The sequence below is a fragment of the Novosphingobium sp. 11B genome, assembly GCF_054589055.1.
In genome coordinates, this window is record NZ_BAAILP010000094.1 from 1 (window position 1) to 42,241 (window position 42,241).

38 protein-coding genes and 2 pseudogenes are annotated in these 42,241 nt (G+C 63.7%); 14 read left to right on the top strand and 26 right to left on the bottom strand.

The window, feature by feature from the left end:
- Window positions 1-151 precede the first annotated feature (151 nt).
- A pseudogene (locus tag ACYPYD_RS08040) lies at window positions 152-532 on the bottom strand (tyrosine-type recombinase/integrase); the annotation flags it as partial.
- A gap of 12 nt (window positions 533-544) precedes the next feature.
- On the opposite strand from ACYPYD_RS08040, the gene ACYPYD_RS08045 reads away from it, so the two are divergent.
- Window positions 545-727: a hypothetical protein gene (locus ACYPYD_RS08045; protein WP_459662808.1), complete on the top strand. Its 183-nt coding sequence runs from the start codon at window positions 545-547 to the stop codon at window positions 725-727.
- Window positions 693-1,799, top strand: a complete 1,107-nt coding sequence (locus ACYPYD_RS08050) for a Fic family protein (protein WP_459662805.1) — start codon at window positions 693-695, stop codon at window positions 1,797-1,799. Before ACYPYD_RS08045 ends, ACYPYD_RS08050 begins: the two co-directional genes overlap by 35 nt.
- Window positions 1,800-1,877: 78 nt before the next feature.
- On the opposite strand, the gene ACYPYD_RS08055 is transcribed toward ACYPYD_RS08050, so the two are convergent.
- The gene (locus ACYPYD_RS08055) at window positions 1,878-3,134 is read right to left on the bottom strand and encodes an MFS transporter (RefSeq protein ID WP_459662717.1); all 1,257 of its coding nucleotides are present in this window, start codon (window positions 3,132-3,134) and stop codon (window positions 1,878-1,880) included.
- A 24-nt stretch (window positions 3,135-3,158) separates the two neighbouring features.
- Complete coding sequence (locus tag ACYPYD_RS08060) at window positions 3,159-4,346, bottom strand: NAD(P)-binding domain-containing protein (protein WP_459662718.1); 1,188 nt, start codon at window positions 4,344-4,346, stop codon at window positions 3,159-3,161.
- A gap of 215 nt (window positions 4,347-4,561) precedes the next feature.
- On the opposite strand from ACYPYD_RS08060, the gene ACYPYD_RS08065 reads away from it, so the two are divergent.
- From ACYPYD_RS08065 to ACYPYD_RS08080, 4 genes are all read left to right on the top strand, one after another.
- Window positions 4,562-5,224: a FadR/GntR family transcriptional regulator gene (locus ACYPYD_RS08065; protein ID WP_459662719.1), complete on the top strand. Its 663-nt coding sequence runs from the start codon at window positions 4,562-4,564 to the stop codon at window positions 5,222-5,224.
- Window positions 5,225-5,519: 295 nt separating this feature from the next.
- Entirely contained in the window at window positions 5,520-6,179 is a 660-nt protein-coding gene (locus ACYPYD_RS08070) for a transposase (protein WP_459662720.1), read from the top strand.
- A gap of 407 nt (window positions 6,180-6,586) precedes the next feature.
- Window positions 6,587-7,492, top strand: coding sequence for a tyrosine-type recombinase/integrase (locus ACYPYD_RS08075; protein WP_459662721.1), 906 nt, complete (start codon window positions 6,587-6,589; stop codon window positions 7,490-7,492).
- A 4-nt stretch (window positions 7,493-7,496) separates the two neighbouring features.
- Window positions 7,497-8,690, top strand: coding sequence for an IS91 family transposase (locus ACYPYD_RS08080; RefSeq protein ID WP_459662722.1), 1,194 nt, complete (start codon window positions 7,497-7,499; stop codon window positions 8,688-8,690).
- A gap of 388 nt (window positions 8,691-9,078) precedes the next feature.
- Here the strand turns inward: ACYPYD_RS08080 and ACYPYD_RS08085 are convergent, their stop codons facing one another.
- The 4 genes from ACYPYD_RS08085 to ACYPYD_RS08100 all read right to left on the bottom strand — a co-directional run bounded on the left by ACYPYD_RS08085 (window position 9,079) and on the right by ACYPYD_RS08100 (window position 11,712).
- Window positions 9,079-9,975 carry a dihydrodipicolinate synthase family protein gene (locus ACYPYD_RS08085; protein ID WP_459662723.1) on the bottom strand — a complete coding sequence of 299 codons (897 nt, stop codon included), beginning with the start codon at window positions 9,973-9,975 and terminating at the stop codon, window positions 9,079-9,081.
- An 18-nt stretch (window positions 9,976-9,993) separates the two neighbouring features.
- Complete coding sequence (locus tag ACYPYD_RS08090; RefSeq protein ID WP_459662724.1) at window positions 9,994-10,611, bottom strand: LysE family translocator; 618 nt, start codon at window positions 10,609-10,611, stop codon at window positions 9,994-9,996.
- 1 nt (window position 10,612) lies between these two features.
- Window positions 10,613-10,933 carry a DMT family transporter gene (locus ACYPYD_RS08095; protein WP_459662725.1) on the bottom strand — a complete coding sequence of 107 codons (321 nt, stop codon included), beginning with the start codon at window positions 10,931-10,933 and terminating at the stop codon, window positions 10,613-10,615.
- Window positions 10,934-11,094: 161 nt separating this feature from the next.
- Entirely contained in the window at window positions 11,095-11,712 is a 618-nt protein-coding gene (locus ACYPYD_RS08100; RefSeq protein ID WP_459662727.1) for a LysE/ArgO family amino acid transporter, read from the bottom strand.
- A gap of 72 nt (window positions 11,713-11,784) precedes the next feature.
- Between ACYPYD_RS08100 and ACYPYD_RS08105 the strand changes: the two genes are divergently transcribed.
- The gene (locus tag ACYPYD_RS08105; protein ID WP_459662728.1) at window positions 11,785-12,681 is read left to right on the top strand and encodes a LysR family transcriptional regulator ArgP; all 897 of its coding nucleotides are present in this window, start codon (window positions 11,785-11,787) and stop codon (window positions 12,679-12,681) included.
- A gap of 639 nt (window positions 12,682-13,320) precedes the next feature.
- Here ACYPYD_RS08105 and ACYPYD_RS08110 read toward each other — a convergent pair.
- From ACYPYD_RS08110 to ACYPYD_RS08150, 9 genes are read right to left on the bottom strand one after another with little or no spacing between them, the layout of a single operon-like run.
- Complete coding sequence (locus ACYPYD_RS08110; protein WP_459662729.1) at window positions 13,321-14,577, bottom strand: NAD(P)/FAD-dependent oxidoreductase; 1,257 nt, start codon at window positions 14,575-14,577, stop codon at window positions 13,321-13,323.
- Window positions 14,578-14,602: 25 nt separating this feature from the next.
- Window positions 14,603-15,553 (bottom strand): ABC transporter substrate-binding protein, encoded by a 951-nt coding sequence (locus tag ACYPYD_RS08115; protein WP_459662730.1) that lies wholly within the window; start codon window positions 15,551-15,553, stop codon window positions 14,603-14,605.
- 44 nt (window positions 15,554-15,597) lie between these two features.
- Complete coding sequence (locus ACYPYD_RS08120; protein WP_459662731.1) at window positions 15,598-16,380, bottom strand: SDR family oxidoreductase; 783 nt, start codon at window positions 16,378-16,380, stop codon at window positions 15,598-15,600.
- A gap of 4 nt (window positions 16,381-16,384) precedes the next feature.
- Window positions 16,385-17,239 carry an alpha/beta fold hydrolase gene (locus ACYPYD_RS08125; RefSeq protein ID WP_459662732.1) on the bottom strand — a complete coding sequence of 285 codons (855 nt, stop codon included), beginning with the start codon at window positions 17,237-17,239 and terminating at the stop codon, window positions 16,385-16,387.
- The gene (locus tag ACYPYD_RS08130) at window positions 17,239-17,793 is read right to left on the bottom strand and encodes a cupin domain-containing protein (protein WP_211151864.1); all 555 of its coding nucleotides are present in this window, start codon (window positions 17,791-17,793) and stop codon (window positions 17,239-17,241) included. The genes ACYPYD_RS08125 and ACYPYD_RS08130 overlap by 1 nt, the downstream gene beginning before the upstream one ends.
- A 25-nt stretch (window positions 17,794-17,818) precedes the next feature.
- Window positions 17,819-18,754: a VOC family protein gene (locus ACYPYD_RS08135; RefSeq protein ID WP_459662733.1), complete on the bottom strand. Its 936-nt coding sequence runs from the start codon at window positions 18,752-18,754 to the stop codon at window positions 17,819-17,821.
- Window positions 18,730-19,530 (bottom strand): IclR family transcriptional regulator, encoded by an 801-nt coding sequence (locus ACYPYD_RS08140; protein ID WP_459662734.1) that lies wholly within the window; start codon window positions 19,528-19,530, stop codon window positions 18,730-18,732. The genes ACYPYD_RS08135 and ACYPYD_RS08140 overlap by 25 nt, the downstream gene beginning before the upstream one ends.
- Before the next feature lie 4 nt (window positions 19,531-19,534).
- The gene (locus ACYPYD_RS08145) at window positions 19,535-20,566 is read right to left on the bottom strand and encodes a Rieske 2Fe-2S domain-containing protein (RefSeq protein ID WP_459662735.1); all 1,032 of its coding nucleotides are present in this window, start codon (window positions 20,564-20,566) and stop codon (window positions 19,535-19,537) included.
- Window positions 20,563-20,895 carry a recombinase-like helix-turn-helix domain-containing protein gene (locus tag ACYPYD_RS08150; RefSeq protein WP_459662736.1) on the bottom strand — a complete coding sequence of 111 codons (333 nt, stop codon included), beginning with the start codon at window positions 20,893-20,895 and terminating at the stop codon, window positions 20,563-20,565. Before ACYPYD_RS08150 ends, ACYPYD_RS08145 begins: the two co-directional genes overlap by 4 nt.
- Before the next feature lie 171 nt (window positions 20,896-21,066).
- Between ACYPYD_RS08150 and ACYPYD_RS08155 the strand changes: the two genes are divergently transcribed.
- On the top strand, window positions 21,067-22,308 hold the full coding sequence (locus tag ACYPYD_RS08155) for an MFS transporter (protein ID WP_459662737.1): 1,242 nt from the start codon (window positions 21,067-21,069) through the stop codon (window positions 22,306-22,308).
- Window positions 22,305-23,144, top strand: a complete 840-nt coding sequence (locus ACYPYD_RS08160; RefSeq protein ID WP_271184029.1) for an SIR2 family NAD-dependent protein deacylase — start codon at window positions 22,305-22,307, stop codon at window positions 23,142-23,144. The genes ACYPYD_RS08155 and ACYPYD_RS08160 overlap by 4 nt, the downstream gene beginning before the upstream one ends.
- Before the next feature lie 179 nt (window positions 23,145-23,323).
- Here ACYPYD_RS08160 and ACYPYD_RS08165 read toward each other — a convergent pair whose 3' ends face one another.
- The 7 genes from ACYPYD_RS08165 to ACYPYD_RS08195 all read right to left on the bottom strand — a co-directional run bounded on the left by ACYPYD_RS08165 (window position 23,324) and on the right by ACYPYD_RS08195 (window position 33,350).
- Window positions 23,324-24,127 carry an IclR family transcriptional regulator gene (locus ACYPYD_RS08165; protein WP_211151866.1) on the bottom strand — a complete coding sequence of 268 codons (804 nt, stop codon included), beginning with the start codon at window positions 24,125-24,127 and terminating at the stop codon, window positions 23,324-23,326.
- Window positions 24,128-24,182: 55 nt separating this feature from the next.
- Entirely contained in the window at window positions 24,183-25,670 is a 1,488-nt protein-coding gene (locus ACYPYD_RS08170) for an aldehyde dehydrogenase (RefSeq protein ID WP_459662738.1), read from the bottom strand.
- 21 nt (window positions 25,671-25,691) lie between these two features.
- The gene (locus ACYPYD_RS08175; RefSeq protein WP_459662739.1) at window positions 25,692-26,483 is read right to left on the bottom strand and encodes an aspartate dehydrogenase; all 792 of its coding nucleotides are present in this window, start codon (window positions 26,481-26,483) and stop codon (window positions 25,692-25,694) included.
- Between the two features lie 2 nt (window positions 26,484-26,485).
- A complete protein-coding gene (locus ACYPYD_RS08180; protein WP_459662740.1) occupies window positions 26,486-28,141 on the bottom strand; it encodes a thiamine pyrophosphate-binding protein in 1,656 nt (551 codons plus the stop codon).
- Window positions 28,142-28,166: 25 nt separating this feature from the next.
- Window positions 28,167-30,137 (bottom strand): glycoside hydrolase family 3 protein, encoded by a 1,971-nt coding sequence (locus ACYPYD_RS08185; RefSeq protein ID WP_459662741.1) that lies wholly within the window; start codon window positions 30,135-30,137, stop codon window positions 28,167-28,169.
- An 88-nt stretch (window positions 30,138-30,225) separates the two neighbouring features.
- Complete coding sequence (locus tag ACYPYD_RS08190; protein WP_459662742.1) at window positions 30,226-32,361, bottom strand: TonB-dependent receptor; 2,136 nt, start codon at window positions 32,359-32,361, stop codon at window positions 30,226-30,228.
- A gap of 227 nt (window positions 32,362-32,588) precedes the next feature.
- Window positions 32,589-33,350 (bottom strand): SDR family oxidoreductase, encoded by a 762-nt coding sequence (locus tag ACYPYD_RS08195; RefSeq protein WP_069709617.1) that lies wholly within the window; start codon window positions 33,348-33,350, stop codon window positions 32,589-32,591.
- Window positions 33,351-33,512: 162 nt separating this feature from the next.
- Between ACYPYD_RS08195 and ACYPYD_RS08200 the strand changes: the two are divergent.
- The 3 genes and pseudogenes from ACYPYD_RS08200 to ACYPYD_RS08210 all read left to right on the top strand — a co-directional run bounded on the left by ACYPYD_RS08200 (window position 33,513) and on the right by ACYPYD_RS08210 (window position 37,946).
- Window positions 33,513-33,765 (top strand): annotated as a pseudogene (locus ACYPYD_RS08200) (hypothetical protein).
- 950 nt (window positions 33,766-34,715) lie between these two features.
- Window positions 34,716-37,514, top strand: coding sequence for a phospholipase D-like domain-containing protein (locus tag ACYPYD_RS08205; protein WP_459662744.1), 2,799 nt, complete (start codon window positions 34,716-34,718; stop codon window positions 37,512-37,514).
- Window positions 37,515-37,538: 24 nt separating this feature from the next.
- Entirely contained in the window at window positions 37,539-37,946 is a 408-nt protein-coding gene (locus tag ACYPYD_RS08210; protein ID WP_459662745.1) for a hypothetical protein, read from the top strand.
- Here the strand turns inward: ACYPYD_RS08210 and ACYPYD_RS08215 are convergent.
- The 3 genes from ACYPYD_RS08215 to ACYPYD_RS08225 all read right to left on the bottom strand — a co-directional run bounded on the left by ACYPYD_RS08215 (window position 37,943) and on the right by ACYPYD_RS08225 (window position 39,160).
- Window positions 37,943-38,167 carry a hypothetical protein gene (locus tag ACYPYD_RS08215; protein WP_459662747.1) on the bottom strand — a complete coding sequence of 75 codons (225 nt, stop codon included), beginning with the start codon at window positions 38,165-38,167 and terminating at the stop codon, window positions 37,943-37,945. The two genes, ACYPYD_RS08210 and ACYPYD_RS08215, sit on opposite strands and share 4 nt — an antisense overlap.
- Window positions 38,168-38,246: 79 nt before the next feature.
- On the bottom strand, window positions 38,247-38,561 hold the full coding sequence (locus tag ACYPYD_RS08220) for a hypothetical protein (protein ID WP_459662749.1): 315 nt from the start codon (window positions 38,559-38,561) through the stop codon (window positions 38,247-38,249).
- Window positions 38,546-39,160 carry a hypothetical protein gene (locus ACYPYD_RS08225; RefSeq protein ID WP_459662751.1) on the bottom strand — a complete coding sequence of 205 codons (615 nt, stop codon included), beginning with the start codon at window positions 39,158-39,160 and terminating at the stop codon, window positions 38,546-38,548. Before ACYPYD_RS08225 ends, ACYPYD_RS08220 begins: the two co-directional genes overlap by 16 nt.
- Window positions 39,161-39,850: 690 nt before the next feature.
- On the opposite strand from ACYPYD_RS08225, the gene ACYPYD_RS08230 reads away from it, so the two are divergent.
- Window positions 39,851-41,341 (top strand): carboxylesterase/lipase family protein, encoded by a 1,491-nt coding sequence (locus tag ACYPYD_RS08230; protein WP_459662806.1) that lies wholly within the window; start codon window positions 39,851-39,853, stop codon window positions 41,339-41,341.
- Window positions 41,342-41,353: 12 nt separating this feature from the next.
- Window positions 41,354-42,115, top strand: a complete 762-nt coding sequence (locus ACYPYD_RS08235; protein WP_459662752.1) for an SDR family NAD(P)-dependent oxidoreductase — start codon at window positions 41,354-41,356, stop codon at window positions 42,113-42,115.
- Window positions 42,116-42,241: the final 126 nt, after the last annotated feature.

A 42,241-nucleotide genomic window follows, 5' to 3' on the forward strand; every position in this document is an offset into this window, starting at 1 on the left:
GAAAATAAACCGCCTCAAGGCGATCAAGCGCCAGATGTTCGGGCGCGCTAAAATCGACCTGCTCAAGGCAAGGGTGATGGCGCCAGCATGATACGAAGTGCACGGAATTTGAGTCAGACCCAATTTTGCACGCCGCTCCACAGTCTGCGTGGTCTGTACGACTGGGGAAGACGAAGTCTTCGAGCGATCCACCTCGCAGCTCAAGCCATTTCAAAAGGCTGGCACGAGCATCGTCCATCAACTCGAACTGGACTGGCCTTCCGGTCTTTTGCTGAACTACCGTGGCCCGCGTCCGAATTTTCCGATCACAAACGATGTCGCTGATCCTCATCTTCACTAGGTCGCAGCCACGCAGTTTGCTATCGATCGCGAGATCGAAGAGGGCCCGATCCCGGATGCCTCGATGTTGGTCGAGAAAGAAGCGGACGACCCATATCTGACGGGGCTTGAGCGCACGCTTGGCACCCACTTTTCGTCCAGCGTTCCATGAAACCCGCTCATGCGCGGCGGGAGCGAATTCCGATAATCCCATGACACGTCTCCAATGGCCGTGATGGCCACAGGTAGAACGCGTCAGAACGGATTTCCTCGCTTTGGTCACTCAGCGAGTGATGGCTGGATGAGGCAAAAACAAGAGGTTTTTACCTCAAAAAATGATATGCAGCGAGTTATAAGGGGGCTATTTATTGCTCATGAAGTGGAATTGGCAGCAGCCGGATTGGCCTGAATTTTGTTGGCATAGCGCCTCTTTGGCGGCGTCTGAAGCCCGATTCCTACAGCAGTCCGGAATACTCATCGGATCGGTAAAGCACCTTGTTGACGATGACCGTGCCGCCGTCACCATCGATATCATGACCGGCGAAGCCCTCAAGACGTCCGAGATTGAAGGTGAACTGCTCAACCGCGACAGCGTGCAAAGCTCGCTGCGCCGCCAGTTCGGTCTTGAAGTCGGTGATCGTCGCATCCCGCCGGCCGAGCGCGGCATTGCTGAAATGATGATCGCTCTCTATCGCGACTTTGCCGAACCGCTCACGGATGAGACCCTGTTCGCCTGGCACCGCATGGTCGTCAGTGGGCGACACGACATCGAGGCTGTCGGCAGTTACCGCGAACACGCGGACGCCATGCAGGTCGTCTCAGGTTTCAGCCACGAGCCAAAAGTGCATTTCGAGGCCCCGCCCTCGCAGGACGTGTCACGGGAAATGCAGAGTTTCCTGGCGTGGTTCGCCGCCACATCTCCCGAGGGGACAAGACCGCTGCCGGGCTTGACCCGGGCCGGGATCGCTCACCTTTACTTCGTGTCGATCCATCCCTTTGAGGATGGCAACGGACGCGTGGCTCGTGCGCTAGCCGAGAAAGTGCTGTCACAGGCCATCGGCCAGCCCAGCCTGATTGCCCTTTCACATGTCATCCAGCGCAAGCGGGGCGCCTATTACGACGCGCTGGAAGCGGCCAACAAGCACAACGAAATCACCACTTGGCTAACCTATTTCGCCGAAACCGTGCTGGATGCCCAGACGCACAGCCTTGCCCTGGTCGACTTTCTTATCACCAAGACGCAATTCTACGACCGCTTCCGGGACCGGCTCAACGAGCGGCAAGCGCGCACCATTGCCCGGATGTTCCGCGAAGGGTTGGACGGCTTCATCGGGGGGCTGAGCGCGGCAAATTACATCACCATCACCGGCACCTCTCGTGCGACTGCAACCCGCGATTTGCACGAGTTGGTTGATATGGGCGCACTGAGGCAGACCGGCGTGCTGAAATCCACCCGCTACTATCTCGACTTGGGCCGGTAGCGGGCTACGACCCTTTTCGGCCGTTCAGCCAAGGATTTTCTGTTCTCAAGTGCGGACCGGCAGCTTTTCTGGCTTGAATCAATTGAGATGGCCCCTTTCCCAGTTTGGATAGGGCCCAAGACTGAAGAGCAAGAGCCCGCACACAAGCGGCAAGACGGCGCCTGCCATCAGGAGAGGCGTGTAGCTGCCATATAGGTCGTGCAAAATACCGGCCATGAGCGGCCCCGCTCCGGACGCCAGTGCGATCGCGCTGGTCATCGCACCGAATATGGCGCCGAAATTCCTAAGCCCGCCGTAGCGAGCGGTGAGATATCCACACAGTTGGATCTTGGTTCCACCCGCATAGCCTCCGACTACCATTGCCACGAGAATCAAACCGGGCGAGCGAAGCGGCTCGAGCAGGAGAAGGTAGGCGAACCCGGCTGCCATAAAGGTGACGCCACCAACCCACCGCCCGTGAACCCGATCAATCAGCCAGCCGGTGACAATTTTGCCCGCGATGGCCGCGACACCGAATAAGCTGAGCAGCCACGCTGCGCGCTCGCGGGCGATACCTGCTTCTACGAGAATGGGGAACTGGTGGACAGAGATTGCGATCGTGACCGCCAGCAGCAGCACCGTCGATATGGCGATGCGCCACAGCCACGTATCGCGCCACGCCTCACCTATAGACAGGCCAGTGACCACCGCGACATCCGAGGCATATGCGCCGGATTCCACTGACGCCAGCCGACGCTGGTCGCGCGCATCAAACAGGAAGAGCCAGGACAGAACAAACGCGACCGCGCCCCATCCCGCGCCAAGATAGACGAAGGCCGCGCGCCAGCCGAAGTTATCGATCAGCACATTCGCCAGGGGCGGCACGATGATCTGCGCTATTGCCGTACCCGCAAGGGTCAGGCCAAGCGCCAAGCCACGGCCCGCTGTGAAAACGCTGGCGACCGCGACGGACCAGACGTTCGACTGGATCAGCAGAGAGACGACGCCCCAAGCAAGCCAGAGGACCATCCACTGGACGAACGACCCGTCGGCGAGCCCGAAGGCCGTCACTGCGATTGCGGTCAGGACTATGCCAGGTAAGGCTACGCGTCTGCTTCCCGCCCGGTCCACTAACGCGCCCAGGAACGGCGAGGCCACCATCGAAATAACGGCCGACACGGCGATGCCGGCTGACAACTGAGTCCGGCCCCAGCCGAAGTCCTTGGACAGCGGCTCCATGAAGACGCCCACCGCCGGCGTCATGATTGACATAAAGCAGAATCCGAGTGCGGCGGCGACGACGACGGTCCAATGAGCCCTCCACTCACCGGCAGCGGCTGATGGGACCTCGATCATCATAATTCCTTCACGGTCGGGCGCCTAGCTGCGCGCGTAGACACCCAGCGAGGCGATCCTGCCCGCGGCGTCGAAGCGATAGTGGTTGGCTGTGTTCCGCACGGTCCCGTCGGACAGCTGCGCGGCAATCTCCACCGCGATGCCTTCGGCGCCGGAGAAACGGGCGCCGGGCGTTGGGAACGGCGAGCCGGACGAGAAGACGCTGAGGTGCAGCGCCCGGATGTCCTGCTTGCCAGCAAAGCTCTTGCCGTTTGGCAGGGTGAAGGTCGCGTCGTCAGCGTATAACGCCATCAGCGCGTCGATGTCCTTCGCACGAACCGCCTCAAAGTATCTGTCGACCGTGCTATGCGGATCCAGCGGAGTTTCACCACCGTCGGCCTCCGTTGCGGCACGGCGAATGCGGGCCAGCATCAGGTCGCAGGACGCGATCAGTCCGGACAGCGCCTGCGTCTCGTGGACAGGAAGGTGACGGCAGTGATCGACATCCTTCTTGAGGAGATCGTGTAGGCCTGCAAAAGTGCTCGGCGCGCCCATGCCGGTGCGCGGCTGAACCATGCGCGGCCCGACGCCCAATGCGAAGCTTTGCGCGGAGCCCGCCATGAAAGCGTCGATGAGTAGCTGCCGGTCAAACCCCATATCGACGCCGACGTCGACGATCGCTGCCGACATCCCGTAGTTTGCAATCGAAATGAGGTTGTTGAGGAGCTTGCCCTCCTGCCCTTTGCCAACAGGCCCCAGCTGGGATAGCTTCTGGCTGATTGCCTCCAGCCATGGGCGAGCACGCTCGAGATCCGCATCCTCGGCTCCGACAAAAAGCGAAAGTTTGCCTTCGATGGCTGCGGGGCCGCCACCTGAGACGCCGACGTCGACGAAACCGACGCCATACTCCTTCGCCTTGGCAGCGAGCTTCTGGGCCAGTGCCGGCGAGACGGTCGAGTGGAGAATGACGATGCCATTCTCCCCCAGCGCCTCGAAGAGCCGTCCGTCCCCAGCCAGGCCCTCCAATTGCGCGTCGGTTCGCACACAGATGCCTAGTATCTCCGCCTTCTTGGCAGTGGCGATAGGGTCGCTTTCGCGCGCAGTGCCGGCCTCGTCGAATGCGGCGAGCATCTCCTCGGAGACGTCGCAACCGATCACTTCAAAGCCTGCGCGCGCCAGCCGCCGCGCGATGGGAGCCCCCATGCTTCCGAGACCAATGAACCCGACAGGCATAACCGTTCCTCTCTTAGCGATGTCCAGACCATCCCAAAAATCGTTATCTTTAATAGATTTTTTACGTGAAACCGCTGCTTACACCCATTTAAGTGCCATAAAAATCGCTATATTAAACTCACTGCTGGACGGATGCGACTTGGGACATGGCCAGCACACCTGAAGGAGGTTTGATGTAAATGGTCGGTAGAGCCTCTTCCGAAGGGCTGGTTGCAATGGCGGTGACCGCTATTCGCGAAATGATTCTCGCGCGTGAACCGGGTGTGCAAATCGGTTCTTTGCCGGAAATCGCTGCCACCCTTGAGGTTGGCATCGAGACAGTCCGGCAGGCTTCCCGTTTGCTGGAACATGAGGGGTTTTTGACGGTCCGTCGCGGCAACCGCGGTGGTCTTTTCGGTGCTCGGCCTGGTTCGATCGCGCTTGGCCGCGTGGTATCCGGCTTCCTGCGGGAAAGTCAGTCGCATGAGCGAGAAGCAATCGCGATCATGACGCTCCTCGATTGTGACCTGGTCGCTGCCGCTGCGCTATCCACGAACGAGGTCCTGCGGGAGAAGCTTCGCGACCACGCCACCCGTATAGACGAATGCGATACAGCCGAGCAGCGCGCGGCTTTCGTTCAGGAGATGCACGACATCCTCTTCAAAATGGTGGATCGGCCGCTCATGGAGATGATGGTCCGGATGAGCATGCAGCACTACACCACCCGAACTGGCAACTCGATATATGAGAGCAAAGAAGACGTCGAACGCTGGAAGGAGGAAAGGCACGGGATCGTCTATGCCATCCTGCGCCGGGATGCTGAACTCGCACGGTTCGAGGCTCAGCGGCGGCGAGACTATGTTTTGCAGCGCGTAGCGATTGCCGAGGCTTCAGTATAAACGTCGTCAGCGCGCTAATCGCGAAAGCCTAGGTAAAGGGTCAACGGCGTCCCCCAACCAATGCTTTCGATTTCAAAGTCGACCCTTTGTCGCCATTCAGCTGCCAATTTTCCGTTCCTAGGTGCGGTCCGTCCGCTAACCGGCAGGTCGCGACCAATGCACGAACATGACGTAATCGCGGGAGCGCCGGCCATGGGCAACGGGCTCGAGATTACTGGAAGGTTGGTTGCCCCCCGCTAGATGAAGAACGGGCTCACGATTTTGGACCGGGCCCAGCATCAGATGGAGGACAACCGTGGACCAGCATATAGGACTCGATGTTTCCCTGAAAGACACTTCGATTTCGGTTCGTCAGGATGGCAAGCGCGTTTGGCGTGGCAAGTGCCCGTCGGATCCGAAGCTGCTCGCAGAAGTGATCCGCAAACGCGCGCCGAATGCAAAGCGCGTGGTGTTCGAGACAGGGCCTCTTTCGCTTAAGGCCTGGGGAGATATTCGGCTTCGCGTGGCAGAGTTGACCAAGCAGCTGGTTGTTATGGCTGGCACGGATCAACGCTGTCGCCTACTCACCTCAGTACCTGGCGTGGGTACGGTCACTGCCACGGCCTTTGCAGCAGCAGTGGAGGATTCGATCAACTTCAAGAACTCGCGCGCGGTGGGCGCCTGGGTCGGGCTGACCCCGAAGCGATATCAGTCAGGCGAGGTTGACTATGAAGGTCACATCTCGCGTCGTGGAGACGCTAAGCTACGGACGTTGTTGTACGAGGCGGCCTCGGTAATTTTGAACAGGTCGTCGGAGACCAGCGCGTTGCGAACATGGGCACTCGCGCTGAAAGAGCGTTTGGGATTCAAGCGGGCCGCTGTCGCCCTTGCGCGCAAACTGGCGGTAATCATGCACTCGATGCTGAAGACGGGTGAGCTGTTTGATCCAAATGCCGGAGCCACTGCTCCGGCCTGACCAATATGAGGAAGGACGCCGGAACCAGCATCATCTATCGTTTCCTCAGTTAGCCCCCGTTCGGGGCGTACCGAGCCGTCCCTGCCGGGACGCGGTTGGGATCATTCCGCGAAGCGGGAAGCAACTGCCCCTTTTGAGCAGATTGCGTCACGAACATAGGAAGATCTCGACTACGGAACCCATCCTGCGGCGATCAGATTTGTGTCGACCGCGTAGACGACCCTGTACCCGGCACACGCGGCGCATCTTTATGAACGATCAATTCGTTGGACTTGACCGAGGGGCGATTAGACGACCCGCTCCGCGGGAGGGTCGCTTGGGGTGACGTAGCGTAGTATTTGTGAGGCTTTCGGCGGGGCGGCGTCGCCCGCCGACGGTGGAGTTCCTTCAACGGAGAGGAACTTACCATGGATGCTATCACGACTGCTGCCCCGACCCATTCGCTGCGTGAGCGGATGCTGCAGGACATGACGATGCGTGGCTTCGGGGCGCACACGCAGAATGACTATATCCGACATGTCCGGAACTTCGCCGCGTTTCTCGGCCGCCCCCCGGACACGGCCACGGTGGAAGACCTGCGGCGTTATCAGGTTGACCAGCACGAGCGCGCCGTTGGTCCAGCCACGATCAATGGCGCGGTATCGGCACTGCGGTTCTTCTTCGGGATAACCCTCAGGCGGCCGGAGATGGCCCTAGCGCTGGTCGTCGTTCGCTTCACACCCAAGCTGCGTGTGGTCTTGAGCGTCGAGGAGACAGCGCGGCTGCTCGAGGCTGCGCCAGGCATCAAGTACAAGGCGGCCCTCAGCGTGGCCTATGGCGCGGGCCTGCGGGTTTCGGAGGTTGCCCACCTCAAGGTCGATGACATCGACAGCACCCGGATGATGATCCGCGTCGAGCAGGGCAAGGGACGCAAGGACCGCAACGCCATGCTTTCACCCCATCTGCTGGACTTGCTCCGTCAATGGTGGCGCGAAGGCAAGCGGCGCGGAGTGATGCTACCTCATGGCTGGCTGTTCCCCGGCCGCAGTGGCACGGATCCGGTCTCGGCTCGCCAGTTGCACCGCGTCGTGCAGGAAGCGGCCGAGCGCGCCGAGATCCACAAGCGGGTAAGCCCGCATACACTGCGCCACTCGTTCGCCACTCACCTGCTCGAGCAAGGCGTCGATATCCGGGTCATCCAGGTGCTGCTGGGACACGTGAACATCAACACGACCGGCATCTATACCCAGGTCTCGAGCAAGACGATGCGGGCAGTGGCCAGCCCGCTCGACCAGATCGTGGCCGTGATGGAAGGCAGGGCACCTCCCGGTTGAGCCGGTGCGCACCTCACTCGAGGTCGCCGATATCTTCCGGAGCAGCGGGCCGGCCTATCGCGCGGCCCATGCCGGGCATCTCAGCCTCGGCCAGCTCAAGGTCATGACGGCCATCGAGAACTGCCGCACCGCCGCGCTGGGCGGTCACGTCGAGGCCTGCGACGACTGCGGGCACTGGCGGGTCGCCTATAACTCGTGCCGCAACCGGCACTGCCCCAAGTGCCAAGGCGCCGCCGCGCGCACCTGGCTGGCCGCGCGCGAGGCTGACCTGTTGCCGGTTGGCTACTTCCACGTCGTGTTCACCCTGCCTAACGAGGTCGCAGACATCGCCTTCCAGAACAAGGCGGTGGTCTATGACCTGCTGTTCCGCGCAGCCGCGGACACGATGCTGATCATCGCCGCCGATCCCAAGCACCTTGGCGCGCGGATCGGCATCACCGCCGTGCTGCACACATGGGGATCGGCACTGACCCACCATCCGCACGTGCACATGATCGTGCCTGGCGGTGGCATCGCGCGCGACGGCACGCGCTGGATCTCGTCGCGCCCCGCATTCCTGCTGCCGGTGCGCGTGCTGGGCGCCTTGTTCCGCCGTCTGTTCGTCACCCGTCTGCTGGCGCTGTTTGACGCCGGCAAGCTGGGCTTCTTCGGCGCTCAGGCTCATCTTGCCGCCCGCAAGGCGTTCCTGCAGCATCTCTCGCCGATCCGGAAGAAGCGCTGGGTGGTCTATGCCAAGCCACCCTTTGCCGGGCCGCAGGCGGTGCTGGCCTATCTCTCGCGCTACACGCACCGGGTTGCCATCTCGAACCGACGGCTCATCACCTTCGACGAGACCGGTGTGACGTTCCGCTACAAGGACTATCGCCGCCCTGCTGCTGAACGCCAGCAGGTCATGACGCTGGCGACGGACGAGTTCATCCGCCGCTTCCTGATCCACGTTCTGCCGCGCGGCTTCCACCGCATCCGGCATTACGGCCTGCTCGCCAGTTCGACCCACAAGGATACCATGGCACTGGCCCGCAGACTGCTGGGCGTTACTGTACCGGTCGAGGAGCCCGAACCCGACGAACCTCCCGACCATCGCCCGCCATGCCCATGTTGCGGCGGGCACATGACCATAATCGAGGCCTTCGCCCGCTGGTGCCAGCCCCGCGCGCCGCCATCATCGGCATCGCCAATCCGGGGGAATGCGCCATGATCCGGCATGGCTCAGGCTGCACGACGGTCGCGCCCATGGCGTCCTGGCCGATGACCCAGTGCATGCCCATTCCGGAATCGAGCCCAGCGCAGGGCACACCGACCAGCAAAACCACCACCGTCCGCACTCTGATGCCGCACAAAGTCACGTTGATCCGGCCAGAACCGACACTTGCGGATCAGCGTCGCTTACCCGTCCGAACCACCCCAAAGCCGCTTTACCCATAGACCAGCGCGTGGGGCCCGCGGGTTCCTGCACTGGAGGCTTTCGTACGCAAGCGCCCGAAACCCTTCACAACTCAGGTCATTCCGTAAGCTGGCCTTGAACGCCCCCTTTTGCCAAAACCCGCCATAGGCCAGAAAAAATCTTCACGCAGTTCGAACCGCAGTCACTCGGTTGCCATTCTTTCTAAGGCTTCTGGCAGGCCTGGAAGCTGGCCACTTCCAGTAAAGCCCTGAACAGGAAGTGGTGCTGTCCCTACATCCAGGCCAAGAAGCTCCGCTATCCCATAGATCGTACGTAGGCTTCCATAAGTCTCGAACAAACTCCACATCGGCGTGCAGAGTGCTTGCAATCTAGCCGTCTCCTCAACGTCGCCCGCCATGGCCGCACGCGTCAGGCGAACTGACGGCACTGGTAAAACGCCAGCTATGACGCTGTGCCACGCATCGCCCCCCCCCAGAAAAGCCGGAGCAGCACACCAGTCGCCGCTGTAGCCGATCCTGAAGCCATTAGGCACGCGCTCACGAAGCTGGCCGATCTCCGTTGCATAACCTGCACGGTCCAGCGGCGGCATCTTCACCGCTGCGACGCCCGAAACACGGGAAAGTTCGGCAATCAGGTCGTGGGAAAATTCGAAATTCGTCGTACCCGGATTGTTGTAGATACAGAGCGGCAATCCGGTCGATCCGGCAACAGCCTTGAAGTGGTCGGACACCTCCCGGTCCGACAGCTTCGCGTAGGACATCGGCGCGAGCAGCAGGCCATTGGCTCCAGCGCGTTCTGCCGCTGCCGCGAGTTCGCACGCCCAGCTTGTGCGTAAGGCTCCGACACCGACGACAACAGGCACACGTCCTCCAACAGCCTCAACGGCAGCTGCGACGGCTCGGTTCCGTTGGTCCCGGTCCAGATAGGCGTATATGCCAGTGCTCCCGAGGACGCTGATAGAGTCTACGCCCGAATTGGCGAGGCGATCGACGAGGGCTGCAAAGGCTTCGGTATCAACGACGCCATCTTCGTCTGCCGGTGTTGGCGGAAATGCGGACAGCCCTGAGAAGAGTCTCATGAATGATGATCCATCTGACTAGCGGGATAGTAATAGGCGCAGACCTGCACCCGCAAATGTCAGCGCGAGCGCTCCTTCAATCCATCGCCGGTTGCGGGCATAGCCATGCGCCATCGTCGCGGTGGAAAATAGTACGGCATAGCCGAAGAAGATTAGCGCCCCGAGCAGGACGCAGCCGCCAAACGCAGCAGCAAGTTGCGCGGTCGAGGGGTTGGGTCCTATCCCCAGCGACATGAGCCCCAACCAAGATAGAACAGCCTTCGGATTACCCATGTGCATGAGTGCCCCGCGACGGAACTGTGTCGACTTGCTCGCCTCAGCGACAGCTATCGCTGACATGCCCGGCTCGGCCGAACTTGCCGAGCGCGCAGCGCGAACGGCAAGCCACAGAAGGTACAGCCCACCCATTGACTTTAAAATCGTAAAGGCCTGACCGTAGCGCAGGAGCAAAGCGGCAAGGCCGGATACCGCAATCAAACCCCAGGCAAATGAGATTGTCACCACTCCGGCAGCCATGGCCATGGCCGATCCTCGACCTTTCTCCATTGCGGCGGACATGATCGCCAGATTGCTCGGTCCGGGGCTCCCGGCAACAAGAATGTAGGCACCGTAAACAAGGCAAAGATCGCTTGCCATCCTATGCTGTAGCGAAGAGCTTCGTGCCGACGACACCCACGATCACGAGCGAGATGAAGGCAATCTGCGCAGGGTTCAATCGCTCGTCGAACAGGACCACCCCCATGACCGCGACGCCGACCGCACCAAGCCCGGTCCAGACCGCATAAGCAGTGCCCGCGGGAAGCGTACGCATTGCGATTGCGAGCAATCCCATGTTGACGAAATTCAGGATGATCGGGACCGAAGCACCAGTCCATGTGCCGTTGGTCGCAGCCCACTTAATGCTCAGCGCCCACGCAATCTCAGTGATGACTGCTATCCCAAGGATGATCCAAGCCATCAATTATCGTCCCATTTTGAAATGAGGAGACGATGGTCCACGGTCAGGTGCCTTCCAGGGAGCAGCATAATGATGCTTCACCAAAATTTCGAACACGGCCAAAAGCTGCTTCCAGAAGACTAGTGCGCGAGGACGACGCGCATGGCCCCACGTGAGTTGGGTCATAGAATGATCCTTCCAATAAGAGATGCTGCTAACGCCAACATTACGACGCCAACAATCGCATCGAGAACCTTCCAAGCTGCTGGCCTCGAGAAGATCGGCGTTAGGATGCGGGCACCGTATCCGAGTGCCGCGAACCAGCTAATGCTGGCGGTCGCTGCGCCTACCACAAAGACAGGACGCAATTCGGTTGGCTGCGCTGAGCCAGCAGCGCCCATCAGCAGGACAGTGTCCAGATAGACGTGCGGATTGAGGAATGTGAATGCTGCCGTCGCGGCCAGCGCGCTTCCAAGGGTGATACGCCCCTGGGCGGTGATGGACATCGCTTCCGGAGAAATCATTCGCTGAAACGCCTTGACGCCGTACCAAGCCAGGAAGGCCGCGCCACCGATGGTTAGGACCAAGGTCAGTTGTGGCATAGCGCCTAAGAGCGCCCCGACGCCTCCGACGCCTGCAGCGATCAGTATCGCGTCGGCGCATCCGCAGAATAGAACGATAGGGCCGACATGCTCGCGCTTCAGGCCTTGGCGCAGAACGAAAAGGTTCTGCGCGCCAATGGCCATGATCAGAGCCGCCGACATGGCGAAACCAGTGACAAAAGTGGGCAGGGTGTGCATGGGCGGCATATGCTGCTCACACACGATGCAGGAAAACTTGTTCTTCTAACGCTGGTGAAGCATAGCTAATCCATGCTTGATTACCCCGCTCTTGCTGCTGTCTCGGCCGTCGTACGTGAAGGAACTTTCGAACGGGCGGCCGACCGGCTCGGTGTGACGCCATCCGCGGTGTCCCAGCGGATCCGCGCGCTTGAGGAACGACTGGGTAGTATCGTCATCGTTCGAGGGCAGCCATGCCTGCCTACCGATCTTGGCCGCAAGCTCTGCGCCCATGTCGACCAGGTGCAGCTTCTGGAAGCGGATCTAGCGCCCGTTCTGTCGTTCACGGGGGATCGAGTGGGCGCCCCCGTCACGCTGAAAGTGGCAGTTAACTCAGATAGCATTGCCACATGGTTTCCCGAGGCGGCTGCCAAATTCTCCCGTGACACTGGCTATCTTCTGGAGTTCATCATCGAGGACGAGGCCCACACGGCGGACCGGCTTCGTTCAGGTGAAGTCATTGCCGCTGTCTCGGCAGATCCTGGCACCGTCCAAGGATGTAAGACGATCGAACTGGGCAGCCTGCAATATCTGGCTTGCTGCAGTCCGGAGTTCGCGCAGGAGCACTTCCCAAACGGTGTTTCGGAAAATGCCCTGCGTCATGCACCGTGCCTGCGTTTTGAGCGCAGGGACGGCTTGCAGGCGCGTTGGGTGAGAGAAACGCACGGTATCGAACTAGATGCGCCGATGCATTGGGTGCCATCGACCTTTGGCTTCCTGAACTTCGGGCTTGCGGGCATGGCCTGGGGCATGCACCCGGCGATGATAGCGATGCCTCGAATAGCAGAGGGCCTGCTCATCGAACTGACGCCTGACACGCCCCTGAACGTAACATTATACTGGACCGTCACGCGGTTACACGCATCCGCGCTTCGAACATTCACCGATGCCGTGCGCAGCACGGCGAAGGCGCGGTTGTTTCAGGCCTGATGACCTAGTCGCAATGATTCAGATCATTAAGAAATCAAGCGGCGTATCGCTACGCGCACTCACGGGCGCAGCTAAACCCGGCGAGTTGATCCCACTTTGTTGATCGGGAACTTAGACGGCAGGATTTGTCGCATGCTGTCGTTCAGAAGTTGCTTCCGTACTGACCGCTTTGTCCCAGATCCCGCCGATTTCGACCCTTCCCAGTCGCTCAACACCCAAATGTCAGGCCCCATGTGCAGACTGTCCGCTTCGCCATCTCACATGCGTAAAATGGCCATTAAAAGAACTGGCGGGTTCAGTTCGTGGACAGAAAATAGCCGTCTCTTCTAGCTAACGTACAGCGAGGTCGGCTACCGCCCAAGTGTGGCTGACGTTACGTCGAGTTTCGGCGTTGCATGTCGTAAGGTCAAAAGCGGCTGGTCAAGAGCAAGATGAACGCAGAAACGATCATCTTTCAGACTAGGCAATAGTAGGCGGACCTCATCGACATCGTTGATGCAACGGCAGACGGCTCAAAAAGATAGCCCGCTGCGCCATGATCATCCGGTAGCGCCACATCACCCATGTATTGGCCGATAGTGTGAGCGCGGCTCCTTCCGAAGTTGAGCCGATAAGACTAGTTGCCGATTGACGAATCCTTCAGTCCGCAAAAAGGTCCTTCAACGGCACGCCCGCGTCGGCGAGGCACCCCACGTCAGGCGTCGCGCCCGCTTCCACCAGCTTGCGGCCCTGCACGTAGTCCTTGACCATGTTCACGCAGTCCAGCGCCACGACCTTGCCCTGCTTGAGATAAACCACCGAGAAGCTGCGCCCCTCGACGTCGCCGCGCGTCACCGTCTGGTCGAAGCCCATGTTGATCCCGGCCGTCTGCAACTTGAGATCATACTGGTTCGACCAGAACCAAGGGAACGCCTTGTACGGCTTCTCATCCCCGCAGATCGCCTTGGCCACGCACGTCGCCATGTCGTTGGCGTTCTGCACCGATTCGACGCGCATCATCGTGCCGCCCGCATAATCGCAGGCAAACGCCGCGCAGTCGCCGATCGCATAGATGTCCGGCAGCGAGGTGCGGCAGAACTCGTCGACGTCCACGCCGTTCGCGCCCGAGGCGCCCGCCAGGATCAGCGGACCGACGGCGGGCACGATGCCGATGCCGACGATCACCGCCTCGGCGGGGATCACCTCGCCATCGACCAGCTTCACGCCGGTGACACGGTGCCCGTCGCCCTCAAGACATTCGACCGCAACGCCGGTGCGCAGGTCCACCCCGTGATCGCGGTGCTCCTTCTGGTAGAACTCGGACAGTTCCTCGCCCGCGACGCGAGCCAGCACGCGCGGCAGGGCTTCGAGCAGCACCACGCTGAGCCCCATCTTCGACAGCACCGCCGCCGCTTCCAGCCCGATGTAGCCGCCGCCGATGACGACGATGTTCTTCGTGCCCGCATCGACCTCGGCCATCAGCGTGTCGCAGTCCTCGCGGGTGCGCACCGCGTGGACGCCCGCAAGCTCGGCGCCGCCGCACGACAGGCGCCGCGGATCGCCGCCGGTCGCCCAGACCAGCTTGCCGTAGCCAAAGGTCGTGCCGTTCGAGAGCGTCAGTTCCTTCGCCTCGGCGTCCACCTTGGTGACTTCGGTGGAGAGCCTGAAGGTCACCTCCTTCTCAGCCCAGAACGTCGGCGGGCGGATGTAGAGCCGGTCGAAGGTCTTCTCGCGCGCGAAGTATTCCTTCGAAAGCGGCGGGCGCTCGTAAGGATGCTCCGGCTCGCGGCCGATGACGGTGATGGTTCCGGTGAACCCGTTCTGGCGCAGGGCGAGCGCACACTGCGCTCCCCCATGTCCCGCTCCCACGATGACGCCGTCGGCTCTGCCCTTGCCGTTCGTCTTAAGGCCCGCCACCGTGTCTTGCAAATTGCTTCCCACGTTATCGCCCGACGATCGAGTTTGTGAAATAGTCAGAGGCCGACCGACGACGTATCACCAGCTTGCGTTCCAACAGTTCGCGTTCGGCGGAGCAAACAGTCGCCTCGTTGAAACGCCCCAATAACTTCAGATCACCGTAGACATGTGTGGCGAGCAACCCGAAAATACGCACGATCTCGGCATGGCTATAACCGCTGGAGGGGACTGCAGCTTCATAGCGCATCGCTGCCCCCTCCGGGTCGCGGGCAATCTGCCGGATCACCTGCAGGGTCGCACGCACGAACCTGCGCAGGACCATCGGCTTCGCCGCGATCGTGGTTTCCGACGCCATGATCGCCTGCGCCATCGCCGGATAGATCGCATCCAGTTCCCGGTAGTCGAGCCTGACGCCCTCGCGTTCGGCCTTCACGCCCCAGTCGACCGTCCCGATGAATCCATCGATGCGGCGCGAACCGAGCGCGGCGATCAGTTCGGCCGGAGGACGCGCTTGCGTGCTGATCCGCAGGGAGCTTCCGGACGAGCCCTCTGCCATCTTCTGCACCGCGTAGTAGGAGGTGTCCTTCAGCGACGGCACATCGATGGCCTTGCCCTCGAAGCTACCCGACGTCTCGAAGCTGTCGTGACGGGTGACGAGCGTGAGGAAAGAATGCCGGCCCAGCAGCGCGATGCCCTTGACCGGCAGATCCGCCGAGCGCAGCAGGATCGGCGTATCGCCGCTGGCGCCGCCGAGATCGCCTTCGCCGCGCGCCAGAGCCTCGCCGACGTTGAAGCCGCCCGGAACCACGACGAACCGGACGTCCAGCTTTTCGCGGCGGTAGCGCCCCTCCTGATCGGCCAGCAGGAACGGGGCAAGCACGATCGCCTCCCTAGGGGCGGGCAACAGGTACGTGACCTTGTCATCGGGCCGGGCAAGCACAGGCTGCCCGAGTATGGCGGCGGCGAAGCCCAGCATGCAGAGCGCCCGTCGATGGCTGCGCCTGCCGAGAGCGAAGCGCATCATGCGAACCGCGACACACCGCCCGCCACTTCCAGCGCGGCGCCCGTAATGAAGCCCGCAGCCGGAGATGCCAGGAATACGATCGCCGCTGCCGTCTCCTCCGGTTCCCCGAAGCGCTCCAGCGGAATGTGCTTTTCGCGCGCGAGATCGGCCAGCCATTCCTGGTACGTGACGCCCGGAGCCGCACGCTCCCTGTAGCGGCGCTCCCACTGCCCGCTGTTGACGGTGCCGATGAGGATGGAGTTCACCCGCACCTTGGGCGCCAGTTCGACGCTGAGCGACTTGACCAGGTTCTGTACACCAGCCCGCGCAGCGGAAGTGCAGACCATGTGCGGTTCCGGCTGGCGCGCCAGCAGCGAATTGACGACCACGACCGCGCCCGCATCGCTGGCCTGAAGCAACGGCAGGAACGTGCGGGTTGGATGTATCACGCTGAAGAACTTGAGTTTCAGTTCCGCGTCCCAGTCCGTGTCGAGCGTGCTGGCGAACGTGCTCAGCCGCGCCTGCCCGGCATTGTTGACGAGGATATCGACCTTGCCGAAGCGACTGACCGTGTTCTCGGCCAGGCGCTGCACGGCCTCGGGATCGAGCACGTCGCAGGCTTCGGCATGGAGCTTGTCCCCGCCGCCAAGCTGCGCGACGGCGCTGTCCAGGCGCTCCCGATCACGGCCACAGATCACCACGCTCGCGCCGTCGTCGAGGAAACGGCGTGCGGTGGCGAGGCCGATGCCGGACGATCCGCCGGTGACGACCGCAACGCGGTTTGCGAGACCCAGATCCATAGCTTCAGTTTCCTCCTGCGCGATCGACAGCGGCCAGGACCGGCCGGATCGCCTCGCTGAATTGCTGCGGGCCTTCGGTCGCGAACGCGTGACCAAGCCCCGGTATTTCAATGCCTTGTGCGCCTGTGAAGGCTTCGGCGATGCGGCGGCAGCCGGCGGGCGGGGTCACGACGTCTTCCCCACCCCACAGCACCATGCCGGGCAGCGACACGCCGTCCAGCAGCGCCGGAAGGTCGCTGGCGGCGAGAAGGCGCACTGCCTGTTCGTAGCCGTCCGGGTTCACCGATGCCATCGCGCTGCGCACCAGCGCACGCACTTCGGGCAAGGCCTTGTCGGTGACGAGGCGCATGGCGCGGCGCTCGGCCATGCCTTCGGGGCCAAGTTCGCGAATGTCGGAAATCCGCCGCGAAATCGTCTCCGGAAGGTCCGCGCCCGGCGGCACGGCGTAACCGGTCGCCGGGCTGGCGAGCACCAGCGCCGCCACCCGCGACGGCGCGATCCGGGCCGCCGCCGTCGCCATGATCGCTCCCAGCGACTGCCCGACAAGGATGCACTCAGCGGCACCCAAGTGGTCCATAAGGCGCCACAAGGCCCCGCCATAGTCCCCGGCGACGGGAGCAGCGGCCGGCAAGGGCACGCTGCCGCCGTAGCCCGGCGCATTCCAGGCGATCACCCGCCGCTCGGCGGCGAACGCCTCGAACTGCCCCACCCAGCTTCCGGCATTGGAGCCGATGCCGTGCAGCAGCACGAGCGGCGTCCGCGTGCCCTCTCCGGCCTCGCGCCAGCTGAACCCGGCGCCTTCGCGCAGCGGGGCGATGGCGTCGAGGCGCGCGGAAAGATCGGGCGGCGCGAGGTCCATTATGCGTCCGCGTTGATCGGCTTGGGACGCTTCACCTGCGAGAGCGGATGCTCGGGCGGATAGGTCGGCGTCTCGGGGACGTTGGTGCCCAGGCACACGATCATCAGCGCTTCCTCGATGCCTTCGTTGACGAGGCCGCGATAGATGCCCGCCGGGACCGAGACGAGATCGCGCTCGCGCACGTACGTCTCGTAATATTCGCCCTCGGCCTCGAACATCAGCTTCACCTTGTTGCCCTTCAGGATGAAGAACACTTCCTCGACATCGTCGTGGAGGTGGAGCGGGCCTTCGCAGCCTGCGGGGAGCACCATCGTCGAGAAAGTGAAGTGCTCGGCCGCGACGGTGTTGGTGTCGTTGGCGACGCCGGTGGCGCCGGTACCGACGTAGCGCATCTGGGCGCGCTTGTACTTGGGATCGAAGTCGGCCTGGAACTTCAGCGCGTTCCAGTCGAGCTTGCGGGTCTCGTAGCGCGCCAGGCGGCTGTCGACCCATTCGGCAAGCGTCTTGCCCTCGGGCACGATCTTGTTGCGGGCGGGCGCTGCGGTGTCTTCCATCACTGTTCCTCCTGAGATTTCGAGATCAGGCGCCGCGTGTCTGGCGCCGTGTATTGCCGTCGATGCCGCCCGCGATCGCCCATTCGGCGAACAATTCGGGCCTCCGCTCGAACTCGCTGGGCACCCAGTCGGCGGTGCAATAGTCGTCATCGGCGTAGAACTCCCACGAGCCGCCCATCGGGCTGCGGAAGTACCAGAAATAGGCCGACGAGATCGGATGGCGGCCCGGGCCGATATCGGTAGTCCAGCCCTTCGCGCTCATCGACAGGCCGCTGCCGAAGACCTCGTGGATGTTGCCCACGGTGAAGGCCACGTGGTTGACGCCGGGCTTGCCGGGACGACGCAGCACGAAGGCATCGTGGTGCGGTCCGGGCGTGCGGCAGCGCAGGAACGCGGCGTGGCCGGGGTAGCTGTCGCTGACCACGAAGCCGAGGCGCCTGGTGAAGAAATCCAGCGTCGCGTCAAGGTCATCGATGAACAACACGACATGGCCGATGCCGATCGGCGCGGGCCTGGTGTAAACCGTCGAGCGGCTGTCCACGCGATTGGCGCGGCCGGGGCCGTTGACCAGTTGCACGTCCGCCACCGCTTCGCCACGCTGGCGCACGCGGAAGCGGTGGGTGAAGCCGGTGGGATCCTTGATGCTGAGCAGGCCATCGGCGTCCGGCGCGGCATCGCTGCCAAGACGCAGCGCCAGCGTGGCAAGTGCAGCCTCGTCCGTCACGCCCCAGGTGACGGCGCGCAAGGAGGCGCCCTCTTCCACGCCCGGCGCCAGCGCCGGATCGTCGCAGTGGCGCACTTCGACTTCGGCGCCGTCACGGGTGACGTAGCGCAGGCAGGCGGCATCGCTGCCCGCGTCAGTCAGGCCCCAGTCGCCGAGAAAGCGCGTGGCTTCGGCAAGGTCGGTGGTCGAAAACTGGACCGCTTCGATGCCGGTCAGGCTGATGTCGTGGAGGGCCATGCCCGTTCTCCATTGGAATTGACGCGCGCTGCAGGCGATCCGCCCATCAGCGCAGAAATGGTATCGGCGGCCTCGATCACCGCGGCGCGCACGCGCACCGCCTCGGCAGCACTGGCGCCCGCGCGGGTGGCGTTGATCGCGGCGGCAAGACGATCGCCCCGCTCGCGCACCGGCGCGGCGACGACGGCGAGGCCGGTCTCGTAATAGCCGTCGCTGGCCAGGCACCCGGCGGCGCGGTCCCGTTCAAGCTGCTCCAGCAAGGCCTGCAGCGAGGAAGGCACCGCATCGCCGCGATCACCGAAGACGTGGGCTTCGTAGAGCGCCGCAACATCCGCACCGTCCAACCCGGCCAGCAGCACGCGCCCCATCAGGGTCGCGTGGGCGGGCAGCGTGGCGCCGACCGAGACGTTCTCGGTCACCGCGCCCTCGCCCCGGCAGCGCACGAGGTAGAGTATCGAGGCGCCCTGCCGAACTGCAAGGTTGGTGGTCCAGCCGGTGCTCGCGCTCAGTGCCTCCAGCACCGGCCGCGCCAGCGCGACGACATCCTGCGAGGCGAGGAATTCGTGCCCCAGCAGCAGTACCCCGGCGTCGAGCGCATAGCGCCCGTCGCCGTCGCGCCGCAGCAGCCCCATGTCGACCATCTCGGCCAGCAGCCGATGCAGGCTGGAACGCGGGATGCCCAGCGCCGCGCCGAGATCAGCAGCGCCCAGCCGGGGCCGCTCGCGCCCGAACTGGCGCAGGACCCTGACCCCGCGCTCCAGGGAGGACTCGGGCATGGGCTCAGGCCCGCTCGTGCTCGCAGGCAGGCTCGGACGCGCTCGCGACTTCGGCCGCCGCCAGCTGGTCGAGCATGCGGCGCAGGCGCACGATGCCCCCGTCGTGGGCGTAGAGCGCTTCCTGTTCACGGGCCTTGTCGTCCATGCCTTCGAGGATCAGGCGATCCTGCTCCAGCACGTCCCAGTGCAGCGATTCCAGACGCGCGCGGTAAAGGAACTTCCACGCATTGCGCGACCAGCCCTGTACCTTGCGGCAGCGCCAGAAGAACACTCGACAGCTGGTCTCGTCCACCGGCACGACCATGCCGACGATGCCGAACGACCCGCCCGGCCCTGCCGACTTGCCGTAGGGGATCGATAGGCGCAGCCACAGCGCGCCGGTCACGCCCACTTCGGTCCAGTCGAAGTTCACGCCGGTCTGGTTGGTCTTCTCGAAGACGAAACCGGCCTCGGTGTCACGCGCGCGCATGGTCGCGGTCTTGTCGCCTTCGGCCATCGAATGGCTCTGGGCGTGCAGATACGCCCCGTGCATCGGGTCCATGACGTTGTCGACCGCGTAGCGCCAGTTGCACTTCCAGTGCGCGGTGCACAGGATGTCCGCCCATTCGCCGCCGCTGATTTCCTCGGGCAGTTCGAGCGGCGCAGGCTCACCCTCGCCGAACCACACGAAGATCGCGCCTGCACGTTCCACGGCCGGAAAGGCGCGGTTGAGCTGGCGGCCCTTCATGACGCACTTGGCGAGCGCGGGAATGTCCTCGATCTTGCCTTCGCCGTTCACCTCGACGCCGTGATACCAGCAGGCGACGCGGTCGCCCAGGTTCCAGCCCATCGACAGGCGCGCGCCGCGATGCGGGCAGCGGTCGTCGATGGCCTTCACGCTGCCGTCGGCGTCGCGCCACAGGACAATGCGCTGCGACAGGCGGGTCAGGCCCAGCGGGGCCTGCTGCAGCATCCAGCTGGGGGCGACAGGATACCACATCTCGCGCAGACCTTCATTCAGGCGCGCGCTGGCGGCGATCTTGGTTGGAGCGTTCATGCTGCGATGTCTCCGGAAACGGGCTGGAACAGCGCCTGGCCGAGACGGTCGAGTTCGGCATCGAGCGTCGGCTCGGTCCACGCGGCGCCGTCAGGGGCGCGGCTGCCACCGGCATTGAGCGCGGCGACGAGTTCGGGGAATTCGAACGCGCCGGCATCGAACGCGGCGGTCAGGGCCTGCGACAGCGCCTGCTCGAACGGATCGAGCGGCCCGCCGCGCGTCTGGAAGACGAAGTTGTCCACCTGATCGGGCTTTTCGATGAAGCGACCGCCGCCTTTGGCGTCGCCGGTTTCGGCGAGATAGAGATTGTACCGCATCGCGACCCTCATGTTTGATATACGAACCATTGTCTACGATATGGGATTGGTGCCGTAACGAAGCGTACCTGTCAAGCGGGGCTGATTGCGTCCGGTTTCGAGACTCCGATTTCGGGCTTTGCAAGGCGATATGTTTGACATAGGAATAATCCGTCTCAATTATGATACATGAGGGCCGCATCCATGACATCTGACGGCTCCGCACTTGCGGAATCGAACCTGGGCTATCCCGGCTGGCGCGTGCTCGTCGCCGCGGTGATCGGCCTCGCCTTCAGCCCCGGCCCGATGATCTTCGGCACTTTCGGCCTGTTCGCCCCGCATTTCGTATCCGAACACGGCTGGAGCCGGGGCGCGATCATGCTGGCGCTGACCTTCTTCAACGTCGCAGGCGTGCTCGTCTCGCCGCTGACGGGATCGCTGCTCGACCGGCATGGCGTGCGCCGCCTGCTTTTCCCGGCAATGACCGCGCTGGCCCTCGGGTTCCCGGCGCTCGCTTATCTGGCGGGAAGCCTGCCGCTGCTGTACGCCGTGACCTTCGCATGGGGTGCAACGACGGTGGCGACTCAGAGCATCAGCTATTCCAAGCTCATCACCGGCTGGTTCGTGCAGCATCGCGGCCTTGCCATCGGCATCGCGGCAGCGGGCCTCGGCGTCGGCTACGTGGTGATGCCGCTGATCGCGGGCGCTCTGCTCTCGGCTCTCGACTGGCGCGTCGCGCTCTCGGCGCTGGCGCTGCTGGTGATGACGGTGCCATTCCTCTGCAACCTGGCGCTGGCACGTCCGGCTGCCGTGACCGCCACCCTCGCCTCCACCGCCATCCTCGCCGGCCTGACGCTGGCGGAAGCGCGCCGCACCCGCGAATTCGCGCTGATGGCGGCAGCGATCCTGCTCGCCTCGGTGGCGCTGACCGGGATCGTGCCGCATATCTCGCTGCTGGCGCTCGACCACGGGCTCAGCACCGGGCAGGCCGCCGCCGTCGCCTCGGCCTACGGCCTCTCGACGATCGCGGGCCGCGTGCTGGTGGGCTGGCTGGCGGACCACTTCCCGGTGCCGCGCGTCGCCATCGCCTTCTTCGCCTGCTCGGCGCTGGGCTTCGTGCTGGCGGTAAGCGTGGGCGCGCATGCGGGTATGGGGTTGCTGGTCATGGTGGCTCTCACGATCGGCCTCGGCTTCGGCGCGGAGAGCGACGTCATCGCCCTGTTCATCAGCCGCTACTTCGGCCAGCGCGCCTTCGCGGCGATCTACGGCTACCTGCTGGCGGCGTTCCTCGTCGGCTCGTCGATCGGCCCGGCGCTGTTCGGCTTCGTACGCGACGCCAGCGGCGGCTACGGCGCCGTGATGACCATCGCCACCGGCCTGATGGCAGCGGCCTGTTGCGCGCTGGCGCTGCTGCCGGTGACGAAGCGCGAGCCGGTACCGGCATGATCGTCGCCAGCTTCGAGGAGCTTGCGGCGGCGGTGCGGGACCGGCGCGTCCTGCTGTTCGCCGGCGCCGGCCTTTCGATGAGCGTCGGCCTGCCTTCGTGGCACGAACTGATCGACCACATGAAGCGCGAGCTTGGGCTGGAGGACATGCCGCACCAGTCGGGCTGGTCGTACCAGACGCTGTCGGAATACTACCGCCTCAAGAACGGCAGCATCGGCCCCTTGCGCAGCTGGATGGACCGCACATGGTCGGTCTGCAGCGACAAGGTGCGGGAATCGGAGATCCACGAGATCATCGTCGATCTCGATTTCCCGCTGGTCTACACCACCAACTACGACAACAACCTCGAGATCGCCTACCAGGCCCACGGGCGCGAGTTCGTGAAGGTGGCCAACACCAGCGACATCGTCAACGCCGAGCGGGGCTTGCCGCAGATCGTCAAGTTCCATGGCGACTTCGACGATGACGAATCGCTGGTCCTGGCCGAAACCGACTACTTCCGCCGCCTAGCGTTCGACTCCCCGCTCGACATCAAGTTCAAGGCCGACGCGATGGGCCGCACGCTGCTGTTCCTGGGCTACAGCATGTCGGACCTCAACATCCGCATGCTGCTCTACCGGCTGTGGCAGATGTGGCAGGAATCGGGGCGAGAGCGCGATCGGCCGCCGTCCTTCGTGTTCTCCCCCAAGCAGGATCCGGTGCAGCAGATGGTGCTGAGCCAATGGGGTATCCGCGTGCTGCACGAAAGGGCGGACGATCCATCGGCGGCCACGCTCAAGTTCCTGCGGAGGCTGCGCGATGCGGTCAGGAGCGGGACCGGGGCGGAACTAAGATAGCAGTGGTCCATTGTCCTGAGAAATAATGGAGAACGGACATGGGCAAGGGTATCCTGTTGTGGCTGATCGGCGTTCCTATCCCCGTCATTCTGCTGCTATGGTTCTTCTTCCACTAAAGCCGGCCGCGCCCGGCACCATCGCAACGCCGGCGGGGTGGCCGAACGGTATGGCCGAAGGCGTCAAATCCCAGCGCGGTATCCGAGACCACGCGAAATCTCCATGCCCGCGCGCTCCACTTGCGTGGAGATGCGGCCCTCGAACGTCTCGCGGTCGAAAGTGTTGATCGGGCAGCTGATCGAGATCGCCGCCGCCACTTCGCCCGAGGCGTCATAGACCGGCACCGCCACGCTGGCGACGTTGCTGTCGTAGAACCCCCAGCTCACCACCGTCCCGCGCTTGCGGTCGCCTTCGACGAGGCTGACGAGATCGCCCATGCTGTCGGGTGTGGCGTCGGTGTACTTGGTGAACTCGAAGCTCTCGTAAAGTGCCACGACTTCCGACAGGCTCATGTTCGCCAGTAGCACGCGGCCCGGCGCGGTGGCGTGCGCGGGCAGGCGCGAGCCGACGGTGACGGCGCTGATGAGGCTGGTGTTGCCCTGGAACCGCGCGATATACACCGCGTCGCGCCCTTCGCGCACGACCAGATGCGTCGAAGTGCCGGTGTCGTCGCGCAGCCGCGCGAGGATCGGGTTGGCGACTTCGATCAGATCTTTGCCTGCCAGGAAGCTGTAACCAAGCTCCAGCACACGGCTGCCCAGTTGGTAGCGCTTGCCGTCCGCAATGCGGCGCAGATAGCCTGCGTATTCAAGCGTATAGACCAGCCGGAACGCAGTCGAGCGGGTCGCGCCGATCTGGCGCGCCACTTCGGCGACGGTCTGTTCCTGTCGTTCGCGGGTGAAACTTTGCAGGACCTGCAAGCCCCTGACGAGGCCGGGCACGATGTAGCGCTCGTCGATATCCGGCGAAGTTTCGGGCTGGGTCATCGTGTCTCGACTACTAAACAGGAGCCGAAGTCTTTGACCGGCAATGCCCCCTGGATCAACCCCAGCCTATGGGTTCTTCGGACATTCCCCAGTAAATCGCCTTCTGGTTCATGTAGGCCTGAATCCAGTGCCGTCCCTTTTCACGGCCGAGGCCGCTGTCCTTCACCCCGCCGAACGGGGTGGAGGAACTGAACTGCTTGTAGGTGTTGATCCAAACCGTTCCCGCTTCGATCCGGCGCGCGATGCGCCACGCGGCCTTGTAGTCGCGCGTCCAGATGCCGCAGGCGAGGCCGTATTCGTTGTCGTTGGCCTGTGCGACGAGGTCTTCCTCGTCGCGCCACGACAGGACCGCCAACACCGGGCCGAACACTTCCTCGCGGCAGATGGTGTCGGTGTTGGTCACGGTGTCGAGGATCGTCGGCGGATACCACGCGCCCCCGGCGAATTCGCCTTGCGGCACTTCGCCGCCACACAGCACGCGCGCGCCTGCAGCCACGGCGGCATCGACCATCGCGGCGACATGGTCGCGGTGGCGGTGGTGGATCATCGGCGCCATCTGCGTGCCTGGCGCATCACCTCGTCCCATGCGCAGCGCCTTCGCGCGCTCGACCAGGCGGCTGACGAACTCCTCGCGGATGCTTTCATGCACGAACAGGCGCGAACCCGCGATGCACGACTGCCCGGTGGAGCTGAACACGCCGTAGAGCACGCCCGCGATCGCCTCCTCGATGTCGGCATCCGGGAAGACGATGGTGGGCGACTTGCCGCCCAGTTCGAGCGAGACCGGCATCAGCTTGCTCGCCGCGATTTCCGCGATGCGCACGCCGGTGACGGTGCCGCCGGTGAAGGACACCTTCTTGACGAGCGGGTGGCGCACCAGCGCATCGCCGATCACCCGGCCCGGCCCCGGTAGGACCGAGAGCAGCCCTTTGGGCAGACCGGCGCGGTAGGCCAGCCGTGCGAAGAACAGCGAGACCAGCGGCGTCCACTCGGCGGGCTTGAGGATCACGGCATTCCCCGCCGCCAGCGCGGGTGCGACCTTCTGGGCGTCGCTGGCGATCGGGGAATTCCACGGCGTGATGGCAGCCACCACGCCAAGCGGTTCGTGCACGGACATCGTCACCCACGGCCCGCGCGAAGGCGTCAGGTCCTCGTCGAGCGTCTCGAGCGTCGATGCGACATAGCGGAAGGTGCCCGCCGCCGACATCGCGAGGGCGCGGGTTTCGATCAGGGTCTTGCCGGTGTCTCGGGTCTGCAGCGCGGCGATCGCGTCGGCATGAGCCTCGATCATGTCGCCGATGCGGTAGAGCACGCGGGCGCGCTCATGGGCCTTGAGACTACGCCACGCCGGATCGGCCATGGCAGCCTGCCCCATCGCCACCGCGTCCTCGACATTGTCCAGCCCGGCGATGCCGTAATCGGCGACCAGCGTGCCGTCGGTCGGATCGATGCTGCGCGCGGTGCCGCCGCTGCCCGGCCCGAACAGGCCGCCCACGCAGATTTCGGAAAAGTCGACGTCGGCGGGGGAAAGCAGCTGGGTCATGGCCAAAGTCCTGACAAGTTCTCAGATAACGATCGGTGCGGCCATGCCGTGAAGCAGGCGCACGATGCTGTGCGCAGTCAGCGCGGAAGTCTTGGGGTTGGCCGCAGAGGGCGCCCCGGCGATGCGGACTTCGAAGGAGCCGTCGGCGCCCTCGAAGCTCAGTTCGTGGACGTTGGTGGCGATCGTCGGATCGGCGACCAGTTCCACCTCGGTACGGTCGAAGCCGATGCCCGCCAGCGCGACGGTGGCCGCGACGTTGGAGTTCTTCGGGTAGGTCAGCGCGGCTTCGCGCGCATCGCCCCGGAAGAACACGGCAGGTTCGGTCAGCGCGGCAAGGTCGAGCAGATCTTCGGCAGGCGTACCGCGCCATGCCAGCGCAGGCTTGCGGCCGGTGTAGCGCACACGCTCCAGCCCGCCCAGACGCGCGGCGGAAAGCCCCTCGATCCCGGCCATCGCGCCCGAGGCGAGGACGAGCTGTGCCCCGCCCTCCTCGGCCGCCGCCGCCAGCGTTTCCGCCAGCGCCGGGTCGGCCAGCGCGCCGGTGGAGACGATCATCAGCGACAGGCCGACACGCAGCACGTCTGCGCCATAGGCGCGCACCGCCTCATGGCCTGCGCACTCGACGATCACGTCAGGGCTGCGGGCCAGCAGGTCGGCCACGGTCTCGACGCGCAGCGCCTCGTCCAGCCCCTCACGCGGGCAGCGCGCGAGGATGCCGACGATCGGCGCGGCCCCGCCCAGCGCCTCGCGCACGGCGCGCGAGATGCCGCCGTCGCCGATCAGGCCGATGCGCGGGGGTGCGATGCTCGCCATGCTCAGTCCTTGCGCGGCGGGCCGGCGAAGGCCTGCGGGTAGGCGCCGATCGCCAGCATGTCGATTTCGACGATGGCGGCGCCCGGCGTCGCGCGCGCGCGGTCGAGCGCGGCGCCGACTTCGGCGATGTCGCCCACCTTCTCATGGCGCAGGCCGATCGAGGCGGCGACCATCGCGAAGTCCGGCACGCGGATGTTCGAGTAGTGGCGGCGGCCGCCGTATTCGACGTCCTGGATATTGCGGATCACGCCGTAGCCCTTGTCGTTCATCAGCACGAGGGTCACGTCGGGGTCTTCCTCGGCCAGCGTGGCGAGTTCGCCGAGGCACAGGGTCAAACCGCCGTCGCCGCTCAGCGCATAGGCGCCGCCGGGCGTGCCGAAGGCCGCGCCGATCGCCATCGGCAGGCCCTGCCCGATGCCGCCGCCGACGGCGTGGACGCCCGCGCGGGTGTTGCCGACCTGCAGGAAGCGGTTGCCCCACATCGAGTTGGAGATCGTCACGTCGCGCACCCATGCCGCATCGGCGGGGATACGGGCCTGGATCTCGTCGACGAGGCGATCGTAGGCGCCCAGGCTCTTGCGCATGGCGGCGTGCATCACGTCGCGCGCGGCGCCGATGGTCTCACCCCATGCGGCGTCGTAGGCCTTGTCGCCCAGCGCTTCGAGCAGGCCCGCGAAGGTCGCCTTGACGTCGCCGTGGATGAACAGGTCGTTGGCGTAGCTGCGGCCGTCGGAGGTCTCGTCGGCGTCGATCACCGCGACCTTGGCGGGCAGGCGCAGCTTGTAGATCCACGTCTCGTTGCCGCGCAGGCGCGAACCGGCAACGATCATCAGGTCTGCCTCGTCGTAGAGCGCCTGCACTTCCTTGGTGCAGTTGAACGCGCCCAGCGAGATGGCGTGCGTCTCGGCGACGACACCGCGACCATTGGTGGAGGTGACGATGGCGATGCCCTTGTCGGCCAACGCGGTCGCTTCGGCCTCGGCGCCACGTGCACCGCCGCCCAGCAGGATCACCGGCTTCTTCGCGGCCGCGAGCATGCACGCCAGCGCGGCGATCTTTGCCGCATCGGTGGCGGGGCGCCTGGGCGAGAGTTCGGGCAGCACGGCGGGCATCGGCATGGCTGCAGCCTGCACGTCCACCGGAATTTCGATCGAAACCGGACCGGTGGGCGCCGACAGCGCGGCTTCGGCGGCGGCGCGCATCGTCTCGACCACCTGATCGGGCGAGGTGATGCGGAAGGCGGCCTTCGACACCGCGCCCAGCATCTGCATCTGCGCGGGCGCCTCGTGGATGTAGGCGCGGTTGAGGTCGAGGTGCTCCAGTTCGACCTGACCGGTGATGTGCATGACCGGCGAGCCCGCCGTCAGCGCCTCGACCATCGCACCCGCCGCGTTACCCGCTGCGGTGCCGGTGCTGGTGAAGGCGACGCCCAGGTTGCCGGTGACGCGGGCATGCGCGTCGGCCATGTTGAGCGCGCCGGCCTCGCCGCGCGCGGAGATGTACCGGATCGCACCCTGCTCGCCCAGCGGGTCGAGGATCGGCATGTTGTGGATGCTGATGACGCCGAAGACGTGGCTGACGCCCCAGTGCGCCAGCAGCTGCGCGATCAGGGCGCCAACGGTGGTCTGCGTCTCGGTGGTCGCTGCGGTCTGCGTCATTGGGGTGTCGATCACTTCCATGGTGTCAGTTTTTCCGGGGAGGATAGGAAAGGCCGAAGCCGAACGGGTACGCGGTAGCCGCGAAATCGAAGGGCACATCCTCCGCCTGCGCCTCGACGGAGGCAGCGTCGGCGGGGAGCGCGAAGGGCAGCTTGCCCGTGGGATTGAAAGCGCCGGTCAGCACGTCAGCAAGCGCATCGTCGCCCGAACCGAAGGTGGCGACCATGCCGGGCACGGTGTCGATGAATTCGGCAAGTACGGCGGGACGCTCCATGCTCATGACCACGACGACCGGCTTGCCGGTGGCGACGGCCTTGCGGATCATCACCAGTTCGTCGGCATTGTCGGCGCCCGCGAAGACGGGGGTACCTTCATGGGTGCGCACGAAGAAGGCCTGCCCGGTCTTGTTGTCGGCATAAGGCGCGTTGACCTTGACGACGATGACGTCGGCCTTGGCAGCATCGGTCACGCTGCCCGCCAGCGCCGTGGGCGTCGCGGCGAAGCCTTCCAGCGCCACCTTCTTGCCGGGCGCCAGCGGCAGGACGCCGCCCGCGTTCTTGAGCAGGACGATGGACTTGCGCTGTGCCAGCTCGCCCTCGGCCACGTATTCGGGCGCCTTGACCACGCGCAGCGCAGATTCGGGATCGACGTAGGGGTTCTCGAAAAGCCCCATCGCGAACATCGGTTCGAGCACGCGCTGCACCGAGACGTCGATGCGCTTTTCGGTCAGCTTGCCCTGCCTGACGAGGTCGATGATGTACGAGGTCTCGTGCTCGCCGCCGAGCTGGTCCATCCCCGCCCAGACCATGCGCCGCTCGCGTTCGATCTTCGGCTGGTCTTCCAGACCCCAGGGCTGGGCATGCATCCAGTCGGTGATGGCCACGCCCTTGAAGTGCATCTTGGTACGCAGCAGGTCGGTCATGACCTTGCGCGAGAAACTGGAGGCGACATCGTCGGTCCATGTCGGGATGCCGTAACTGCCCATTACGAAGGCAACGTTAGCGCTGAACGACGGCGCGAAGGCCTCGTAGTGCAGCTTCTGCAGCTTGCCGGGATAGACCAGCCGTTTGCCGTAGGGATTGTGCGGATCGAGTCCGTGCTCCACCGGTCCGTCGCCGGGGAAGTGCTTGACGGTCGCCATGATCCCGTCGGGGCCCAGCTTCGTGCCTTGCGCACCGAGGATGAACTGCGCGGCGAGTTCGCCGTTCAGCTTCGCGTCCTCGCCGAACGTGCCGGGAATACGGTTCCAGCGCGGCTCGCTGACCACGTCGGCCATCGGGTTGAGAATCATGCGAAAGCCCATCGCGCGCAGTTCGGCGGAGGCGACCTGGCCGAAACGATGCGTCAGCGCCGGGTCGCGCGCCGCGCCGAGCCCGATTTGGTCGGGCCAGCTGGAGGTGATCTTCACGCGGTCCGGCGGCGGCAGCGCGCCGCCCGGCAGGCGGTTGGTGGTGTGGATCGGGTCGGCGCTGAACACGATCGGCACGCCCAGGCGCGCGCCTTCGGCCATCTCCTGCAGCGCATTGGCCCAGCGCGCAGCATCGGCGGGCGAACCGCCCGGCGAGGTCATGATATAGCGCACATGGCGATTGAGAATGAGATCGCGGGGGCTCGGCTTGTCGGCGCGGTCGAAGCCGGGCACGCCCGTCACGTTGACCGGCGGTTTGAGCGCGCCGGGAGGCGGCGGAGCCAGTTGGTCGAGCACGGTGCCGCCCGCGCCGAAATAGCCCGAATTCACCGCATGCATCATCATGCCCGCCTTTTCGGGCACGGTCATGCGCGCGGTCAGATCCTTCGCGCGCTTCGCCGCGGGCAGGCGCCAGTCCTCGTAAGGATCGAGGCGACCGTTGCGGTCGAGGTCGCGAAAGCGCAGGCCGTCCACCGTCAGCACCGGCGCGGATCGGGTGCCGATCTCGGGCTGCTGCGCCTTGCCCTCACGCGCCGCCGCCGGGTGAGCGGCCAGCGTGGCGAAAGACAGGGCTAGGATGGACGTCATGCGCTGCATCGATGATCTCCGAGGTAAGGAAAGAAGGGGGCACGGCAGTTGGGAGGAGGATGGGTAGGCGCCGCGCCCCCTCGCCGTTTTACCAGCGGAAGGTCGCGCGCACACCATACGTACGCGGCGGCGCGTACTGGCTGCGGATGGCACCGTAGAGGCCGCTCTGCGCCGCCTCGGTCAGCACAACACTGTTCTCGAGATTGCGGACATAGGCCTGGACCGACAGGTTCGTATCGTCCGGCACGTACTCGAGGCTGAGGTCGGTGCGGGTGTAGGAACCCTGGCGTTCGGTCGAGCGGTTGAAGTAGCTCATCCACTGTTCCGAACGGTACTGCGTCTGCGCCCGTGCGGTGAACTCGCCGCCCAGCGCCGCGAAGCTCTGCTGGATGCCGGCGTTGATGGACCACTTGGGCGACTGGACGAGGTAGTTGCCCTGGTAGTCCACGGTGCAGACGCCGGCCGTGGTCTTGTTGGTGCAGAAGTCGCGGTACTTGGCGTCGAGATAAGTGACCGAGAAGTCGATTCGACTGCCCGCGAACAGCGCGGCGACGGTCTCCGCCTCGATGCCCTTGATGCGCGACTTGCCGGCGTTGACGACGATCGTGTCGGCACCGATGACCTGCGAGACCTGCTGGTCCTTGTAGTCATACCAGAATGCGCTGAGGTTCACCTGCAGCTTGTCGTCGAAGAAGCGGTTCTTCGAGCCGAGTTCGTAGGCGATCAGCGTCTCGGGATCGTAGTTGCCCAGGCCGAAGTTGTTGAAGCCGCCCGACTTGTAGCCGCTGTCGACCTTGGCATAGATCATGTTCTCGGGGCTGAGCGTGTAGTCGATGCCGCCGTGCCAGGTCACCTTGGTCCACTTCGCGCGGGTGTCGTCGGTGCCGTAGGTGCGCTCGGCGACGCCGTCGCTGGTGTCCTGAGTCAGGCTGCCGACCCAGCTGTAGCCCTTGCGGCTCTTCATGTCCTCGGTATAGCGGATGCCGCCCGAGACCCGCAGATTGTCGAGCAGGTCGTACGACACCTGACCGAACGCCGCCTTCGAGCGGGTGGTCACGTCATAGTGGTATTCGCGCAGGTTGACCGGCGAACCGCTGACGTCGTTGTCGAAGAAGTTGGCGAGCGTCAGGTCTTCGTTGAAGTAGTAGAGACCCGCCTGCCAGATGAAGCCCGACTTGTTGTTCGAGGCGATGCGCAGCTCCTGGCTGAAGTCCTCGGACACCTCGTCACGGGTATAGATGTAGTACTTGTCGGCCTGGCCGTCGTTGTCCCAGCGGCTGAACAGGTCCTGCTTCATGTAGCCGGTGATCGAGCTGACGGTCGCGAAGTCGAGGTCGTAGTCGACGCGGCCAAGCGCGCGGATGTTGGTGGTATCCATCTTGCCGCGCGTGCTCAGGTCGAAGTGGGTCGCCGCACCGGCCTTGTCCTTGGGCGTGGTGGTGACGACGCCGTTCACGGTGGTCAGCTTGACGCCGTCGTAGACCGCGCCCGAACCGCCCAGGTGCATGTAGTCGCCGCTCAGCAAAACCTTGAGGCGATCGGTGGGGGTAAGCAGGAACTGCAGGCGGCCGCCCTTGACGTTGGTGCTGTCGCCGCGACCGGCATCGCCGTTGTTGCGGAAGCCGTCGTTGTAGCGCGAGACCGCCGAGGCGCGCATCGCGACGCCTTGTGCGATGGGAATGTTGACGGCGGCGTCGGCGTTGATCGTGTCGTAGTTGCCGCCCTCGACCGAAACGTAGCCCTCAAGCTGGTCGGTCGGCTTCTTGGTGATGATGTTCACGGCGCCGCCGGTGGCGTTGCGGCCGTAGAGCGTACCCTGCGGGCCGCGCAGCACTTCGATGCGCTCCAGATCGTAGAAGCTGGCGTTGATGCCGGTCGGGCGCTGCAGGTACTGGTCGTCGATGCTGACCGCGATGGCGCTGTCGCCGATCTCGGTGAAGTCGCGGCTGGCGACGCCGCGGATCGACAGGAACGCCGCACCCGAACTGGCGCCGATGTTGAGGCTGGGCGAAACCGTGGTCAGGCCCGAGACGTCGGCAATGCCGTTCTTCTTGAGCTGGTCAGGCGTGAAGACCTGCAGCGCGGTGGCGGTCTTCTGGGAGTCTTCCGAACGCTTGGTGGCGGTGACGACGATCTCGCCCAGGCCTTCGTTCTCGGCGGCCGGCGCCTGCGCATCCTGCGCGGCGGCGACGTGCGGCAAAGCGGCGACGGCGATCGCCAGCATGGAACTCGTGATTGCACTGCGGCTAAACATGGAAAACTCCCTGACCTGTGATGCGACGTTTGTTTCGTATTTCAAACGGTGTTTGTATTGCAATCAAACCGTCAAATGTGGTTTTTGTCAATGGTCTTTGTGATCGGCGCCCAGTCGCGGCAGCGCTTAACTCGGCGCACGGAAACGGCCGACGTATCGCTACGACGGCCGTTGAAAATATTGGAGAAATCAAGCGATCAGGCGGAAATCAGGCCGCCATTCACCGGCAAGATTTGTCCTGAAATGAACGCGCTGGCATCGCTGAGCAGGAACACGGCCCCGCCGACGGTATCCTGCGGCACTTGCGGGCGGCGAATCGCGGCACCGTCCACGTAGAACTGCTTGCGCTGCTCGGGCACATAGTCGGTCGCCGGGACCCGCACGAGACCGGGCGCAAGCGCGTTGACGGTGATCCCGTCCTCGCCCAGTTCGCGTGAGAGCGAGCGCGTCATGCTGATTACCGCACCCTTGCTCGCGACATAGTGCAACAGGCGCGGCGCGCCCCAGAGTGCAGTGTCCGAGGCAATGTTGAGCACACGCCCGCCCTTGGCGGAACGGCGCAGCATGGGCGCGAAAGCCCTGGTCATCAGCCAGGTGCCGCGCACGTTGATGCGCATGACCTGGTCCCACTGATCGATGTCGATTTCCTCGAAGGTCTTGCCACCGATACCGGTCGCCAGCGCTGCGTTGTTGAGCAGCCCGTCGATCCCGCCCATGCGTCGCTCGACTTCGGCCGAGAGCGCAGTGACGGAATCGGCATCGGCGATATCCACCGCGAAGCCCTCGGCGTCGCAACCGTTCGCGCGAAGTTGCTGCGCGGTGCTGGCGGCGCCCTCGCCATCGATATCCGCGATTGCGAGACGCGCGCCAGCTTCTGCGCAAGCCTGCGCGAAAGCCGCTCCCAGGCCCCGTGCGCCGCCGCTGACCAAGATCGTCCGATCTACCAGTTCAATCGCCATACTGATTGAGTCTCTTATTTGAACACACTGTTTCGCTATCAAACGTTTTGCCAATCATCAAGCGATCACTGCGTGTGCTAAAACAAAATGCCGAAGAAGGGATGCGCGCGGGTGTCGGCATTCAGCCCTTGAATTCGTGATGATCCGCGATAACCGCGCCCAATGATGAACATTTCTGGGACAAGTCCGAGACCATGTTCGATCTGGATGGCAGGACGCCGGTGATCGGACTGCTCCTCGAATGCGCCATGCACTTCTCGCTCTTCAAGCCTTTCACCAACGAGCAGGCACGCATCCTGCCAACGCAGCCCGTGTTCCGCGAAGGCCGCAAGACCCGGGGACATGGGTTCTCAATGCCAACGAGCTCGAAAAACTTGTCAAGCGGCTCAATACCGAGACGAAGGCAGCGCAGTAAGCCCGCGCGGTCAGGCGCCACCCCCCCCCGTGTTAATCATGGAGGCACACGGGGCCAGCAGCAATGGGGAACGTGACACCTAAGGATTTTCGCCTAAAGCTTTCGCCGGAGAACGGATAACGACCCATGTCGGTCACTCAGCGGCCGATTTTTGATCCCGGCTTGCGGACGGTCTGCCTACGTTGCATGCTGAAGAAGGTCATGCAGATAGGCCGCGAATTCAGCGTGGCTCGGCCTGCGCGCGCCGCCATCGTTCTACTTCGGATAGCTTACCTTACCCTAACAGCGAACGAGATGGGCCATCCCGGAAACTCAGACTACATCCGCCGCCCCACCGGATCGCCGTAGCTGTCATTGTCGTAGGAAAAGCCGAGATCGCGCTCGGCCTGCGTGCAAAGCGGTAGCACGCCATCGATGGAGCTATGACTGCCATCCAATGCGCGCCGATGGCGCGTCGCTCGCAGACCGTTACATAGACGTCCGCGCGGCGTTTCACTCTCAGCGCTGCCGCTTTCGCCGCAATGGCCGCGGCCTTTGCGCCGCCTCCGAGCACCGCAATTTCCTGACGCATCCGTCCCCGCCCTTTCTCTGGATGCCCCGACCAACGTTGCGCGGGAGGCCATGAGGTTGCTATCGCGCGCGAACTTATCGGACTTGCCGGGAGAAGCCGATCTTAAAGACAAGCCAGCATTCCGGACTGAGGTTCCACGTCGGCTAATATGACGAAGTCATGACGATTGGCTCAGCATACTGGGAAGGATCACTTTAATTCCCCCATTTTGAAATGTGATCGAGAGAGTTACGCTTGCAGAATCGCCTGCTTGTGGCAGTCTAAGCCTGTGGAGGATCTTTTGATTTGGGCGACCACCTTCAATGGCTGTTCGGCAATTCATGAAATAGGCTGACTTTACACGAGATAGTGCACAGCAACTTCGATAGGGGGGACGACGATGCCTGAGCTTGAGCCAACGCACCTCAAATCCATCATCGCGGGCATCTCCGGGAACGATGACGCCCTCCATGAAGAGATTGCGACCAAGCTCACCGGCGAGAACCTCCATCGGTTCAGTGAGCACACGTTCTCGATCATCGGCGATAGGTCGATACCCCTAGTCAACGACCAGGGCGATTTGCGTCCGGAAGCGAAGGCCGCCGCGGAGACGATCGTCCAAGCGTTCGGCCGACCGGTGTTTGTCATCGCCGACAACAAGGTCACGGAGGAATTCGCTGGCCCCTCAAGCAAGGTTTGGCGGGATCGCATCGTCAGTTCGCGCGACATAATCAACGCCGCGATCCCGGCGATCGGTCGTGTGGAGGTCAACAACAATCCCGATTTCGCTTGGGTTGGTACGGGGTGGTTGATCGACAGCGACATCATCGTGACCAACCGGCACGTCGCGGTTGAGTTCGGCCGGCGAGACAGCGGACGCTTCGTTTTCCGGACGGGTCTCAACGGCGCTCCCATGGTGCCAAGGATCGACTTTCTCGAGGAGTTTCAGCGCTCGGCCGCGGCCGAATTCTCTGTCATCGAAATCCTCTGGATCTCGCCGACGGATGGACCGGACGTCGCGTTCCTGCGCGTTGTGCGGCAGGCGGGGCAGCCTGCCCTAGCCCAGCCGCTGATCCTCGCCACCGCCATCGCTGTCGATGATGTCGTCGCGGCGATCGGCTATCCGGCACGCGATCCTCGCATCCCGGACCAGGGGCTCGTCAAACAGATCTTCGGTGACATTTACGACAAAAAGCGCCTCGCCCCCGGCCGCATCCTGGCGACCGGAGACGATGAGCTGGAGCATGATTGCACGACCACCGGCGGCTGCTCGGGTGCGGCCCTCTTGAACCTCATAAGCGGCGAGGTCGCGGGGCTCCATTTCGCAGGACTGTTTAAGGAGGCGAATTATGCGGTGCCCGCTCCGCAGCTCAAGCGCCTGCTTGCTGATGCGAAGCGCGGAAATCTCGACGCCGCGCCGCGCGTCAACACCGCCGCATCCGCGCCTGCGCCGGGAAATTTGCCGATCACGGCTGTCCCGGTTGTGATGAGCGGACCGGTCGGCACGACCATGCGTCTCACCGTGACGGTGCCCCTCGAGATTTCTGTCAGGATCGCGGGCGATGGCACGGCCCAGATACCGACCGTCGTAGGAGGCGCCACTGCTGCCACCGCGGCGAGCGGCACCGTCAAAGCGGCCGTGTCGCTTGCGGCGACAGACCTTGCCGCAGAGCCCGGCGTGCTCGACATCCGCGCTGGGTATCGGTTCAAGAATGGCTGGATCACGGATGAGCAGGTGGTCGTCGTTGAACTCCGTGAAAAACTCGCCCCGGCGCTCCTCGCCTCCGAATGCAGGCGTCCGATCCCCAGCGCCTACCTGGGCGTGGGCGTTGACGTCCGCACCGCCCCGCTCACCGATCAGCTCTCAGCGCTGGGAATAGATCAGGCGCTGACGGAGGCGTTACCGCGGCCCGGCCAGTATCGTGAGCCGCCGGATCTCAGCCTCGATCGCGTCCAGAATGAGGCAATGCGCGCCATCTTCCATGTGAGCCCCGATTCCGGTTTCCCAAATTTGAAGGCGTTCATCAGCCGCGTGCAGACCAAACTGACCGGCACGATATACGAGTGGGACCCCAACCATATCAGCAACGCGCTGGCCACAGCGCTTGCCGACGGTGGGACCTCGCTCAAGATGGTGACGCAGAAGGCCGGCACGGAACGCGCGGTCGAAGCCATGCAGGATCGACTTGGCGATCGCTTCGAGCATGTGTGGGCCTCGGTCGGTCGCAGAGGCCTAATCCCGAGCGCTTATCACATCAAGGTCGCCAGCCGCGACGGCGAGGAATTCTGGCTTTCAAGCGGAAATTGGAAGGACTCTAATCAGGCCGACATCGACCCTGCCGGCGAAAATTCTAAGAATCCTGCGCCGCTCCAGGAGCGCAATCGTGAGTGGCACGCGATCATCGCTCACTGCGGCCTCGCGCGCACCTTCCGCGACTATATCGACTGGGATTTCTCCGAGGCCGAGCGCATCCCGCTCGAAGAGGGCCTCGCGGTCGAGTTGCCCGACCTGTTCGTTCCCGAAGTCGCCTTCTTCGAGGAGGCGCGCCGCCGGCCGGTGCAATATTTCGATCCGCTGGAGCTCAACCGCGTGATCGACATCCAGCCACTGTTGACGCCCGACCGCGACAAACGCGGCAAACATCTCTTCATCCAGGCGGCCACGCAGATCGTCGGCGAGGCTGAGGACAGCGTCCTCGTCGAGAACCAGTCGTTCAATATCCTCTCCGAAAATCTGGATGAGTTCGACCATTTCTTCGAGACGCTGCGCGACAAGCAGAAGGATGGCCTCGACGTTCGGATCATCTTTCGGGACGGACGTGAGTTCGGTGCGGCGACTGGTCGCAAGCAGCAGCCGCTTCTAGAGCAGATCAAGAAGTTCGGTTTCGATATGAGCAAGCTGAAGCTGCAGCTGCGCTGCCATACAAAGGGCATCATCGTGGACGGTAAGACCGTGCTGTTCGGAAGCCACAATCTGACCAACCAAGGTGCGCTGCTCAACCGGGACGCGAGCCTGCTAATCCGCGATCAGGAGGTCGCCACCTATTTCCAGCGCATCTTCAATTTCGATTGGGACAATCTCGCCCATCAGAATGCAGAAGAGGTCGTCGGCGGCATTCGGATCGCTCAGCCTGGCGAGGAGACGCCGCTCGGATTCCGGCGCGTGTCGCGTGCCGAGCTAGCGGAAGCGCTTTTGTAAGCCGAACAGCCTGGGGGAGGCACGATGGCGGACAATGATGCCGAAGTGGCGGAGAAATTCCTCAAGTACGACTATGCTGAGACGAAGGATCTCCTAAAGACCTTCATCACGCTGACGTCGGCGAGCCTCGTGCTCTCCCTGACCTTCTCCGAAAAGGTGATCGTGTTCAGCAAGGCGCCAGCTGCGACCCAGCTGATCCTGTTCTGGTCGTGGGGTCTCTTCGTTGCAGCGCTCATATTCGCAGGCATCGGCATGTGCTTCATCGCTGCGGCGGCGGGGAAGATCCTCTACGGGCAAATTCCATTGCTGAAGCTTTCCTATTACCGCCTGGCCATCATATCCTGGGCGTTTGTGCTGCTGGCAGGCGGCTCGTTTGTAGGTGCGCTTATCGCAATGACGGTGTCGGTAGCTCGGACCATCGCTGCCGGCTAGTCTAACTCGCTCAGCACGTGGGGATTGGCGAGCGCCTTCCCATTCGAGGCGATCGCAATTGGCGTCACATCGCCGACGAATACCTTGGCCGCCTCAATATTCACGAGGATGGTGCCAACGATGTCCGGTGATCCCGCCACGCCCTTCGTGTCCGACGTCAGATCGTGCGGCTTTTTCGAGCTCGGCATCGAGATCTTCGATTGCGCCTGCCAGGGCGTCACGAACGAGGTTGCGCGTCACCCTTGGATCGAGATCGCTCTGCCATGACCAGAAAATCGTGCTCATAGGATGGTTTGGGGCTCAGCACTTCGGGTTGCAGAATGGCCAGATAAACGGCTTCTTCTTGCAACACGGTCTGATGAACTTGGTGCGGTAGTTGCCGTTCTCCCTGACAGCCAAGCGCCCCAGGGCCTTGGCAGCAGGTTCGGGTTGAAAGGGAGCGAGGGGCTGACCTTCCCGCTTCGCATGCCCAAGATTCTGGTCGAAAACCTTCGTGAGTTCCTTCTCGAACTTGAGGCCCCAATTCTTGAGCTGGCTGCCATCGTCGAGGCCTTTTAGAACCCCGCTGAAGCTCGGTTCGCCTGCGGCGGCTGCAGTACCTACTTCGTCGGCCATATCTTGATCTCCATGAATTGAGGCGACGACGACAGCGCGTCATCAAGGACTTTGGCTTCGATCTTATAGACGCCCTGAACGGCGTTTTCGGGCACCGACCAAGTCGCCGTTTTCAGCTTGCTAGCGAGACACACCGGCGCGGGTCGAACATTCTTCACTGCGGGAGCCCTCGTGCACCACGACCACGACACAGGATGGCCGCTCTCGTTCGCGCTTTCGCCTGTCAGGGCGACAATGTCCCCCGGGGCGGCCGTGTAGGCGCTCGCCGTCAAGCCAAGGATTTGTGGCTTCGCGGACTGATCTTGCCATAGGTTGATCGTCAGGAACGCGCCGAAAGAAACGAGGCTCGTGACCGTGAAGAGGGAGGCGATACCGGCCCGCCGATGAGGAAGCCCTTCAGTCGTGAAGGTCGAGATATAGTAGATGAACGAGAGAAGCAGGAATGCGCAGAAAGCGCAGGCCAAGTAGACCCACATCATCCAGAGGTGAACGAGCGGAAGCTTGGCCAAGCCAACGACCGACGGATACAACACCAATGAAGCCGACACTGCGGCGAGTGCCAGCGATGAAAAGGCGGTGAATTTCTGTCTTTCGGTCATACCGCTGGTCCCCTGTGACAGAAACTAACGAGCGAGACCAAAATCTCAACGAGAAGCTACCCAATCAGTGTCGAAAAGCGGCAGCGTCGAAGCGGCGTTGACCGTGGCCAGCGAAAAGAATGGCATGACGCAGTTGCTGCCAAACCGTGAGGCTGTGCTAGATTCCACGCGCCTTCCAGCAACCAAGGGGGAATGCGAGTCCGGAGAGGTAGGTACAGCTGGCGGCACCTACATTGAAACAGGCGTCGGTCACGAGCCAGTATCGCACTTGTGGCGCAGTGCGATTCGACGCGGAGGCGAGCCATAAACGATCTGAATCGGCGCATTTCTGCTACGAGCGACCCTTAGCAGCCGTTCAACAGCCAATTTTCTGTTCCTCACTGCGGTCGGTCGGCTTTCCCAATTAGAATGTCTAAAAATAGATGCTCGCACTTGAAGCTCGTATTGTACTCAGCCTCCGTCGCGATTGCCTAAAGACACCCTGCTCAATGTCGATAGGTCGTTAGCCCCGATCTGATCGGCAGCCTCGGACCACCAACACGGTGCGCATGCCTTTGGCGGCAAAATGGTCATTGCGGCCAATGGAATGATCCAATCGGCATAGCGGAACACGGCTGCATAAGGGAACGCGGGGGTGTATTTTCGATTTCATTGGAGAAATCGAGCCTCGCGCGGAGAAGCACCTTGGGATTGGAAGTCGAAATTGCCGCCGGCAGGCTTCTGGGACGGTCAGATGATGGCGTCGCCGCGTTTTTGAGCGTGCCTTACGCTGCATCGCCAACGGGGCCGCTGCGCTTCGCACCGCCCAGCACGGTGGCACCTTGGCCGGGCGTGCGCAGTGCGGTTGAGCAGGGTGCCAATGCGCCGCAGCGGGTGAAAGTGATGCCCGGTCTCGACGTCAAAGCCCTCATCGGGAACGGCTGGCAGTCCGGCGACGATTATCTGACGCTCAACGTCTGGGCGCCGGCGGACTTGCGGCCCGGCCTGCCGGTCATGGTTTTCATCCACGGCGGCGGCTTCGTAGTCGGGAGCAAAGATGCCCCGGTACAGGACGGCAGAACTTTTGCGCGGGACGGCGTGGTATGCGTCGCCATCAATTATCGCATGGGTATCGACGGCTTCCTGCCGATCCCGGGCGTCCCCACCAACCTGGGCCTGCGCGACATGATCGCCGCGCTCGAATGGGTGCGTGAGAATGCCGCCGCGTTCGGCGGCGATCCGGCCAATGTCACCGTGTTCGGCGAATCCGCCGGGGCCATGGCGATCGCCGACCTCATCACTTCGCCGCTCGCCAAGGGGCTGTTCCGCCGCGCGATCGTACAGAGCGGGCATGGCCGCATGACCCGCGACATCGGCGTCGCCCAGCGGCTGGTGCGCAAGCTGGCGAAGCTGCTGAAGATCTCGCCCGACGAAGCCGGTTTCCGCAGCGTGGAGCCGGGCGAGCGGCTGCTCGATGCGGTCGAGACGGTCAGCCTGCCCAAGACCCGGCTCGATTTGCGCGATGCCGAAGGGCACGAGCCGGTGTTCGGCATCAGCCGCTTCGTTCCCGTGCATGGCGACGACGTGCTACCGCTGAAGCCGCTCGATGCGTTGCAGGCGGGCGCCGGGGCGGAGGTCGATCTGCTAATCGGCACCAATGCTCTGGAGATGAACCTCTACTTCATTCCCACCGGTGTGCGCGAGTCGATCGGGCGGCTGTTGGCGACCTACGTGTTCCACCGCGTCCATCCGCGTGCGCGTAAGTTGCTCAAGGCTTACGGCATGGGGCGCAAGGGGGTGAAGCCCGGCCATGCCTTCACCGATGCCGCGCATGACCTCGTATTCCGCTGGCCGGCGCGCCGCTTTGCCGAGGAGCATCGCGGCCGCACGCATATGTACGAATTCGAATGGGGATCGCCCCTGTTCGCCAAGCCCGGCTCCGGTGGCCTGGGCGCGGCGCATGCGATGGAGCTGCCTTTCGTGTTCGACACGCTGGCCGCTACCACCGGACCCGAAGGGCTGTGCGGCGAAGCGCCGCCGCAGGAACTGGCCGACCGGGTTCATCGCATCTGGGTCGATTTCGCCCGCGACGGCACCCTGCCCTGGCCCGAATTCACCCGCGAGCAGCGCCATGTCTACCAACTGGGGCGCGGCGAGGCGATCGAGGAGGCCCCCTTCCCGATCGCGCCCTTCCTTACCTGACGGAGCACACCCATGTATCTCGAACGACTGAAGCTGGATGGTCGCCGTGCGCTCGTCACCGGCGGGGCCAGCGGCATCGGCCTGGCGTGCGTGGAGGCGCTGGCGGAAATGGGAGCGCAGGTCGTCATCGCCGATCTTTCCGAAGTGGCGATCGCGACCGCCCGCACGGCGATGGCGGACAAGGGCCATGCCTGCGAGGGCGCGGTGATGGACGTTACCGATTCCGCCTGTGTAACCGCAGTGGCCGACCGGTTCGGTGCCATCGACATCCTCGTCAACAACGCCGGCATCGCCCGCAGCGACACCGCCGCCGAAACGGTGGCCGACGAGCATTGGCTCAACGTTATCGACGTCAACCTCAACGGCACCTTCTGGTGCGCGCGCGCCTTTGGGCGGCACATGCTGGAGGCGGGGCGCGGCAGCATCGTCAACGTCGGGTCGATGAGCGGCTTCATCGTCAACCGGCCGCAGGGGCAAAGCTACTACAACGCCTCGAAGGCGGCGGTGCACCAGCTGACGCGCAGCCTTGCTGCCGAGTGGGCCGACCGGGGGGTGCGGGTGAATGCAGTCGCGCCCACCTATATCCGCACCCCGCTCAACGAATTCGCCGACAAGCAGGGGGCAATGTACCGCCGCTGGATCGATTCCACTCCGATGGCGCGACTGGGCGAGCCGGAGGAAGTGGCTTCCGTCGTCGCGTTCCTCGCCTCCGATGCGGCGAGCCTGATGACCGGCAGCATCGTGCTGGCCGATGGTGGCTATACCTGCTGGTAATCCCATTCGTCATTGCGAGCGCAGCGAAGCAATCCAGGGCAGTCTTGAGCCGCTCTGGATTGCTTCGCTGCGCTCGCAATGACGTCGGATGATGATCCGATCAGTCAATTCAACGCGCCGAACGGC

What these genes read in the sequence shown, in the direction of transcription:
- ACYPYD_RS08045 (WP_459662808.1), top strand. Translation starts at nt 545, where the DNA reads ATGGCCGTGATGGCCACAGGTAGAACGCGTCAGAACGGATTTCCTCGC.
- ACYPYD_RS08050 (WP_459662805.1), top strand. Translation starts at nt 693, where the DNA reads ATGAAGTGGAATTGGCAGCAGCCGGATTGGCCTGAATTTTGTTGGCAT.
- ACYPYD_RS08055 (WP_459662717.1), bottom strand. Translation starts at nt 3,134, where the DNA reads ATGATCGAGGTCCCATCAGCCGCTGCCGGTGAGTGGAGGGCTCATTGG.
- ACYPYD_RS08060 (WP_459662718.1), bottom strand. Translation starts at nt 4,346, where the DNA reads ATGCCTGTCGGGTTCATTGGTCTCGGAAGCATGGGGGCTCCCATCGCG.
- ACYPYD_RS08065 (WP_459662719.1), top strand. Translation starts at nt 4,562, where the DNA reads ATGGCGGTGACCGCTATTCGCGAAATGATTCTCGCGCGTGAACCGGGT.
- ACYPYD_RS08075 (WP_459662721.1), top strand. Translation starts at nt 6,587, where the DNA reads ATGGATGCTATCACGACTGCTGCCCCGACCCATTCGCTGCGTGAGCGG.
- ACYPYD_RS08085 (WP_459662723.1), bottom strand. Translation starts at nt 9,975, where the DNA reads ATGAGACTCTTCTCAGGGCTGTCCGCATTTCCGCCAACACCGGCAGAC.
- ACYPYD_RS08090 (WP_459662724.1), bottom strand. Translation starts at nt 10,611, where the DNA reads ATGGCAAGCGATCTTTGCCTTGTTTACGGTGCCTACATTCTTGTTGCC.
- ACYPYD_RS08095 (WP_459662725.1), bottom strand. Translation starts at nt 10,933, where the DNA reads ATGGCTTGGATCATCCTTGGGATAGCAGTCATCACTGAGATTGCGTGG.
- ACYPYD_RS08100 (WP_459662727.1), bottom strand. Translation starts at nt 11,712, where the DNA reads ATGCACACCCTGCCCACTTTTGTCACTGGTTTCGCCATGTCGGCGGCT.
- ACYPYD_RS08105 (WP_459662728.1), top strand. Translation starts at nt 11,785, where the DNA reads ATGCTTGATTACCCCGCTCTTGCTGCTGTCTCGGCCGTCGTACGTGAA.
- ACYPYD_RS08115 (WP_459662730.1), bottom strand. Translation starts at nt 15,553, where the DNA reads ATGCTGGGCTTCGCCGCCGCCATACTCGGGCAGCCTGTGCTTGCCCGG.
- ACYPYD_RS08120 (WP_459662731.1), bottom strand. Translation starts at nt 16,380, where the DNA reads ATGGATCTGGGTCTCGCAAACCGCGTTGCGGTCGTCACCGGCGGATCG.
- ACYPYD_RS08125 (WP_459662732.1), bottom strand. Translation starts at nt 17,239, where the DNA reads ATGGACCTCGCGCCGCCCGATCTTTCCGCGCGCCTCGACGCCATCGCC.
- ACYPYD_RS08130 (WP_211151864.1), bottom strand. Translation starts at nt 17,793, where the DNA reads ATGGAAGACACCGCAGCGCCCGCCCGCAACAAGATCGTGCCCGAGGGC.
- ACYPYD_RS08135 (WP_459662733.1), bottom strand. Translation starts at nt 18,754, where the DNA reads ATGGCCCTCCACGACATCAGCCTGACCGGCATCGAAGCGGTCCAGTTT.
- ACYPYD_RS08140 (WP_459662734.1), bottom strand. Translation starts at nt 19,530, where the DNA reads ATGCCCGAGTCCTCCCTGGAGCGCGGGGTCAGGGTCCTGCGCCAGTTC.
- ACYPYD_RS08145 (WP_459662735.1), bottom strand. Translation starts at nt 20,566, where the DNA reads ATGAACGCTCCAACCAAGATCGCCGCCAGCGCGCGCCTGAATGAAGGT.
- ACYPYD_RS08150 (WP_459662736.1), bottom strand. Translation starts at nt 20,895, where the DNA reads ATGAGGGTCGCGATGCGGTACAATCTCTATCTCGCCGAAACCGGCGAC.
- ACYPYD_RS08155 (WP_459662737.1), top strand. Translation starts at nt 21,067, where the DNA reads ATGACATCTGACGGCTCCGCACTTGCGGAATCGAACCTGGGCTATCCC.
- ACYPYD_RS08160 (WP_271184029.1), top strand. Translation starts at nt 22,305, where the DNA reads ATGATCGTCGCCAGCTTCGAGGAGCTTGCGGCGGCGGTGCGGGACCGG.
- ACYPYD_RS08165 (WP_211151866.1), bottom strand. Translation starts at nt 24,127, where the DNA reads ATGACCCAGCCCGAAACTTCGCCGGATATCGACGAGCGCTACATCGTG.
- ACYPYD_RS08170 (WP_459662738.1), bottom strand. Translation starts at nt 25,670, where the DNA reads ATGACCCAGCTGCTTTCCCCCGCCGACGTCGACTTTTCCGAAATCTGC.
- ACYPYD_RS08175 (WP_459662739.1), bottom strand. Translation starts at nt 26,483, where the DNA reads ATGGCGAGCATCGCACCCCCGCGCATCGGCCTGATCGGCGACGGCGGC.
- ACYPYD_RS08180 (WP_459662740.1), bottom strand. Translation starts at nt 28,141, where the DNA reads ATGACGCAGACCGCAGCGACCACCGAGACGCAGACCACCGTTGGCGCC.
- ACYPYD_RS08185 (WP_459662741.1), bottom strand. Translation starts at nt 30,137, where the DNA reads ATGACGTCCATCCTAGCCCTGTCTTTCGCCACGCTGGCCGCTCACCCG.
- ACYPYD_RS08190 (WP_459662742.1), bottom strand. Translation starts at nt 32,361, where the DNA reads ATGCTGGCGATCGCCGTCGCCGCTTTGCCGCACGTCGCCGCCGCGCAG.
- ACYPYD_RS08195 (WP_069709617.1), bottom strand. Translation starts at nt 33,350, where the DNA reads ATGGCGATTGAACTGGTAGATCGGACGATCTTGGTCAGCGGCGGCGCA.
- ACYPYD_RS08205 (WP_459662744.1), top strand. Translation starts at nt 34,716, where the DNA reads ATGCCTGAGCTTGAGCCAACGCACCTCAAATCCATCATCGCGGGCATC.
- ACYPYD_RS08210 (WP_459662745.1), top strand. Translation starts at nt 37,539, where the DNA reads ATGGCGGACAATGATGCCGAAGTGGCGGAGAAATTCCTCAAGTACGAC.
- ACYPYD_RS08220 (WP_459662749.1), bottom strand. Translation starts at nt 38,561, where the DNA reads ATGGCCGACGAAGTAGGTACTGCAGCCGCCGCAGGCGAACCGAGCTTC.
- ACYPYD_RS08225 (WP_459662751.1), bottom strand. Translation starts at nt 39,160, where the DNA reads ATGACCGAAAGACAGAAATTCACCGCCTTTTCATCGCTGGCACTCGCC.
- ACYPYD_RS08235 (WP_459662752.1), top strand. Translation starts at nt 41,354, where the DNA reads ATGTATCTCGAACGACTGAAGCTGGATGGTCGCCGTGCGCTCGTCACC.